At 61.3% G+C, this 54467-nt stretch carries 59 protein-coding genes, 1 tRNA gene and 1 riboswitch (1 of these 61 running past the window's edge); of the genes, 24 read left to right on the forward strand and 36 right to left on the reverse strand.

What is annotated here, in order from left to right; all coding sequences use genetic code 11:
• Positions 1-139: 139 nt before the first annotated feature.
• Together AC2FMY_RS08825 and AC2FMY_RS08830 are read left to right on the forward strand one after the other, a co-directional pair.
• Positions 140-1069, forward strand: a complete 930-nt coding sequence (locus AC2FMY_RS08825; RefSeq protein ID WP_496807251.1) for a restriction endonuclease — start codon at positions 140-142, stop codon at positions 1067-1069.
• Between the two features lie 305 nt (positions 1070-1374).
• A complete protein-coding gene (locus AC2FMY_RS08830) occupies positions 1375-1926 on the forward strand; it encodes a HEPN family nuclease (RefSeq protein ID WP_496807252.1) in 552 nt (183 codons plus the stop codon).
• Positions 1927-1979: 53 nt separating this feature from the next.
• On the opposite strand, the gene AC2FMY_RS08835 is transcribed toward AC2FMY_RS08830, so the two are convergent.
• Together AC2FMY_RS08835 and AC2FMY_RS08840 are read right to left on the reverse strand one after the other, a co-directional pair.
• Positions 1980-3344 carry a tyrosine-type recombinase/integrase gene (locus tag AC2FMY_RS08835; protein ID WP_496807253.1) on the reverse strand — a complete coding sequence of 455 codons (1365 nt, stop codon included), beginning with the start codon at positions 3342-3344 and terminating at the stop codon, positions 1980-1982.
• A 97-nt stretch (positions 3345-3441) separates the two neighbouring features.
• A tRNA-Arg gene (locus AC2FMY_RS08840) sits at positions 3442-3518 on the reverse strand.
• A 113-nt stretch (positions 3519-3631) separates the two neighbouring features.
• Here AC2FMY_RS08840 and AC2FMY_RS08845 point away from each other — a divergent pair.
• Both AC2FMY_RS08845 and AC2FMY_RS08850 read left to right on the forward strand, forming a co-directional pair.
• Complete coding sequence (locus tag AC2FMY_RS08845; RefSeq protein ID WP_480748530.1) at positions 3632-4657, forward strand: LacI family DNA-binding transcriptional regulator; 1026 nt, start codon at positions 3632-3634, stop codon at positions 4655-4657.
• Positions 4658-4661: 4 nt separating this feature from the next.
• The gene (locus AC2FMY_RS08850; protein WP_496807254.1) at positions 4662-5876 is read left to right on the forward strand and encodes a winged helix-turn-helix domain-containing protein; all 1215 of its coding nucleotides are present in this window, start codon (positions 4662-4664) and stop codon (positions 5874-5876) included.
• Between the two features lie 11 nt (positions 5877-5887).
• On the opposite strand, the gene AC2FMY_RS08855 is transcribed toward AC2FMY_RS08850, so the two are convergent.
• The 16 genes from AC2FMY_RS08855 to hpaR all read right to left on the reverse strand — a co-directional run bounded on the left by AC2FMY_RS08855 (position 5888) and on the right by hpaR (position 23861).
• Positions 5888-6805, reverse strand: a complete 918-nt coding sequence (locus AC2FMY_RS08855) for a helix-turn-helix transcriptional regulator (protein ID WP_496807255.1) — start codon at positions 6803-6805, stop codon at positions 5888-5890.
• 109 nt (positions 6806-6914) lie between these two features.
• The gene (gene boxA, locus AC2FMY_RS08860) at positions 6915-8096 is read right to left on the reverse strand and encodes a benzoyl-CoA 2,3-epoxidase subunit BoxA (RefSeq protein ID WP_496807256.1); all 1182 of its coding nucleotides are present in this window, start codon (positions 8094-8096) and stop codon (positions 6915-6917) included.
• On the reverse strand, positions 8093-8269 hold the full coding sequence (locus AC2FMY_RS08865; RefSeq protein WP_480748526.1) for a hypothetical protein: 177 nt from the start codon (positions 8267-8269) through the stop codon (positions 8093-8095). Before AC2FMY_RS08865 ends, boxA begins: the two co-directional genes overlap by 4 nt.
• Before the next feature lie 118 nt (positions 8270-8387).
• Positions 8388-9839, reverse strand: a complete 1452-nt coding sequence (gene boxB, locus AC2FMY_RS08870; RefSeq protein ID WP_480748525.1) for a benzoyl-CoA 2,3-epoxidase subunit BoxB — start codon at positions 9837-9839, stop codon at positions 8388-8390.
• Between the two features lie 29 nt (positions 9840-9868).
• Entirely contained in the window at positions 9869-11530 is a 1662-nt protein-coding gene (boxC, locus tag AC2FMY_RS08875) for a 2,3-epoxybenzoyl-CoA dihydrolase (RefSeq protein WP_496807257.1), read from the reverse strand.
• Between the two features lie 151 nt (positions 11531-11681).
• Positions 11682-12128 carry a DUF309 domain-containing protein gene (locus AC2FMY_RS08880; protein ID WP_496807258.1) on the reverse strand — a complete coding sequence of 149 codons (447 nt, stop codon included), beginning with the start codon at positions 12126-12128 and terminating at the stop codon, positions 11682-11684.
• A 2-nt stretch (positions 12129-12130) separates the two neighbouring features.
• The gene (locus tag AC2FMY_RS08885) at positions 12131-12949 is read right to left on the reverse strand and encodes an alpha/beta fold hydrolase (RefSeq protein ID WP_496748463.1); all 819 of its coding nucleotides are present in this window, start codon (positions 12947-12949) and stop codon (positions 12131-12133) included.
• Complete coding sequence (locus AC2FMY_RS08890; RefSeq protein WP_480748521.1) at positions 12949-14478, reverse strand: benzoate-CoA ligase family protein; 1530 nt, start codon at positions 14476-14478, stop codon at positions 12949-12951. The genes AC2FMY_RS08885 and AC2FMY_RS08890 overlap by 1 nt, the downstream gene beginning before the upstream one ends.
• 149 nt (positions 14479-14627) lie before the next feature.
• Positions 14628-16415, reverse strand: a complete 1788-nt coding sequence (locus tag AC2FMY_RS08895; RefSeq protein ID WP_496807259.1) for a feruloyl-CoA synthase — start codon at positions 16413-16415, stop codon at positions 14628-14630.
• Between the two features lie 68 nt (positions 16416-16483).
• On the reverse strand, positions 16484-17983 hold the full coding sequence (locus AC2FMY_RS08900; protein ID WP_480748519.1) for a TRAP transporter large permease: 1500 nt from the start codon (positions 17981-17983) through the stop codon (positions 16484-16486).
• Positions 17980-18564 (reverse strand): TRAP transporter small permease, encoded by a 585-nt coding sequence (locus AC2FMY_RS08905; protein ID WP_496748643.1) that lies wholly within the window; start codon positions 18562-18564, stop codon positions 17980-17982. The genes AC2FMY_RS08900 and AC2FMY_RS08905 overlap by 4 nt, the downstream gene beginning before the upstream one ends.
• A gap of 72 nt (positions 18565-18636) precedes the next feature.
• Positions 18637-19695, reverse strand: a complete 1059-nt coding sequence (locus AC2FMY_RS08910; RefSeq protein ID WP_480748517.1) for a TRAP transporter substrate-binding protein — start codon at positions 19693-19695, stop codon at positions 18637-18639.
• 80 nt (positions 19696-19775) lie between these two features.
• Positions 19776-20966, reverse strand: a complete 1191-nt coding sequence (locus tag AC2FMY_RS08915; protein WP_496807260.1) for a 3-hydroxybenzoate 6-monooxygenase — start codon at positions 20964-20966, stop codon at positions 19776-19778.
• 3 nt (positions 20967-20969) lie between these two features.
• Entirely contained in the window at positions 20970-21668 is a 699-nt protein-coding gene (locus tag AC2FMY_RS08920) for a fumarylacetoacetate hydrolase family protein (protein ID WP_480748515.1), read from the reverse strand.
• On the reverse strand, positions 21665-22699 hold the full coding sequence (locus AC2FMY_RS08925; RefSeq protein WP_480748514.1) for a cupin domain-containing protein: 1035 nt from the start codon (positions 22697-22699) through the stop codon (positions 21665-21667). The genes AC2FMY_RS08920 and AC2FMY_RS08925 overlap by 4 nt, the downstream gene beginning before the upstream one ends.
• A 727-nt stretch (positions 22700-23426) precedes the next feature.
• A complete protein-coding gene (gene hpaR / locus AC2FMY_RS08930) occupies positions 23427-23861 on the reverse strand; it encodes a homoprotocatechuate degradation operon regulator HpaR (RefSeq protein WP_480748513.1) in 435 nt (144 codons plus the stop codon).
• 166 nt (positions 23862-24027) lie between these two features.
• Between hpaR and AC2FMY_RS08935 the strand changes: the two genes are divergently transcribed.
• A complete protein-coding gene (locus AC2FMY_RS08935) occupies positions 24028-25467 on the forward strand; it encodes a pyridoxal phosphate-dependent decarboxylase family protein (protein ID WP_496807261.1) in 1440 nt (479 codons plus the stop codon).
• Positions 25468-25501: 34 nt separating this feature from the next.
• Positions 25502-26272 (forward strand): HpcH/HpaI aldolase family protein, encoded by a 771-nt coding sequence (locus AC2FMY_RS08940; RefSeq protein WP_496744355.1) that lies wholly within the window; start codon positions 25502-25504, stop codon positions 26270-26272.
• A 6-nt stretch (positions 26273-26278) separates the two neighbouring features.
• Here the strand turns inward: AC2FMY_RS08940 and AC2FMY_RS08945 are convergent, their stop codons facing one another.
• The gene (locus AC2FMY_RS08945; RefSeq protein WP_496807262.1) at positions 26279-27421 is read right to left on the reverse strand and encodes a DUF3095 domain-containing protein; all 1143 of its coding nucleotides are present in this window, start codon (positions 27419-27421) and stop codon (positions 26279-26281) included.
• Between the two features lie 135 nt (positions 27422-27556).
• Here AC2FMY_RS08945 and AC2FMY_RS08950 point away from each other — a divergent pair, with 135 nt between their 5' ends.
• The 3 genes from AC2FMY_RS08950 (at position 27557) to AC2FMY_RS08960 (ending at position 30927) form a co-directional block, all read left to right on the forward strand.
• Entirely contained in the window at positions 27557-28729 is a 1173-nt protein-coding gene (locus tag AC2FMY_RS08950) for an MFS transporter (protein ID WP_496807263.1), read from the forward strand.
• A 28-nt stretch (positions 28730-28757) separates the two neighbouring features.
• Positions 28758-29792, forward strand: a complete 1035-nt coding sequence (locus AC2FMY_RS08955; protein ID WP_496807264.1) for a glycosyltransferase family 4 protein — start codon at positions 28758-28760, stop codon at positions 29790-29792.
• 112 nt (positions 29793-29904) lie between these two features.
• Positions 29905-30927, forward strand: a complete 1023-nt coding sequence (locus AC2FMY_RS08960; RefSeq protein WP_496807265.1) for an aspartate-semialdehyde dehydrogenase — start codon at positions 29905-29907, stop codon at positions 30925-30927.
• 59 nt (positions 30928-30986) lie between these two features.
• Here the strand turns inward: AC2FMY_RS08960 and AC2FMY_RS08965 are convergent, their stop codons facing one another.
• The gene (locus AC2FMY_RS08965; protein WP_496807266.1) at positions 30987-31379 is read right to left on the reverse strand and encodes a hypothetical protein; all 393 of its coding nucleotides are present in this window, start codon (positions 31377-31379) and stop codon (positions 30987-30989) included.
• A 178-nt stretch (positions 31380-31557) separates the two neighbouring features.
• Positions 31558-31735: riboswitch (cobalamin riboswitch) on the forward strand.
• A gap of 44 nt (positions 31736-31779) precedes the next feature.
• On the opposite strand from AC2FMY_RS08965, the gene bluB reads away from it, so the two are divergent.
• Complete coding sequence (bluB, locus tag AC2FMY_RS08970) at positions 31780-32547, forward strand: 5,6-dimethylbenzimidazole synthase (protein ID WP_496807267.1); 768 nt, start codon at positions 31780-31782, stop codon at positions 32545-32547.
• A gap of 44 nt (positions 32548-32591) precedes the next feature.
• On the opposite strand, the gene AC2FMY_RS08975 is transcribed toward bluB, so the two are convergent.
• Positions 32592-33242 carry a carbonic anhydrase gene (locus AC2FMY_RS08975; protein ID WP_480748505.1) on the reverse strand — a complete coding sequence of 217 codons (651 nt, stop codon included), beginning with the start codon at positions 33240-33242 and terminating at the stop codon, positions 32592-32594.
• A gap of 150 nt (positions 33243-33392) precedes the next feature.
• On the opposite strand from AC2FMY_RS08975, the gene AC2FMY_RS08980 reads away from it, so the two are divergent.
• From AC2FMY_RS08980 to AC2FMY_RS08990, 3 genes are all read left to right on the forward strand, one after another.
• Entirely contained in the window at positions 33393-33782 is a 390-nt protein-coding gene (locus AC2FMY_RS08980) for a hypothetical protein (protein ID WP_480748779.1), read from the forward strand.
• A 62-nt stretch (positions 33783-33844) separates the two neighbouring features.
• Entirely contained in the window at positions 33845-35227 is a 1383-nt protein-coding gene (locus AC2FMY_RS08985) for a leucyl aminopeptidase family protein (protein WP_496807268.1), read from the forward strand.
• Complete coding sequence (locus AC2FMY_RS08990; protein WP_496807269.1) at positions 35224-35961, forward strand: C40 family peptidase; 738 nt, start codon at positions 35224-35226, stop codon at positions 35959-35961. The genes AC2FMY_RS08985 and AC2FMY_RS08990 overlap by 4 nt, the downstream gene beginning before the upstream one ends.
• Here AC2FMY_RS08990 and AC2FMY_RS08995 read toward each other — a convergent pair.
• Positions 35958-36308: a DUF2794 domain-containing protein gene (locus AC2FMY_RS08995; RefSeq protein WP_480748502.1), complete on the reverse strand. Its 351-nt coding sequence runs from the start codon at positions 36306-36308 to the stop codon at positions 35958-35960. The two genes, AC2FMY_RS08990 and AC2FMY_RS08995, sit on opposite strands and share 4 nt — an antisense overlap.
• A gap of 116 nt (positions 36309-36424) precedes the next feature.
• Here AC2FMY_RS08995 and AC2FMY_RS09000 point away from each other — a divergent pair, with 116 nt between their 5' ends.
• Positions 36425-36703 carry a hypothetical protein gene (locus AC2FMY_RS09000; RefSeq protein ID WP_496807270.1) on the forward strand — a complete coding sequence of 93 codons (279 nt, stop codon included), beginning with the start codon at positions 36425-36427 and terminating at the stop codon, positions 36701-36703.
• A gap of 51 nt (positions 36704-36754) precedes the next feature.
• On the opposite strand, the gene AC2FMY_RS09005 is transcribed toward AC2FMY_RS09000, so the two are convergent.
• From AC2FMY_RS09005 to AC2FMY_RS09025, 5 genes are all read right to left on the reverse strand, one after another.
• A complete protein-coding gene (locus tag AC2FMY_RS09005; RefSeq protein ID WP_496807271.1) occupies positions 36755-37465 on the reverse strand; it encodes an SDR family NAD(P)-dependent oxidoreductase in 711 nt (236 codons plus the stop codon).
• A gap of 63 nt (positions 37466-37528) precedes the next feature.
• Positions 37529-38431, reverse strand: coding sequence for an OmpA family protein (locus AC2FMY_RS09010; RefSeq protein WP_480748499.1), 903 nt, complete (start codon positions 38429-38431; stop codon positions 37529-37531).
• Positions 38428-39000: a peroxidase-related enzyme gene (locus tag AC2FMY_RS09015; RefSeq protein WP_496744340.1), complete on the reverse strand. Its 573-nt coding sequence runs from the start codon at positions 38998-39000 to the stop codon at positions 38428-38430. Before AC2FMY_RS09015 ends, AC2FMY_RS09010 begins: the two co-directional genes overlap by 4 nt.
• A 16-nt stretch (positions 39001-39016) precedes the next feature.
• On the reverse strand, positions 39017-39727 hold the full coding sequence (locus AC2FMY_RS09020; RefSeq protein WP_496744338.1) for a GNAT family N-acetyltransferase: 711 nt from the start codon (positions 39725-39727) through the stop codon (positions 39017-39019).
• A complete protein-coding gene (locus AC2FMY_RS09025; RefSeq protein ID WP_480748496.1) occupies positions 39724-40446 on the reverse strand; it encodes a competence/damage-inducible protein A in 723 nt (240 codons plus the stop codon). The genes AC2FMY_RS09020 and AC2FMY_RS09025 overlap by 4 nt, the downstream gene beginning before the upstream one ends.
• 50 nt (positions 40447-40496) lie before the next feature.
• On the opposite strand from AC2FMY_RS09025, the gene sfsA reads away from it, so the two are divergent.
• The 3 genes from sfsA (at position 40497) to map (ending at position 43876) form a co-directional block, all read left to right on the forward strand.
• The gene (sfsA, locus tag AC2FMY_RS09030) at positions 40497-41210 is read left to right on the forward strand and encodes a DNA/RNA nuclease SfsA (protein ID WP_496744335.1); all 714 of its coding nucleotides are present in this window, start codon (positions 40497-40499) and stop codon (positions 41208-41210) included.
• A 146-nt stretch (positions 41211-41356) separates the two neighbouring features.
• Positions 41357-42703 (forward strand): uroporphyrinogen decarboxylase family protein, encoded by a 1347-nt coding sequence (locus tag AC2FMY_RS09035; RefSeq protein ID WP_496744333.1) that lies wholly within the window; start codon positions 41357-41359, stop codon positions 42701-42703.
• Between the two features lie 348 nt (positions 42704-43051).
• Positions 43052-43876: a type I methionyl aminopeptidase gene (gene map / locus AC2FMY_RS09040; protein ID WP_496744331.1), complete on the forward strand. Its 825-nt coding sequence runs from the start codon at positions 43052-43054 to the stop codon at positions 43874-43876.
• Here the strand turns inward: map and AC2FMY_RS09045 are convergent.
• From AC2FMY_RS09045 to AC2FMY_RS09060, 4 genes are all read right to left on the reverse strand, one after another.
• Positions 43852-44031: a hypothetical protein gene (locus tag AC2FMY_RS09045; protein WP_480748492.1), complete on the reverse strand. Its 180-nt coding sequence runs from the start codon at positions 44029-44031 to the stop codon at positions 43852-43854. The two genes, map and AC2FMY_RS09045, sit on opposite strands and share 25 nt — an antisense overlap.
• Before the next feature lie 23 nt (positions 44032-44054).
• On the reverse strand, positions 44055-44699 hold the full coding sequence (locus AC2FMY_RS09050; protein ID WP_496744329.1) for an HAD family hydrolase: 645 nt from the start codon (positions 44697-44699) through the stop codon (positions 44055-44057).
• 87 nt (positions 44700-44786) lie between these two features.
• Positions 44787-45347: a 16S rRNA (guanine(966)-N(2))-methyltransferase RsmD gene (rsmD, locus tag AC2FMY_RS09055; protein ID WP_496744327.1), complete on the reverse strand. Its 561-nt coding sequence runs from the start codon at positions 45345-45347 to the stop codon at positions 44787-44789.
• Positions 45344-46555, reverse strand: coding sequence for an NAD(P)/FAD-dependent oxidoreductase (locus tag AC2FMY_RS09060; RefSeq protein WP_496744325.1), 1212 nt, complete (start codon positions 46553-46555; stop codon positions 45344-45346). Before AC2FMY_RS09060 ends, rsmD begins: the two co-directional genes overlap by 4 nt.
• Positions 46556-46654: 99 nt before the next feature.
• Between AC2FMY_RS09060 and AC2FMY_RS09065 the strand changes: the two genes are divergently transcribed.
• The 4 genes from AC2FMY_RS09065 (at position 46655) to AC2FMY_RS09080 (ending at position 48270) form a co-directional block, all read left to right on the forward strand.
• Positions 46655-47140, forward strand: coding sequence for a peroxiredoxin (locus AC2FMY_RS09065; RefSeq protein ID WP_496744324.1), 486 nt, complete (start codon positions 46655-46657; stop codon positions 47138-47140).
• Between the two features lie 123 nt (positions 47141-47263).
• Complete coding sequence (locus tag AC2FMY_RS09070; protein ID WP_496744322.1) at positions 47264-47509, forward strand: glycine zipper 2TM domain-containing protein; 246 nt, start codon at positions 47264-47266, stop codon at positions 47507-47509.
• Positions 47510-47522: 13 nt separating this feature from the next.
• Complete coding sequence (locus AC2FMY_RS09075) at positions 47523-47870, forward strand: EF-hand domain-containing protein (RefSeq protein ID WP_496744320.1); 348 nt, start codon at positions 47523-47525, stop codon at positions 47868-47870.
• Positions 47871-47970: 100 nt separating this feature from the next.
• A complete protein-coding gene (locus AC2FMY_RS09080; RefSeq protein ID WP_496807272.1) occupies positions 47971-48270 on the forward strand; it encodes a hypothetical protein in 300 nt (99 codons plus the stop codon).
• Between the two features lie 3 nt (positions 48271-48273).
• On the opposite strand, the gene AC2FMY_RS09085 is transcribed toward AC2FMY_RS09080, so the two are convergent.
• The 4 genes from AC2FMY_RS09085 to AC2FMY_RS09100 are packed head-to-tail and all read right to left on the reverse strand — an operon-like array spanning position 48274 to position 51020.
• Positions 48274-48567 (reverse strand): 4a-hydroxytetrahydrobiopterin dehydratase, encoded by a 294-nt coding sequence (locus AC2FMY_RS09085; RefSeq protein ID WP_480748484.1) that lies wholly within the window; start codon positions 48565-48567, stop codon positions 48274-48276.
• Positions 48564-49751 carry a GNAT family N-acetyltransferase gene (locus tag AC2FMY_RS09090; protein ID WP_480748483.1) on the reverse strand — a complete coding sequence of 396 codons (1188 nt, stop codon included), beginning with the start codon at positions 49749-49751 and terminating at the stop codon, positions 48564-48566. The genes AC2FMY_RS09085 and AC2FMY_RS09090 overlap by 4 nt, the downstream gene beginning before the upstream one ends.
• Before the next feature lie 43 nt (positions 49752-49794).
• Complete coding sequence (locus AC2FMY_RS09095) at positions 49795-50565, reverse strand: glycerophosphodiester phosphodiesterase family protein (RefSeq protein WP_496744315.1); 771 nt, start codon at positions 50563-50565, stop codon at positions 49795-49797.
• Positions 50562-51020 (reverse strand): RidA family protein, encoded by a 459-nt coding sequence (locus tag AC2FMY_RS09100; RefSeq protein ID WP_480748481.1) that lies wholly within the window; start codon positions 51018-51020, stop codon positions 50562-50564. Before AC2FMY_RS09100 ends, AC2FMY_RS09095 begins: the two co-directional genes overlap by 4 nt.
• Before the next feature lie 309 nt (positions 51021-51329).
• On the opposite strand from AC2FMY_RS09100, the gene AC2FMY_RS09105 reads away from it, so the two are divergent.
• Both AC2FMY_RS09105 and AC2FMY_RS09110 read left to right on the forward strand, forming a co-directional pair.
• Positions 51330-52148 (forward strand): MlaA family lipoprotein, encoded by an 819-nt coding sequence (locus tag AC2FMY_RS09105; RefSeq protein ID WP_496807321.1) that lies wholly within the window; start codon positions 51330-51332, stop codon positions 52146-52148.
• Complete coding sequence (locus AC2FMY_RS09110) at positions 52138-52746, forward strand: MlaC/ttg2D family ABC transporter substrate-binding protein (protein ID WP_480748479.1); 609 nt, start codon at positions 52138-52140, stop codon at positions 52744-52746. The genes AC2FMY_RS09105 and AC2FMY_RS09110 overlap by 11 nt, the downstream gene beginning before the upstream one ends.
• Before the next feature lie 301 nt (positions 52747-53047).
• Here the strand turns inward: AC2FMY_RS09110 and AC2FMY_RS09115 are convergent, their stop codons facing one another.
• Positions 53048-53953 carry a LysR family transcriptional regulator gene (locus AC2FMY_RS09115; protein ID WP_480748478.1) on the reverse strand — a complete coding sequence of 302 codons (906 nt, stop codon included), beginning with the start codon at positions 53951-53953 and terminating at the stop codon, positions 53048-53050.
• 234 nt (positions 53954-54187) lie between these two features.
• Here AC2FMY_RS09115 and AC2FMY_RS09120 point away from each other — a divergent pair, with 234 nt between their 5' ends.
• A protein-coding gene (locus tag AC2FMY_RS09120) for a DUF4399 domain-containing protein (RefSeq protein WP_496807273.1) crosses the window boundary here: on the forward strand, positions 54188-54467 show its 5' portion. It continues 161 nt past the right edge of the window; only the first 280 of its 441 coding nucleotides appear in the window; its start codon is at positions 54188-54190; the stop codon falls past the right edge of the window.

Genomic DNA, 54467 nt, shown 5'->3' on the forward strand with positions numbered 1-54467 from the left:
CTATAACCCGCGCCGTCGGCATTCAGCACTGGGAGGGAAAAGCCCCTTGGCCTTCGAGCGCCAAGTGGCCTAAATGAGCACTTGGAGCGGCACGAAAGCGCGACAAGACCATATGGGCGGGAAAAAGGATTTGGACCCAATGAGCATCCCCGACTACCAGACATTCATGCTCCCGGTGCTGCGGAAAGCTGCCGGAGGAGAGGTGAAGATCAGTTCCGTCATCGGAGAGTTAACTGACCAGTTCGGCTTGTCCGAGGATGAGAAGGCCGAACTTCTCCCCAGCGGCAAACAGACTGTTGTCGCCAACCGCATCCACTGGGCCAAGACATACCTCAAGCAAGCGGGTCTCGTTGACGCGACCCGGCGGGGTCACTTCGTGATCTCCGAGAGGGGACGAGCGGTGCTCGCCAAGAACCCCTCGGCCATCGACAACAGCCTCCTTGAGACCTTCTCCGAGTTTCAGGACTTCAAGAATAGGCAGAAGACGCCCAACGCCGATGGAGGAGGGGGAGAGCGCGAGGGGGAGTTGCCTTCATGGGGCGACAAGCAAACCCCCGACGAGGTTTTGAGGGCCGCGCATAGGCGGATTGAGGATGCCCTTCGAGGGGAGATGCTAGAGAAAATCAGAGAGGCCTCTCCGGCCTTCTTCGAGGGACTGGTCGTCAACCTTCTGGTGGCTATGGGATACGGGGGGTCTGTCACGGACGCGGGAAGGGCGCTGGGCCGCTCGGGCGACGGTGGGATTGACGGTGTAATTGACCAGGACGCCCTCGGTCTGGACCGCGTCTACATCCAAGCCAAGCGATACGCCGACGGTAACAACGTCGGACCCGGAGCCATCCGCGATTTCTTCGGGAGCCTCGACAGGTTCAAGGCGAACAAGGGTCTGTTCGTCTCAACATCGAGCTTCACCAAGGAGGCGGTTGAGACGGCGCAGGCTCTGAGCAAGCGCATCGTGCTCATCGACAGCGAGGCCCTCACCAAGTTTATGGTCAGATACAACGTCGGGTGCCGGGTCGAAGAGACCCTCTATGTCAGGAAACTAGATGAGGACTTTTTCACGGACTGAAGCCTCCGCCGATGTGTGAACCTTCAAGCACGCTGGGTAGCTCAGAACAGCGGCACCTTGGGCGCTCATGGAGCCAGAGCAATCGCCGCCTTCATCGCCTCTGTCGCTGCCTGCAAACGCGCCTCGCCGCCGCCATAGACACGGTCACCTACACCTCCAAGGGAATACCTCTATGAACAGCCATCAATTGACCTTCGAACTTGCGATGTAGATATGCAGCAGCATAAAGATCGTCTGAACACTTACCACTACCTCAAAGTTCATAGATTTTGGGAAGTTAAGTTAGCAAACGATTGGAGAAGGATATGGTTGCAATACGCAACACGCTAGCGGATTTCATGGACAGAACAATGCGCAACTTGCAACGCGCCGAGGAGATTGCGCGCGATGATCCACATGGTTTTTTTGAAGTAACACAGCTCATTAATTCAGCTATCGGCATGCTCATTTTTCCAGCCGAAGAAGCACTTGAGAAAGTAGCAGGGTTAGAAACATCAGAGTTGTTTAAGGGTATCCGAGGTCCTCAAATACTTCATGGAGATATCGAGGCTATGCATACTCTAGGCGGATGCCTTCGCAAACTCAGAAATGGATTAGCACACTACAACGTCCACTTTGAAAGTCGAAACAACCAAGTAGTAGGTTTGTATGTTTGGAATTACTTGCCAACAGACCAATCCAAGCCTGATTTTGTTGCATACTTGTCTATGGATGACTTGCGCACAATTCTTCGCCGAGCTTGTAAACAGTTCATTGAGACATTCAAGGATACCGGAGAAAACGAAGGAAGAAAGCTCGAACGTATTGAGCGACAGTTGAACAAGAATATCCGTTTCCAAAACCGTGAAAGCTTCTAAAAATTTACCACTGACTTTCGTCTGAAAACTTACTAGAAATTCATTCCACCTGACTAGAAGCCGTCGAGATACGCTTCTTGAGAGAGCAATGCAGCAACCTTCTCTTGCGCTGCTGCAAGCTCTTCGGTGTTCAACCCGTGATCATAGGGGTCAGATGTTCTCTTGACCCCAGCCCACCCCCCAAGATCGTGGGCATCGTCAATCGAGAGGCCAGCGCGACGCGACAGCGTCTTCCAAGTATGGCGCAAGGAGTGGAATGCGAGGCGCTCGTCACTCTCCCTCCCTAGAACCTTGCGGCGCAATCCGGTAAAAGCCTTGGAGGCAGCTTTCGCGGTTCCGGTCGCGGCATTGATCGGGAAAGCGTGGAACAGCCTTTCCTGTCCTTCTGCCACGGCATCGGCGCGCAGTCGTTGGATAATCGGACGCGCGACCTTGGGCACGGGCACGACCCGCGTCGCATTCTCGGTTTTGCCGCCCGAGATCAGGAAAAGCGAGCCGTCTTCTTTGGTCTCATCCACCGTAACCTTCACGATCTCAGTCACTCGCGCGCCTGTCACTAGGCCGACGCGAAACAGGTCCCCCAACCTGTCACCCTGAGCGACGGCTCTGAGAATACTCTGGGCCTCCGATGGCTTGAACTGGTCCCTTTTTGGTCCATCCGGCTTTTTCTGTCTCGGCAGGTCATCCGCAGGGGCATTGAATGGATTTCCGTCCAGCTTCACCTTCTTCCTCGCTAGCGCCCAGCGCCAAAGGCCGCGCAACATCGTCATCAACTTCTGCGTTGTTGAAGGGGTCAAGTTCCTGCCCGTTTTCTTCGAAGTTTGAATTGGCAGAAACTCATGCTGGAACGTCGAGACCAAGTCTGGAGTTACGTCGTCAAGGAACAGGGTCTCCGGCGTCTTGTCCATGAAGGCGCAGAGGTAGTTGACTGCCGTCATTACTTCGTTAGCTGATGTCTTGGTGAGCGGTTTGTTTCCATAGGGGTTGTCCGGCGCTCTCGCCTCAAGGTATTGCGCGGTGGCCTTGGAGAGCGGTAGCGTCTTCGCGGTGGCCACCTTGAGGAAGGCCTCTCGTTCAGCTTCAGGTGCCCGCTCGGCCTCGTCATGGATTAGGTCGCGAACAAAAGTTTCGTCTTCTCGTTCCTCCCGAATAGCCTGCGCCCAGAGTTCGGCCCTTTCCAAGCTATACCTTTCACGCGCACGATATTCGATCTCCAGCTTGCGCACTTCGGCAAGGAAGATATCCCGCATTTTCTTCGCGCTGGGGAGGTGCTTCTCGCCCGCCATCGGTCTGATAATCCACGTGCCGAACAGGTTGCCGTTAGACCATGGGTTAGGTCTCCCGCGAAGGTTCTTCGGGGTTTTCATGCGGAATCGGTAGGCGGTTCCCGGTCCCTTGGGTTGCTCGATGTATTGCACTGCCGAACTCCAGTGGTGTCCCTCAGTGGTGTCCGTTACACCACAAACTGGTTCCCACTACCCATCAAGTTACTTGTTTTGCAACACTTTTTTGAAATGGTGACCCCGGCAGGATTCGAACCTGCAACCTGCCCCTTAGGAGGGGGCTGCTCTATCCAGTTGAGCCACGGGGCCACGCCGCCCCTCTGTAACCGCCTTTGTTCAGCTTGTCATGGCCTTTGAGGACAGTTGTACAAATCTATTCGTTCGCGCTACCATCGGGCAAAACAAACAGCGCAGGTATCCAGGTGACTACAGAAACAAAACGCCCGCTCACCCTCCGTGATGTCTCGGAAGCCTCCGGCGTGTCCGAAATGACCGTCAGCCGGGTGTTGCGGAATCGGGGGGATGTATCGGATGCCACGCGCACGCGTGTCCTGGCCGCAGCGAAAGAACTTGGGTATGTCCCGAACAAGATTGCCGGCGCGCTGGCCTCGAACCGGGTGAATCTGGTGGCGGTGATCATCCCGTCGCTGTCCAACATGGTCTTTCCCGAGGTTCTGACCGGCATCAACCAGGTGCTGGAAGATACCGAGTTGCAACCGGTGGTGGGCGTCACCGATTATCTGCCCGAAAAGGAAGAGAAGGTGCTGTACGAGATGCTCTCGTGGCGGCCCTCGGGTGTGATCATCGCCGGGCTGGAGCATACGGAAGCCGCCCGCGCGATGCTTGATTCCGCCGGGATTCCGGTGGTCGAAATCATGGATGTTGACGGTAAGCCGGTGGATGCGATGGTCGGCATTTCGCACCGCCGCGCCGGGCGCGAGATGGCGCAGGCGATCCTGAAAGCGGGCTATGAACATATCGGCTTCATGGGCACCAAGATGCCGCTGGATCACCGGGCCAGAAAGCGTTTCGAAGGGTTTACCGAGGTCTTGGGCAAGAACGGGGTCGAGATAGAGGATCGCGAGTTCTATTCCGGCGGTTCGGCACTGGCCAAGGGGCGTGAGATGACGCAAACCATGCTGGAGCGATCACCAGAGCTTGATTTTCTTTATTATTCCAACGACATGATCGGCGCGGGTGGGTTGCTGTACCTGCTGGATCAGGGCATCGACGTGCCCGGTCAGATCGGGCTGGCGGGCTTCAACAATGTCGAGCTGTTGCAGGGCCTGCCGCGCAGGCTGGCGACTATGGATGCCTGTCGGCTGGAAATCGGGCGCAAGGCGGCCGAGATCATCGCGGCGCGGTTGGAAAACCCGGACACCGACATTGAAACGCGCGTCACGCTGACCCCCAAGATCAGCTATGGGGACACGTTGAAGCGGCGCTGAGTTCGTGGCGCTGCAACGGCTGGATAATCGCGCTGCCCGGGCACTGTTTCTGGACCGGCATGCATTGCTGGAACAGCCAAGCGGCCCGACCAAGGGAGCGTCGTTGCTGGAATTGATCCAACGCTTGGGCTTTGTCCAACTGGACAGCATCAACACGGTGGCGCGGGCACATGACATGATCCTGTTCGCGCGCCGGTCGGCGTACCGAACGGACAACCTCAAGCGGCTCTATGAGCGTGACCGGGCTTTGTTCGAACACTGGACGCATGATGCCGCTGTCATCCCGATGACCTTTTATCCACACTGGCACTTGCGGTTCGAGCGCGATGCCGAGCTGCTGCGGGCGCGTTGGAAGAACTGGCGCCGCGACGGGTTTGAACAGAGGTTCCAGTCGGTTCTGAATCACATCCGCGAGCATGGCCCGGTCGGATCTTCCGACGTGGGCACGGATGAAAAGAAGGGCTCGGGCGGATGGTGGGACTGGCACCCGTCCAAGACTGCACTGGAATACCTGTGGCGCTCTGGCGCTTTGACGGTTGTGGGACGTGAAGGGTTTCAAAAGCGTTATGACCTGACGGAACGGGTGATCGAGACGCATCTTTGCCCCGGTCGTACCCCGTGCGATGCCGAGGGCACGGTGAACTGGCTGTGCAATGCGGCGCTTGACCGGTTGGGGTTCGCCACATCGGGCGAAATCTCGGCGTTTTGGGACACGGTCACCTCAAGCGAGGCCAAGGCGTGGTGTGAGGCAGCGCTTGCACGCGGCGAGATTGAACCTGTCGAGATCGAAGGCGCGGACGGGCGTCCGCGCAAGGTTTTTGCCCGACCCGATGTCGTGGAGCAGGCGGCGCGGCTGGCGGTCGCTCCGGGGCGGATGCGGGTGCTCAGCCCGTTCGACCCGGCCCTGCGCGACCGCAAACGGGCAGAGCGGTTGTTCGGCTTTCACTATCGGATCGAAGTGTTCGTGCCGGAACCCAAGCGGGTTTATGGCTATTATGTCTTTCCGCTGCTCGAAGGTGATCGCCTGGTCGGGCGGATCGACATGAAAGCGCATCGGGACTGTGGCGAATTGCGCGTTCGCGCCCTGTGGCCCGAGCGACGCGCCCGGTGGTCAGCGGCCCGTACCCGGAGGTTGGAGGCGGAACTGGACCGCGTTCGCAAACTGGCCGGTGTCGAGCGAGTGGTCTTTGCGGATGGGTGGCTACGGGAGCCACTGTAAACACCGACGGCTCAGGTCAGAAATCCGCGCTCTTTCACCAGCTCCCTTAGCTCTGTCAGCGACACATCGAGCGATTGTCCCGACGTGTCCAGACGTGCGAGCGCCTTGCCATAAAGGGCCTCGCGGCTGGTGAGGATCGACTTGAGTTGCTCCATCGCTTCGGGATTGCCCGCCATCGGCCGTTCGTCGCCCTGGGCGCGGACGCGTTCCATGTGTTCGACGGGTGAGGCGCGGAGCCAGATGGTGTGGAAATGGTTGAGCAGGGTGTTGTACGTTTCCGGTTCGGCAACGATGCCACCGGCGACGGCCAGAATCATGGCGTCGTGGGTGGCGATGACGCGGTCCACGGCCTGCGCTTCGAGCTTGCGGTAACCCTCTTGCCCGTAAAGCGCCATGACTTCGCCAACTGGCATGCCCGCCTGCTCTTCGATCCGTTCATTCAACTCGACAAATGGCAGGTTCAGCGCCTCGCCGAGCATGGCGCCGAGGGTCGATTTTCCGGCGCCGCGGAGGCCGACGAGGCATATTCTGTTGGCTCTGAGCAGTTCGGCGGGAACCGGGGTCAGGGTATTGAGGACCTGCTGCTGCACGTCAGCGTTGGCGGCGCGAAACAGGTCGGCCACGCGCAGGGCGTCCGAATTCCACGGGTCGTCCTCGCCCACCAGCCATTCGATCCGGTGATCGAGTGCACTGGCGACGCGTTGCAGAAGGCCGATCGATATATTGCCTTCGCCGGCTTCCAATTGCGCAAGATATCGTGGTGACACACCCGAAATTTCGGACAGGACACGGCGCGGTATTCCACGGGTTTCGCGTGCCTTGCGGACCCGTTCGCCGACGCGGGCAATCAGCGCATCAACCGACGTTTCGACCAGATCAACGCCGCTTTGCGATGTGGTTTCGCCCCTGAAGTTGGTGATCTCGGTCATGCCGCCTGCGTGGTCTTTTGTGTGAAATAATGCACAAATTACGATGCCACGGCGTCATGGGCAATCAAAAAGGCCGAAATGTACCGGTTTCCAGACCCCTGTTGTACGATTAGTACGTCTCGACGTGGTATCGTCCTTCGTCACGCATCCGGTCACGCAGATCGGCCCATTCCAGTCCCAGACCGCGCGCGATATCCTTGAGCGCCTCTTCGACCCCCTGCTCCATCGCCTTGAGGCCGCAGATGTAGATGTGACCGTTCGGGTTCTTCAGCAATTCGCCAACTTTATCGGCCTCGTCCCGCAGCTTGTCCTGCACATAATGTTTCGGCTCTCCCTCTTGCCGGGAAAAGGCAAAGTGTTTGGACATGAAGCTTTCCGGCACCTTCTTGAGTGGACCGAAATAGGGCAGCTCCTGCGGGCGGCGGGCGCCGAAGACCAGCATCAGAGAGTCCTTGAGCGACGGATATTCGCGCTGGCGGCGCATGGTGAAGGCGCGGAACGGGGCCGAGCCGGTGCCGGTGCAGATCATCAACAGATGCGCGTTCGGGTCAGACGGCAGCAGAAAGGTCGAGCCGAACGGGCCGGTCACGTTGACCGTATCGCCGGGCTTGAGATCGCAGACATAGTTCGAGCACAGGCCCTGTTCCTCGCGCTTGACGGTGAGCGACAGGTTGTTGAAGTTCGGCCGCTCGCCATCGCGGGGGCTGGACACGGAATAGAGGCGCGGCAGATGAGCGTTACCGTTGTCATCCGTGCCCGGCGGGATGATCCCGATGCTTTGCCCTTCGAGCACCGGAAAGGGCAGCGAGCCGAAATCGAGGATGATGTGGCGGACGTCGTTGTCGCTGTCTTCGGCCGTCAGGCGGAAGTTGCCGGTGACCCTGGCCTGCGCGGGCTTGCCAAGGCCGTACATGTTGATCGTGGGTTTTGAGGCCGACTGCGGCGCCTTGGCCTTGCCCCCTGCGCCTTTGTGCGCCTCGGCCAGCAGGGCGGCGATCGAGTCGTCCAGCGCTTCAAGCCCTTCGTCGCCCGTCATCTCTTCCTGCTCGGGCAGGTCCATCCAGCCGTATTGGTCCTGCAGCGAATAGGGCTGGGCCACCACGCGCCAGTTGTCGATGGAACCGGTGGGGCAAACGGGAATGCAATCCATGCAGAATTTGCATTTGTCGGCATCCACCACCACGTTCATGTCGTCATGTTCGATGGCCTGTTCGGGGCAGGTCATCTCGCATGTGTAGCAACGGATACAGATTTCAGGGTCGATCAGGTGCTGCTTGAGCGGCTGGTTCATGAACTCTCGCGTCTCTTGGTCAGGATGACGTCGGGCAGAACCAGCGTGTCGATCAGGGCTGCGCACAGCCCGACACAATCGGAACAGCCGACACAGGGGCCTTGCAGCGCGGATACCTGACCAGCGAGAGCCTTGAGATTGGGTGTCTCAGCCTTGGTGCGGTCGATCTGCATTGCGGGTCTCCCCTTCTGAACAAGCCAGGTCCCAAAAAACGGAAAAATGGTGAGTCCGTCAATCCGGTTTTCGTCACATTTTGTTACCGTTAGCGGCACCTGGCCCGGGTTTCTTGTGTTACGCCATGTGCAGTTTCACATATTCGAAGTCGCCGGGGCGATTGTCGATGCCCACCTTGGGCGGCGCGATCCAGCGGGCGTATTGGCCCGGCTCGTAACAGGGTTTCATCAGCGACTGGATGAAATCGCCGTCGGCATGAGTAGGCAGCCAGTCGGGCAGGCCCTTGTCATATTCTGCGCCGCTGACGACCTTGCCGGAGGGATCGAACAGCTTGTCGGCAAAGACGCCGATCTTGCGGTTGAACGCCTCGTGCGGGAGCTTGAGTTCGAAGTCGATGCCGGACTTTTCGATGATCTTGTTCCAGCGCCCGACGCCGCCTGCGGCATCCTTGGTGTAGTCGTCGCGCAGGCGCATGTTGATCGCGGTCAGCGCGGGCACTTGTTTCTGGACCGCCTTGCCGTCCTCAAGATCCCAGACGGTATAGGTGTCGGCCTGAAGCTGGTGGTCGTCGGTCAGGCGGTTTTCCATGTAACGCCCCTTGATGCCCGCGTTGAAGGCATTGGCGGCATTGGTCGACACCTCTTGCCCGAACAGGTCGAGCGACAGGGTGTAATGCAGGTTCAGCTTTTTCTGAATAGTCGGCAGGTCGATCACGCCCAGCGCGCGGATCTTGCCCACGTCATAGGGATCGTCGATGCCGTTTTCCTTCATCACCTCGCAGGTTTTCTGGATGATCCGGCCAACGCCGGTTTCACCCACGAACATGTGGTGTGCCTCTTCGGTCAGCATGAAGCGGCAGGTGCGGCTGAGCGGGTCGAAACCGGATTGCGCCAGCGATTCAAGCTGCATCTTGCCGTCCCGGTCGGTGAAATAGGTGAACATGAAGAAGCTGAGCCAATCGGGCGTTTCCTCGTTGAACGCGCCCAGCATGCGGGGGGCTTCTTCGGAACCCGACTGGCGGCGCAGCAGGTCGTCGGCCTCTTCCCGGCCATCGCGGCCGAAATACTTGTGCAGCAGATAGACCATCGCCCAGAGGTGGCGGCCCTCTTCGACGTTGACCTGAAACAGGTTGCGCATGTCGTAAAGCGAGGGCGCGGTCAGCGCCAGCAGGCGCTGTTGTTCGACCGAGGCCGGTTCGGTGTCGCCCTGGATCACGATCAGGCGCTTGAGCAGGTTGCGGTATTCGCCCGGCACCTCTTGCCAGGCGGGTTGGCCCGCGTGCTCGCCGCAGGGGATCATCCGTTCCTCGACCTGCGGCGCCAGGAGCACGCCCCAGCGGTATTCGGGCATCTTGACGTAGTCGAACTTGGCCCAGCCCTTGGGATCGACGCTGACGGCGGTGCGCAGGTAGACCAGCGATTCCTGAAAGTCCCGCGGGATCAGCTTGTTCCACCAGTCGATATAGCCGGGGTGCCACTTTTCCAGCGCCTTGAGCACCTTCTTGTCCTGGCTCAGGCCCACGTTGTTGGGGATCTGGGTGTCGTAACTTACGTTGATCAGGTCAAGCATGTCTTTCCTCCGCCAAGGGCCCGGGCCCCTTATACACGTTCCATGTTGTATTCGCCGCGCAGGCCGGTGCCGTAACGCTGCAATGCGCCTTCGGGACCGACCGCGTTGGGGCGCTGGAAGATCCAGTTCTGCCATGCGGTAAGGCGGCCGAAGATGCGGGTTTCCATCGTTTCGGGACCGGCAAAGCGCAGGTTCGCCTCCATCCCGGTCATCGCGTCGGGCGAGAAGCTGGCGCGTTCTTCCATGAAGATGCGAACCTCGTCCTCCCAGTCGATATCGTCGTAGGCATAGGTGACAAGGCCCTGTTCCTCGGCCTCCTGCGCCTCGAACGGTTCGCCGATGTGGTCCTTCAGCTTGTCCACGGCGTCGGGATCGCCCCAGAAGCGGGTGGCGAGGCGCGACAGGTTGTTGCCCATCGGATAGGTGCCGAAGTTGCTGGCGCTGAGCGTGATGGCGGCCAGCGGGCGGTTGTCGCCCTCAAACTCGTCCAGCATCATGTAGGAACGGTCGACGGCCCAGAGCAATTCGGCCAGCACCCCGGCGAAACAGGAACCGTGTTCGACGATGGCGACAAGGCTGCGCGAGGTCATGTCGACGCGTTTCAGCACGCGTTTCCAGTATTTCAGGATCTCGTTGGCCAGCCAGTGACCGGCGTTGTCCAGAAGCAGCTGTTCATGGGCCAGTACGCGGGCCGGGTCGCCCTGGGTCTGGAACACGACGAGACCGAGTTCGCGCTCGTTCAGGCGCAGGTGCAGGATGGCGTCGTCCAGCTCGCGGGCGAGGCGCAGCATCCAGGTGTCCGCGCCCTGGGCCTGGACCGCGCCCATGTCGGCGGGCGCGTCCTCTTGCGGGCCGTTGATGGTGATGGTTGCGCGGCCCGCGGCGCGATCGATTGTGACCTCGACGGTGGAATAGGTGACCGAACCGTCGTCGCCGAAAGTGCGGTTGAGCGGCGTGAGTGCGATGCCCTTGTCCGCCGGCGCTTTGGTCGAGACGGCGGCAAACTCGCGGGCGCGGTCCTGCACCACCTCGTCGAATTTCGAGTTGGGGGCGATCTCGTCGACCAGTTTCCAGTCGACGGCGCGCTGGCCGCGCACGCCCTCTTCGACCGAGCAGAAGACATCGGCCAGATCCCGGCGCACCTTGCGCTTGTCGGTCACGCGGGTCAGGCCGCCTGTTCCGGGCAGAACCGCCAGCAGCGGCACCTCGGGCAATGCCACGGACGAGGTGCTGTCATTGGTCAGCATGATGTAGTTGCAGGCCAGCGCCAGCTCATATCCGCCCCCGGCGCAGGAGCCTTTGACGGCGGCGATGTATTTCTGGCCCGAGTCCTCTTCCGCCGCCTCGAAAGTGTTGCGGGTTTCGTTGGTGAATTTACAGAAGTTGACCTTGTGCGCGTGGCTGGCACCGCCCAGCATCCGGATGTTGGCCCCGGCGCAGAACACGCGGTCCTTGCCGGACTGCATCACCACGACCTTGACTTCGGGATGCTCGAACCGCATCCGCTGCACCACATCGGCCAGTTCGATGTCGACGCCAAGGTCATAGGAATTCAGCTTGAGCTCGTAACCCGGAAACAGCCCGCCCTGCTCATCCACATCCATGAAGAGGTTGGCGATCTCGCCATCATACTCGACCCGCCAGTGGCGGTATTTCGAGGGGTCGGTCTGAAAGTCGATGCGTTGGGTCATTTCAGGCTCCTCAAAGGGACATTTCGGTGCAGTTTATTGCGCAGCTCGGGGTTCAGCAAGTAGCAATAGGCAAAATAATGCATATTTTCACGCCATATTTTTCAAAGTATTAGAATCATTAGGCAAAAATGCGTCTTTTTCAGTCATAAAGTTATGCATTATTTTGCACATCCCGAAAATCCGGCCGAATCCGGTCCAATCTCTGGTCCAGTTCACTGGAATCAACGCCGAGAATGACGCCACGGTCCCTGCAACTTTTCAGGTGCTCGCGCGCCAGCTTGACAAGGCGGGCAGCGGCTTGCGGGCGCTGCATCCGGTGTTTCAGGCAGGCGTTTGCAAACTGGATGCAGGCCTGAACGAAATGCCGTTCGACCGAGTTGGGCGGCAGGCTCAGCCAAACCGGCTCCCACACTTCATGGGCTTCCCAGAAACATCCCTGCTCCAGCAGCTCCCACCCGGCGCGCCATGCTTCCGACGCAGCGATGTCATTGACGGTCATATCCGGGGTGACGGTGTCGCGGATTACCGCGAAGGCGTCCGAGGCAGGCCGCGCGGTCAGACCCGGGATGTAAGGCGCCATGTCGCGGGCGACGGTCATGATCAGGCCGTGATGATTTCTGCGGCTTCGATACGCAGAAGGCGGGTGCAGTATTCTGCCACCGCCTCCATCGTCTGTTCGGACGCTTCGCTGTGCGGCGCATGACGGCAATCGAGGATCACCGTGTCGACGGGGCAATATGTTCGGGCCTCGATCTCGTCGATCTGCGCCAGAGTGCCGTATTGGTCGTCCCGGCCCTGAATGGCCAGGATGGGCACGCGGATATAGTCGATGACCTCTGCCACGTTCCAGCCTGTAAAATCGGGATCGAGCCAGACATCGCACCAGCCGCGAAACGCCCCTTCGGGATCGCGATGGTATCTGGCCATCCGGTCGCGCAGGTCGGTTGTTTGAAACGCCTCGCGCGCGCGGGCAATCTCGGCCAGACCCATCGGTTCGGTAAAGAAATGCGGCGCTTCGAGGATCAGGCCGCGCACGCGGAAATCCTCGACGCTGCCGGCATAGATCGCGGCGATGGTGCCGCCGTCGGAATGACCAAACAGGATACAGTGCTGAATGCCCGCCTGATCGAGGATGTGCGGCAGGACATTCACCGCCTCGTCCGTCATGAAATGGATCGGGCGCGGCAGGCTGATCGGATCGGACTGACCGTATCCCTGCCGGGAATAGACCAGCACACCAAGGCCGGTACGATCTGCCAGAGCCTGCGGGAAATCCCGCCACAGCGCGACGCATCCCAACCCTTCGTGCAGCAGGAGGATGGTTGGTGTCTGATCCGGTGGCGGGCCGTAACAGGCATATTCAAGCGCAACACCATTGACGGTCAGCGGCTGCGAAGGCGTTTGCGCCCAGTCGAACATCACCCGTCCTCCCGCAGTTTGAAGCGCTGAATTTTGCCGGTGGCGGTCTTGGGCAGGTCATCAACGAAATCGATCCAGCGGGGGTATTTCCACTTGCCGACCTTGTCCTTGACGAAGGTGCGCAACTCGTCGGCCAGCCCGTTCGAACCATCCTGTTTCAGCACGATATAAGCCTTGGGTTTTTCCAGCCCGTCAGAATCGCGGGCCGCAACAACCGCGGCTTCCAGCACGGCGGGGTGCGAGATCAGGGCCTGTTCGACCTCGAAGGGCGAAACCCAGATGCCCGAAACCTTGAACATGTCATCGGTGCGCCCGCAATACACATATCGCCCTTCGGAGGTCAGTTCGTATTTGTCGCCGGTGCGGGTCCATTCGCCTTCGAACGTGGCGCGGCTTTTGTCGCGCTTGTTCCAGTAGCCATCGGCGGCGGACGCGCCGCGCACCAGCAGTTCGCCCAGACCGCCGACGCCGACATCGGCGCCGTCCTCGTCGACCAGCCGCACTTCGTAACCCGGAACGGGGCGGCCCGAGGTGCCGTATTCGACATCGCCGGGCGCGTTCGACAGGAAGATGTGCAGCATTTCGGTGGAACCGACGCCATCAAGGATATCGACGCCCCAGAGCCGTTTCCAGCCGCGCCCGATCTCTTCGGGAAGCGCCTCGCCCGCCGAGATGCAGCGGCGCAGTTGCACATCCGGGGCGCCCTGTTTTTCCAAAAGCGCCACGGTCGCGGCGTAAAGGGTCGGGACACCGCAAAAGATGGTGGGCTTTTCGGTGGCGATGATCCCGACCACCCCTTCGGGGGTCGGGCGACCGTTGAACAGGATGGTTTCGGCGCCCACCGACATCGGAAAGGTCATTCCGTTGCCAAGGCCATAGGCAAAGAACAGTTTGGCGGCGGAAAAAATAACGTCATCCGGTTCGATCTGCAGCACCTGCGCACCATAGGTGTCGGCGGTGGCCCTGAGGCTGCCGTGCACATGGCGCACCCCCTTGGGCTGGCCGGTGGAGCCGGAGGAGTAGAGCCAGAATGCGGTGTCGTCGTCCGAGGCCTCGACAGTTTCGGCGGGCGACGCGCCCTGCATGAAGGTATCGAAGCTTTGCGTGCCGTCCGGGGCGGTGCCGATCACCACGATATGGGTCAGGTGGGGCGAAGCCTGGGCGGCGGGCTGCACCACGGGCCACAGCTCCTGCGACACGAACAGGCAGGTGGCGCGGCTGTCGTTGAGGATCACGTCATAAACCGGGGCAGCCAGCAGGGTATTGAGCGGAACAGGAACAACGCCGGCTTTGAGGCAGCCCCAGAAGATCGGCGGAAATTCGATCTGATCCAGCACCAGCATGGCGGCGCGGGCCTCGCGCGGGATGCCGGCGCGGGACAGGGCGCCAGCCACGCGGGCCGAGGCATCGGCCAACTCTCCATAGGTCATGGTGCGCTTTTGCCCGGCGGCCTCGCGAAAGGCAGGGCGGGATCCGTTGCCCTCGCTGACATGCCGGTCCACAAAGTACTGCGCGGCGTTTCCGCTCATGGTCGCTCCTCCCAGTGATGTCCCCGGGGAATGCACGCGGGCGGCCCTGACGACCTGTCCACGCGCACCCTCTCCCCTCGGGTGGCAATAATGCACTTTAAACTCATTTATGCAAGATAGTGCCTATCTGAATTTTCCCTTCATGCATTTTATTGCACATAAATTGTCGCCGGATCGGCCGTTTCGTACAGCCTCTCGACCAGCACGGCGCGGCGGGCAAGCAGTTTGGCGAAGTTCAGGTTGCCCTTGGCCGTGACCTCGCCATCCGCCATCGAGGGCGGTTCGGACAGGATCAGGGCGCGGGTGATGCGGGCGGAGGAGCCTTTGTCGCCGTTGGCCTTGCCGAGCCGTGCCGAGATGTCCGCGGCCTTGTCTCCGGGCAGGAATGCGCCCTCGTGCGCCTTCAGGCCCTTGGACAGCACTGGTGTCGGAAGGATCATCAGGCCGACCTCTTCGCGGTCCGGTCCGGTCACGATGACATCGGCGGCCAGCGGCGCGAGCGCGGCAAGCAGTTCGAGGCGCAGCGCGGCGGCGCGCACCCAGATGCCCGAGGCGAGTTTGAAATCCTCGGAGATACGGGCAGCGAAGCGCAGGCCACGATTCATGTCGGCCGCATCCACCAGCGTCATGGCGTCGCCACTGCAAAAGAAGCCGTCTGTGTCGAACGCCTCGGCGGTCTTGACGGGGTCGTTGTGATAGCCGGGGAAGATGTTGGGGCCTTTGACGCGGACCTCGTACCGCCCGTCCTGTTCGGGGACGAGCTTGACCGTGACGCCCGGCAGCGGCACCCCGACGATGCCCGGCAGATTGGCCGGGACATGCTGGAAGATGCAGGCGGGCGCCGTTTCGGTCATGCCCCAGCAGGTGGTGATCAGGGGCGGTTCCTTTCGCACCTCGAGCGCCATGTCAGTCAGATCCTGCCAGACATCGGGTGCCAGCGACGCGCCCGCATAGAACAGCATGTCGAGATCGGCGAAGAAGTTGCGTTTCAGCGCCTCATCCTGCCGCATCTCGTTGCGGAGCTGGGCAAAGCCCACTGGCACGTTATAGGCGATGGTACCGTTCATCAGGCGGTTGTTCTCGAAAGTCTTGCCGATCAGCGCCGGAGCGGGCTTGCCGCCGTCGATATAAAGCGCACCGCCGAAAGCCAGCATCTGGTTGAAGTTGTTCGAGCCGCCAAAGACATGGTTCCAGGGCAGCCAGTCCACCAGGCGCGGTGGGCGTTCTGAGAGGAACGGCAGGGCCTGCGTGTATTGCGCCTGATTGGCGCACATCATGCCCTGGGTCGTCAGAACGCCCTTGGGATTCGACGTGGACCCGGACGTCATCAGGATCTTGGCCACCGTATCCGGGCCGACCCGCGCGGCGGCGGCGTCGATATCGGCACTGGCGGCTGCAAGGTCGGAGAGCAGGGACATCCCCTGCCCTGCGTTGCGTGAAACTGCAATCTGGCGTCCGCCCATGCCCTCCATGCCAAGGGCTGCGGCGAAGGTTTCGCCATCCTCGGCATAGATCATCGACGGGCGGATCAGGTCGAGGATGTGGTGCAGTTGTTTGAGCGCGCCGGGAATCAGGGAATATTGCTCGGCCACCGGCACCGTGGGAATCCCGACATATTGCGCGGCAAGGCTGAGCAGACCGTGGTCGATGCTGTTGCCCGAGAGGATGAGGATGGGCGTATCCGGCCCAAGGCCGCGCGACAGCAGACCGGCGGCAAGGGCGCGCACCCGGTCCAGCGCCTCGGCATAGCGCAGTTCGCGCCAGCCCGGTCCGCTGCGTTCGGCCAGAAACACCGCCTCGGGACAGGCGGCGGCCCAGCGGTGCAGCCAGTCGGTCGTCTTGCGGGCGGGTTCGGGCAGCTCATGGGCCGAGCGCAGGAGGATCGCGCCATCGCCCCTGTCCTCGCGGATAACGTCATGTGCAACATACTGTGCCATCGCCCTCTCCTACACCGCCGCGTTCCGGCTGGGCCGGTGCGCGACAGGTCAGACCGGGTTGAACGTTCTCAGCCCGGCAATAGAAACAACGTGATCACCGGGAAGGCGACAAGGATGATTACCCGGATGATGTCGGAGGCCACGAAGAACAGAACCGCCTTGTAGGTGTCGATCATGCGCGTTGTCTGATCCATGGCGTTGATGATGAACAGGTTCATGCCCACCGGCGGTGTGATCAGGCCGACCTCGACCACGATCAGCACGAGGATGCCGAACCAGATGGCGACCTGTTCCGCCTCAAGCCGGTTGGCCATGCCACGGGTGACGCGAATGCCCAGCTCTTTCATCTGTTCGCGTGTCAGTTCGGTGCCGGTGGCGATGGCATCCTGAATCGAGGCAAGCATCTCGATACCCATGCCGTCGGGCACGCCGACATTCAGCACTTCCATCGCGGCCTGGGCCTGCATCGCCGCCAGCGAGACGAAATTGAAATCCATCGCCGAGATCACCGGGAAAAAGATCGGGATCGTCAGCAGGATCATCGACAGGCTGTCCATGAGGCAACCGAAAACGAGGTAGAAACACAGGATAAGCGCCAGGACGACCCAGGGCGAAAAACCCTGACTGACCACGTAATTCGACAGTTCCTGCGGTACCTGCGTGAGGGCGAGGAAACCGTTGTAGAAGCCCGCACCCAACACGATGAAAAAGATCATCGCGGTCGAGCGGGCCGTCACCAGAAAACTGTCCGCCAGAGTCGCAAGCGTCAGGCCGCCGTTGAAAAAGGCGATGACGCCGGTGCCGAATGCGCCAACTGCCGCGCCCTCGGTCGGGGTGAACCAGCCCAGATAGATGCCACCCACCACAAGCCCAAAGACCAGCAGGACCGGCCAGACCTGGATCAGCGCCGCAAAGCGTTCGGCATAGGGAACCGGCGGGCGGGTGCCCGCGCTTTCGGGATAGAGGCGGACGTAGACCGAGATGGCGATGACATAGCCCACAGCCGCAAGAATACCGGGAATGAAGGCGGCAAGGAAAAGCTTGGCGATGTTCTGTTCGGTCAGGATGGCATAGATCACCAGCACCACGGAGGGCGGGATCAGGATGCCCAGCGTACCGCCGGCGGCCAAAGTCGCGGTGGAAAACCCGCCGGCGTAACCGTATTGCTTGAGTTCGGGCAGAGCGACGCGGCCCATGGTGGCGGCCGTTGCCAGCGACGAGCCGCAGATCGCACCGAACCCGGCGCAGGCCCCGATCGCGGCCATGGCAACGCCGCCCTTTTTGTGACCCAGCCAGCCTTCGGCTGCCTTGAACAACGCGTTGGACATGCCGCCCAGCGTTGCAAAATGCCCCATCAGCAGGAACATGGGCACGATGGTCAGCGAATAGCTGGAAAAGGTCGTGTAGGTCTCGTTCTTGAGCCGGGCAAAGGCCACCTGTGTACCGTCGGTCACGAGAACCAGGCCGACAAACCCCACAAGAAACATCGCCAGCCCGATGGGCACGCGCAGAAAGATCAGCACCATCAGGGCGGGGAAGGAGGCAATTCCGATTTCCAGAGCAGTCAATGCAGTGCCTCCACCCCATCCCGGATCAGGATGCGGCCGGTAAAGAATTCATAGGTACGAACGCCGGCCATGTAGACGCCGACCGCCGCCGCCGCCAGCGCCGCGGCGAAACTGAGCGCATAGGCCCACCAGATCGGGAACTGCAGCAGGAAGGTTGTTTCGTGATACTCTTTCTTGCTGATCATACCGTCGAACAGTTTCCACGCGATCAGGATCAGAACGGCGGCAAAAATGATCTCGGTCACCATGCGCAGGAAGCGGTTGAAGCCGTTGGAGAAGACGTTGGTGAGAATATCGACCGAAGCATGTCCCGAGGTGATCTGGCACAGGGGCAGAAAGCAGAAAATGGCAAAGGCGACGCCTGCCTCGACCAGTTCGAAATCGCCGTTGACCGGGCCGACGCCCATGCCGATGGCCCAGTCGGACAATCCGGGCGCGAGGCTTTGCATCATGTCGCCGTGGAAAAACCCGTTCAGCAAGCGGCCCAGAATGGACACGCAGGTCAGCAGGATCAGGAGGCTCAGGACGATCCCGCCGATGATGGCCAGCGTTCTGGCCAACCCCTTCATCAGTCTATGCATTGGACCTCGATCTTTTGCGGGGGCCATTGGATCGCGGCGCCGGGGCGCCGCGACCGGTTGCGATGGGCCGGATCAGTTGGAATAGTCCGGCGTGTATTTGTCGATCAGCATCTGCGCTTCGTCGAGCAGGGCCTGACCGTCCTTGCCTTTGGAGGCCATGTCGGCGATCCATTCGTCATAGATCGGCTGCGCCAGGGCGCGCCATTCCTCGACACCGGCCTGGTCGATGGTGATGATGTTGTTGCCCAGGTCCTCAGCGACAAGTCGAGCGGGGCCATCGGCATCAGCCTGCGTGCCACCCGCGAAGACCGAGAATTCGAGACCCGAATTGTCGTCGATCACCTTTTTCAGATCATCCGGCAGGCTGTCATATTTGGCCTTGTTCATCGCCAGAACGAAGGTCAGCGTATACAATGCGCGGCCCTCGAATTCGGTGTGGTTCTCGACCAGTTCCGGCACCTTCAGGGCGGTGGTGACTTCCCATGGGATGGTGGTGCCGTCGATCACGCCTTTGCTGAGCCCCTCGGGCACGGCGGGCACCGGCATGCCGACCGGGGTCGCGCCGAGCTTGGTCAAAAGCGAGTTGACCGAGCGCGAGCCGCCGCGGATCTTCATGCCTTGCAGGTCTTCGGGGCTTTCCACCGGTTCGGAGGTGTGGATCATGCCCGGACCATGCACCCAGGTGGCGAGGATGTGGACATCCTTGAACTCGTCATCCTTCATGTGTTTTTCGAACATTTCCCAATAGGCGCGCGACACGGCGCGTGCATTGGTCATCATGAAGGGCAGTTCGAATACTTCGGTCGAGGGGAAACGGCCCGGCGTATAGCCGACCACGGTCCACACCACATCCGCCACACCGTCGATCGCCTGATCCATCAGTTCCGGCGGCTTGCCGCCCAGCTGCATCGAGGGATAGCGTTCCACCTTGATGCGGCCACCCGAATCCTCTTCGACACTGTCGGCCCAGACATCCAGAACCAGTTTCGGCACGTTGGCCTGCGCCGGCAGGAACTGGTGCAGTTTCAGCGTCACTTCCTGGGCCAGCGCGGTAGAGGCGCTGAAGCCCGTGGCCAGCGCCGCAACGGCCGCGCCGCCGATGACGCCCAAAAGCGTTCTCCGATAGGTCATGTTATCCTCCCTTTGACCCCTCTTTTTAGCAATATAATGCCCATATCTTTGCATAATGCAATATATTGCTCACTCTCTGTTCAGGCGAACACCACGCCCTCGAGGCCGGTACTGCCGTACAGCCATTCGACCGCATCGTACCACTGGTCGGGGGATCTGGCGCTCATGATCGTGTTTCGCAGCGCCGCGTGTGCCCCGGCGGGGTGATAAATGTGTTCTCCGATTTCCCGAGACTGCAACTGAACGCGGGCTGTACGCAAGCGTCGTCTGTCCTGATAGGTGTTTAATATCCCCTCCACTTCGCCCCCCGCCTCGAAAAGCGCGGACAGGCAAACGGCATCCTCCATCGCCATACAGGCGCCCTGGGCGAAGTATTGCAGCATCGGATGCGCGGCGTCGCCGAGCAGGGCAACGCGCCCGTCGGCCCATTCCATGACCGGGTCGCGGTCGCACAGCACCCACAGTTTCCAGTCCCGTCCCTTGTCGATCACCTGTTGCGCCCTGGGGCTGACATGTTCGAATCCCCGGCGCACCTCGTCATGGGCGACCGGTTTGCCCGCGACCGGTTCCGGCGCGTCGTTGTGATAGGTCACCACGAGGTTGAAGCTTTTCCAGCCCGACAGCGGATAGTGCACGATATGGCACTTGGGACCGGCCCACAGCGTCGCGGCGTTCCAGCGCAGATCCTCGGGCATGTCCTCGACCGGGATCACCGACCGATAGGTGGTGTGCCCGGACACGCGCGGCGGCCCGTCGTCGCGCATCTGCGCGCGCACTTTTGACCAAAGACCATCGGCGCCGATCAGCGCCTTGCCTGCGGCGCGGGTTCCGTCATGAAGGATCGCGGTAACCGAAGTACCGTCCTGTTCGTATCCCTGAACCGCGCTGTTGGTGCGCAATTCGACCAGCGGGTGATCCTGACAGGCCCTGAGGAACACGCCGTGCAATTCACCACGATGCACGACCGCATAAGGGTTGCCCATGCGCGTGCGAAAGGCGTCATCCAGCGGGATGCGAGTGATCTCGTCGCCGGTCAGGGCATCCATCAGCCGCAGGTTGTCGATATAGACCGCCATCGCCCGCGCCGCGTCACCGACGCCCAGATAGTCAAAGGCATGGAAGGCGTTCGGACCCAGCTGGATTCCCGCCCCGATTTCGCCGAACTGACCGGCTTTTTCCAGCACCAGAACCCGCTGCCCCCGCTGGGCGAGGCCAATGGCGGCCGCCAGCCCCCCGATCCCGCCGCCCGCGATGACGATCCGGTCTGACATGGGTCATTCGGCCTCGGTCAGGTTCAATTCGATCGGGTCGAGCCCGTCAATGCTGCCGGTGATCAGGTCGCCGGCGATCACCGGCCCCACGCCCGCCGGCGTGCCGGTCATGATCAGGTCGCCGGGGCGCAGATGATAAAAGCCAGACAGATGGCTGACGATTTCGTCGATCTTCCAGATCAGCTCGGACAGCGTGGCATCCTGACGGGATTCGCCATTCACCTGAAGATGGATGCGTTTGCCGTCATCCGGCGACCAGTCGCCCGCCTTGGTCAGCGGCGCAAAAACGGCGGCGTTTTCCACATCCTTGCCCAGATCCCAGGGGCGCTGTTTGTTGCGTTCGCGGATTTGCAGGTCGCGCCGGGTCATGTCGAGGGCGCAGCCATAGGCATAGACGGCCGCCCAGGCCTCGTCCCGGCTGGCGCGGAACACCGGCCTGCCAATGGCAAATGCAAGTTCCATTTCATAGTGATAGTTCTCGGTCCCCGGCGGATAGGGCACCGACGCGCCTGTCAGGATGGCGTTGGGGGCGGATTTGGTGAAGTAGAACGGCGCTTCGCGATCCACTTCGTTGCCCATCTCGGCCGCGTGCGCGGCATAGTTGCGGCCCACGCAGAAAATCCGCCCGATAGGGTAGGTCGCGGATTCGCCCCTGACCGGGATGCCCGGAACAGGGGGAAGGGTGAACAGGCTGTCGCTCATCTCGGGCGCTCCTCGTAATAGCCAAGCTTGTCCTGCAGGGGACGGTCGTGAATGCGGATCAGGAAGGCCTCGGTCCCGGCCTTGTGGGCAATGTCGGCAAAGACCGGGGCGGTAAACGTGTCTTTCGGCCCCCAGAGGATGGTCTTGCCGTTGATGGTGGTTTCGCCCTCGCCGCCGATGACATGAAAGGCGCAGGAGGCGGAGCGGAAAGGCGGCGCGTGGCGTTCGCCCTTTTTCAGCATCATCGCGGTGAAACCCAGAGTTGGCAGCACGTCGTTGCCGGTTTCAGGGTTGATGTAGTCGAGTTCGGTGACGCCTTCGCCATAGATTGCCATCTGGCGCAAGGCCGCTTCGGTTTCGGACCAGGGATAGCGCATCATCGGGTAACGGCGGGCGGTCTGGCGCGGGCGTCGGGATGGTGCAAGACCCGCAGCGCGGTATTCGACCTGACTGGCATCGGGACGGTTGCGCTGTGCCTGCAATTCGCCCTCGATGGCGTATGAGCCTTCGAGATAGACGAAAAGCGGCAAGTCCAAAGCGTCGAGCCAGACGACGGGGCCGTCGCCGTCGTGACCGTGGTCGTGCCATTCCCCGCCCGGGGTCAGCACGAGATCACCCGCGTCCATCGGCAGCCGTTCGCCATCGACCACGGTATAACCACCAGTGCCTTCGACCACGATCCTGACGGCAGAGGGGGTGTGGCGGTGCGCTGGCGCCTGTTCTCCGGGCAACAGCAGCTGCAGGCCCAGATAGATGGTCGAGGTCGCCTGCATCGCACCGACGCCGCGGCCGGGATCGGACAGGACCAGCACCCGGCGCTCGGCCTTTTCGACCGGCGTCAGCTCTCCGGCGCGCAGCAGAAGGGGGCGAACCGTGTCGTAGTTCCAATAGCCCGGGCGGGTGACCGGCTGCGGTTCGCCATGCGGCAGGACGTTGCGCATCATCGGCCACAAGGGGGCGACGCCCGCGCGTTCCATGTCGTCTCGGTAATCCTGCGGCAGGTCTTCCAGCGTTCCCAGTTTCTGTGACAAGACACCCTCCCCCCATGCGCAGTGCACCGGGTTGTATCTTATGGGGCATTTGGTTTGAGGCAAGGTTGAGCCGTCAGGAAGGGCCGAGTCGCCGGTTGAATGGAATCACCGGGCTGCACGCGCCAGTTTCTGCCGACAACCGATGGTTGCAGTGGCGCGAATTCGCGCAGATTCGGTTTCGTCCGATTTCCTGTCCGCCGATTGGACGGATTCGGAGTATTGGTGGGACACGTCCCGCTTTGGAGGAAACACCCGGAACAAACGCAAACGTGATCAATGATTTTTCGCGCTGCAGCCTTGGCGGCAAGGATGCGCGCGCTAATTTCAACCTAAAGGTGGAGCCTTGCGGCTTTGTTTCCTGCCATGATGCGCGGTAGGGCAGGAACTGCGCCAGGTCCACCAAGAATTGGGGTAGCAAAACCCAGTCAGACCTTTTTCGGGACATGAAGGAACACGGCCACTCACGCAAGTGACGGCGCAGGAATGCTACAGGGCACACCCACCAGAGAACCCGCACCCAAGCTTCTCTGTGAAATGGGCGGTCTCATTTCAGGCCACGCATGCCTTGTTGCTAAAGGCCGGATGTCCGGTTTCGACCAGGACCTCCCGGCCTGTGGTCAGGTCAAGTAACCTGTCTCATCCTGGCCACCCCGCCGGGGATAGCCCCCCTTATTCCCGGCGGGACAATTCGGGGCTGCTGGAGATCGTTCGCGGACGTGTTCCCCGGTCACTCGTCTATGTCATGCAGTTCGTTGAGCAGATCCAGCAGGGTTTCGTAACGCTCGGGTCCCATCTGCGCACGAATGCGCTCGGCGGCGCGGATGCTGGTGCTGAGGTTCCGGCTGATGATCTGGCGACCGCCGTCGCGAATGCTGATGACCTGTTTTCGGCGGTCATGGGCGTCGGGGCGGCGTTCGATCAGTTCCTTTTCCTCGAGCTTTTGCAGAATGCGTGTGAGGCTGGGCAGCAGCAGGCAGGCCCGGTCGGCGATGCGTGTGGGGTCTTGCGGGCCCTCTTCCTGAAGCACCCGCAGCACGCGCCATTGCTGTTCCGTGATACCGACATCGGCCAGCATCGCCCGGATCGGCCCCATCACCCGTTCACGCGCGCGCAGCAGCGCGATGGGAAGGGATCTTGAGGTCAGTGGCAGGTCTTGGCTCATGAAAGAATCTTTGCTCAATTCCTGTTGGTTAGCAACCAGTGAGTGATTGCCGGGGCTGGTCAAATCACCACACTTGATTGACTTGTTAAGTATTTTTTGTGACTGTGGCAACCAGATTGGCACTAAGGTGCGGGCGAAAACCGGACCAGGCAGAGCGGAGTGGGCGATGAAGTGGCACGAATTCGGCGCATGGGGCCGCAAGGTGGCGGACTGGGCGCAGACCTATCATCTGAGTGTCGCGGATCGCCCGGTGCGCGCCCGGACGGAGCCGGGCGCGGTGTTGGACGCCCTGCCCGCGTCACCGCCGGAAAGCCCAGAACGGATCGAAGCGATCTTTGAAGACTTCGAAGAGATCGTGATGCCGGGCATCACCCATTGGCAGCACCCCCGGTTCTTTGCCTATTTCAACGCAAATGCCTCGGCCCCGTCGGTTCTGGCCGAGTTCCTGACCAGCGCCATCGCGCCGCAGTGCATGTTGTGGCAGACCTCACCCGCCGCAACCGAGATGGAAACGCGGATGATGGACTGGCTGCGGCAGGCGCTGGATCTGCCCGAGGGATTTGCCGGTGTCATTCAGGATTCCGCCTCCTCCGCGACGCTGGCGGCGGTGCTGACCATGCGTGAAAAGGCGCTTGCCTGGCAGGGCAACCGGCACGGGCTGTTCGGGCAGACGCCGCTGCGCGTCTATTGTTCGTCCGAGGTTCATACTTCGATCGACCGGGCGATCTGGGTTGCGGGGATCGGACAGGACAACCTGGTCCGCATTCCGATCAAGGGCGACTGGCGCGGGATGGACCCCGAGGCATTGGAGGCGTCGATACGGGCTGATCTTGCAGCCGGGCTGCACCCGGCAGGCGTGATCCTGTGCGTGGGCGGCACCGGCACCGGGGCGACGGACCCGGTGGACCGATGCCTGGAGATCGCAACGAAATACGGGCTTTATTCGCATGTCGATGCCGCCTGGGCGGGTTCGGCAATGATTTGTCCCGACTATCGCCACTATTGGATCGGCGTCGAAAAGGCCGACAGCATTGTGTTCAACCCGCACAAATGGCTGGGAGTGCAATTCGATTGTTGCGCGCATTTCCTGAAAAACCCCGACGATCTGGTGCAGACGCTGGCGATCAGCCCGGAATACCTCAAGACGCATGGACGGGACGGGATCATCAACTATTCCGAATGGTCGGTGCCATTGGGTCGCCGGTTCCGGGCACTGAAGCTGTGGTTCGTGATCCGCGCCTATGGGCTGGAGGGGCTGCGCCAGCGGCTGCGAAACCATATCGAATGGTCGCGCAAGCTGCATGACCAGCTGGCGGCGGAACCGGATTTCGAAATCGTGACACCGCCGATGTGGTCATTGTGGACCTTCCGCTTTGCGCCGGATGGTGCGGACGATCTGGACGATCTGAACCTGCGGCTGGTAAATGCGATCAACGATGATGGCCGCATCTATCTGACACAGACCCGAGTCGATGGCGATCTGGTGATCCGGTTTCAGGCGGGACAGTTCGAAACCACCGAGGACGACGTGAGGATGGCCTTTGAGGTGATCACCGAAATCGCGCGATCGCTGTCCCCTGATGGACTTGCGCCCGGAAAGGCGTAGCTTGTCCGCAAACCCCAGATACTGAGAGGCCCGCATGCCCGCACCAAAAAACAGTTTCAAACAGGCCCTATTGCGCGGCGATCGCCTGATCGGTTGCTGGATGAGCTTTGCCGAGGCCTCCACCGCCGAGATCATGGGCACAACCGGGTTCGACTGGCTGGTGATCGACGGCGAACACAGCCCCAACGATATCCGATCGATCCGCGATCAGCTGGTGGCGCTGGCGGCCAGCCCGTCGCATCCGGTGGTGCGGGTGCCCATCGGCGAGACCTGGATCATCAAGCAGGTGCTGGACGCGGGTGCGCAAACCGTTCTGGTGCCCATGGTGGAAAGCGCCGAGCAGGCCCGGGAACTGGTGCGCGCTTGTCACTATCCGCCAACAGGTACGCGCGGTGTGGGCGCCACGGCGACGCGGGCCACCATGTTCGGAACGATTGGCGAGTATATCCAGACCGCCGATGACGAGGTCTGTCTTTTGGTGCAGGTCGAGAACCGCGCGGGTATCGCCGCGCTGGATGACATCCTTGCGGTCGAGGGTATCGACGGCGTGTTCATCGGCCCGGCTGATCTGTCGACGGACATGGGCTTTCAGGGCAACAGCGCCGCGCCCGAAGTGCGCGCGGTCATCGAGGCCGCGATCACCCGGATCAAGGATGCGGGCAAAGCACCGGGCATCCTTGGCACCAGCGAAGAGGCGGCACAGGCCTATCTGGATATGGGCGCACAATTTCTGGCGGTGGGCATCGACGTGCTGGTTCTGGCCCAGAGCGCGCGCGCCTTGTCGGCCAAGTGGAAGGCGAAATAGGCCGGATCAGCCGCGCATCGCGGCGGCGGCCCTGGCATAGCCGCCCGAAGCCCCGTCGATGAAATGCATGTGGTCATCGCGCATGGCCGACGGCACGATGCAGGTCATCATCGCCTCGTCCTGGGCGTGCAGACCATAGCGGATCTTTCCCTGCGCCCGGGCCTCTTCCAGAAGCATCCCGATCGTGTCAAGCGATGCCTGATCGCAGTCGAGCGTCATTTTAAGCCCGTCGTCGAATTTGCGGAAATCGGTGTTCTGCGTGACCATGCGCCGATAATGGCCCGGATCGAACGAACCGAGATGCCGGCCAGACTTGAACAGAAGCCAGATCAACAGGTTTTGTCCCAGCACCAGTAATTTTCTGAACGCCAGATTGCTGCCGGCACGAGAAACATGGGCATCAATGCTCAGCCCCGGCGGGGGCCAGCGGAGCGGCGGACCGGAGGCGGCAACCGGGTGGCCGCCACGCTCCAGCCCGGCCACGGCCTGAACCACCCGCCGCGCCAGGTCGGCAAAGTCACGATCCGACGCGCGGGCGATTGGCTGAATGACGATGGACACGATCTGTCCATGTTTTGCCCGGCTGTTGGCCCAACGGCAGGACAAACCGGTCAGGTCCGGTTGTGCGCCCGGAGCAGCGGGCGGGATTTCATAGGCGCCGGATTTCATCCGCGACTCGGCCCAGCTGACCCCTCCGCCTGAAAACATGGCGTAATCGACGCCGTCCGATGCTGCGTGTCGCGCAACGCGAACATCGCTGCCCATGGCGCGGATGTCGCTCAGCGGCACCAGGGCGGCGCGAAGCGAGATCGAGAATTCCTCCTTGGCCCAACACCGAAGGTTTGCCAGCACCTGATGCGCGCGGGCAGCCAGTGAGCCCGGAACCGCAAAGGCCGCGCCGTCACCCCCGAAGACAAAGGGAAACGGCTGTTCGGACACTTCGTTCATCATGGCCGAGATCACGGCGGCACCAACCATGTTGACGGTCTTGTATCGCCCGCGTTCGATCTCGCCGGTGGAATCGACGATATCGGCCACACCAACCACCCAATCCGGCGGCAGCGGGGTGAACCGCGCGGGCTCGGCCAGCTCGGCGAAATCGCGCACGGGCGCAAGCGTGGCATAAAACCCGCCCTGCTCGCCGATCATTGCCCTTGTCCCCTGCATAGACGTCAAAGTAGCACGAATGCGGTGATGACCAGCAATCACGCAACCAGACACACGCTTGTGCAATGTGGCGGGACGTGTCAACCATCCTTAACAAGACAGGTATCGGAGCGGATCATGCGGGCTGGATTGGTTGTATTGTGTCTGGCCTATGTGCTGAGCCAGTTCTTTCGCGCCTTTCTGGCGGTGCTGACCGCCGATCTTGGTCGCGACATTGGCGCGGCACCAGACGATCTGGCCGCCGCTTCGGGGTTTTGGTTCCTGACTTTCGCCGCGATGCAAATTCCGGTCGGCTGGTCGCTGGACCGGATCGGGCCGCGACGGACAGCAGCGGTGTTGCTGCTGCTGGGCGGTGGCGGCGGCGCGGCCATGTTTGCGGCGGCAACCGCGCCGGTTCATGTGAGCCTTGCCATGGTGCTGATCGGCGTCGGGTGCTCGCCGGTTCTGATGGCGTCCTATTACATTTTCGCGCGCGAGTTTGCCCCGGCCAGATTCGCCACGCTGGCGGCGGTGATGCTTGGCGTGGGTTCGGTTGGCAATCTTGTCGCCTCGTACCCGACCGCGCTGGCGGTGGAGCTGATGGGCTGGCGTGCGACGCTGGCCGGGCTGGCCGCAATCTCGTCGGCTGTGGCGGTTGGAATCTGGATGACGGTGCATGATCCTGAACGGATTGATTCCGAGCAAAAGGGATCGGTTCTGGATCTTCTGAAAGAACCGCGGCTGTGGGCCATTCTGCCGCTGATGCTGGTGGCCTATGCACCCTCGGCGGCGCTGCGGGGGCTTTGGGCAGGGCCGTATTTGCGGGACGTTTTCGATCTGACCACCTCGCAGATCGGGCAGGCGACGCTGATCATGGGGGCGGCGATGATTGCCGGAACCTTCAGCTATGGCCCGCTGGACCGGATCCTGGGCACCCGGAAATGGGTGATCTTCGGAGGCAACGTATTGGGCGCCGTCGCGTTGGGCCTCCTGTGCCTGTGGATCGATCACGCGGTCTGGTCCTCGGTCGTGCTGATGGCGGTAATCGGGTTCATGGGGGCATCCTTCCCGGTGATCATGGCGCATGGACGCGCCTTCATTCCGGCACATCTGGTCGGGCGAGGTGTGACGCTGTTGAACCTGTTCGGCATCGGTGGCGTCGGGATCATGCAGTTTCTGACCGGACGGATACACGCGGCAACCGTGGAGGCGGGCGCGACTGCGCCTTACGTGCTGATTTTTGGCTTTTTTGCGGTCGCGCTTGGCCTTGGTTGCGCGGTATACCTGTTCAGCCGCGACAGCGTCGACTGACCTGAAACCACCGGAACAGGAGCATCAATTGCAAGACGTGCGTGTCATCGCCCCAAATCTGAAACGCAGGCTTTCCGGCGTGACGGCGACCATTGCGCGGTTGGTCCCTCTGCAGGCCCAAAAGATCGGCATTGTCGCCACCGGCCCCGGATTGCCCGATGACATCCCGCATATACCGCTGGCAAAGGTACCGTTCCTGCCGCGCCGACCTCTCAGGGTCTGGCATGCACGGCGGAACACGGAAATGCTGTTGGGTCTGATCTTGCGGGGGGTGTTCCGGATGCGCCTGAAGCTGCTGTTCACCAGCGCCTCGCAGCGGCGGCACACGGGTTATACCAAGTGGCTGATCTCGAAGATGGACGCGGTGGTGGCGACCTCGCGCAAGACCGCCGGGTATCTGGACCGGGACGCGCGCGTGATCATGCACGGGATCAACCTGCAGGATTTCACCCCGCCCAAGGATCGCGCCGCCGTGCGGGCGCGATTGGGGCTGCCCGACGGGATATTGCTGGGCTGTTATGGCCGCATCCGGCACCAGAAAGGCACGGATGCCTTTGTCGATGCGATGATCGATCTGTGTGGGCGGTTCGACGATGTATCGGGCATTGTCATGGGCCGGGCGACCGAGCAGCACACCAGCTTTCTGAACGATCTGAAACAGAAGGTCGCAGACGCCGGGCTGGCCCACCGCATCCTGTTCAAGCCCGAGGTCACCGTGGACCGGATCGCGGAATGGTATCAGATTCTGGACCTGTTCATCGCCCCCCAGCGATGGGAAGGGTTCGGCCTGACCCCGCTGGAGGCGATGGCCTGCGGTGTGCCGGTGGTGGCCACCGATGTGGGCGCGTTTTCCGAAATCGTGACCGACCCGTCGCTGGGTCGCGTCGTGGCCCCGAACAACATCCAGGCGCTGGCCGGCGCGGCGGCGGAGATGCTGGCGGACCGCGATTCTCTGGCCCGGTCCGGAGTGACGGCCCGCACCCATGTAGAGACGCATTTTGATATCGAGGGCGAAGCAAATGCGCTGGTCGAGGTCTATGAGGGCCTTCTGGCCGGGGGCTGAGACACAGCGCCACGCCTCAAATTGACGTCAGGGACGCAAATACGCCGCCTGCCCCCTTTCTTCTGCGACAAAGGGTGCTATGAACGCGCGTCCTTAACTCAGGAGACAAGACATGGGCTATCGCGTCGTCGTCGTCGGCGCCACGGGCAACGTGGGCCGCGAAATGCTGAACATCCTGGCCGAGCGCCAGTTCCCCGTGGACGAAATTGCCGCTTTGGCAAGCCGTCGTTCGCTGGGCACCGAAGTCAGCTTTGGCGACAAGACGATCAAGACCCAGGACTTGGCCACCTTTGACTTTACCGGCTGGGACATGGCGCTGTTTGCCGTGGGTTCGGCCGCGACCAAGGATTACGCGCCCAAGGCGGCGGCGGCGGGCTGTGTCGTGATCGACAACTCTTCGCTCTATCGCTATGACCCGGACATTCCGCTGATCGTGCCGGAAGTGAACCCGCAGGCGATCCACGACTATTCCAAGAAGAATATCATCGCGAACCCCAACTGCTCGACCGCGCAGATGGTGGTTGCGCTGAAACCGCTGCATGACCGTGCCAGGATCAAGCGCGTCGTGGTGTCGACCTATCAGTCGGTGTCGGGAGCGGGCAAGGAAGGCATGGACGAGCTGTGGGATCAGACCAAGGCCGTCTACAACCCGATCAACGAGGTCGAGCCGAAGAAGTTCCAGAAGCAGATCGCCTTCAACGTCATTCCGCATATCGACGTCTTCATGGAGGATGGCTCGACCAAGGAAGAGTGGAAGATGGTGGCCGAGACCAAGAAGATCGTGGACCCCAAGATCAAGGTCACCGCGACCTGCGTGCGGGTGCCGGTCTTCGTCGGCCATTCCGAGGCGGTGAACATCGAGTTCGAAGAGTTCCTGGACGAGGATGAGGCCCGCGACATCCTGCGCGAGGCGCCGGGCATCATGGTGATCGACAAGCGCGAGGCCGGTGGCTATGTCACGCCGGTGGAATGCGTCGGCGATTTTGCCACCTTCATCAGCCGCATCCGGCAGGACTCGACCATCGAGAACGGCCTGAACCTGTGGTGCGTCAGCGACAACCTGCGCAAGGGCGCTGCCCTGAACGCGGTGCAGATCGCCGAACTGCTGGGGCGGGAAGTGCTGAAAAAGGGTTGAAACCGGTTAGATGTGGAATTGCAGAAGGCGATACAATGTGTCGCCCTCTTCGCCATTGTTTACAGCCCGAAAAACCCATCGCTTCGAATCGATATGCCAGCCCACGTATAACCAAAGAAATTTGCAAAGATGATCCAGGCGAACTTCGGGTATTTTTTGTATACGAAAATCGCAATTAACAAGCCGCCGAATACGACGACGTGATACAGGAACGCGAACAGCAGCGCGGGCAGGAAATTCGACGCTGTTTCCGGGGTAAAGCTGGGATCGTTTATTGTTTCCGTCGCCAACCGCATGGCAAATCCTGTGACGACACAAATAACACCCGAGACGACCCTATAGGTTGAGGTTATCCCCGGCTTGGTCCGACCTATGTTTTGCCTTATTCTTTCGAAATTCGCGTCCGAAACACGCGTGCCTTCAACGCCATGACCATAGCTATGACGAGCCATAACAAATCCCTCCTAAACAATCACAGGAAGAAATGCTAACGCGCGCCACAAAGGCGCACAAGTTCTTGCCTCGACTGAAGCGGATCGAACCGTCCAAACTGGAGGAGCCTGTCAAGCGACGCACGCAAGGTCGGGGAAAACGCATCTCTTTTTCGTTGACTGCCCTGCATAGGCGTCTAGTGTCCGCCCACCTTTCGGTGCCCGCCCGTCGGGAGAATCGGGAACGCGGTGCAAACCCGCGACGTGCCCAACGCTGTAAGGGGGACTGTGCGGACATGAACCACTGGCCCTGGCCGGGAAGGGGTTCGCGCGGGAAGATCCCGAGTCAGAAGACCGGCCGGAAGGGATGGCGCAGCCTGCGTGGACGGCGGGCGGCGCGGGACCATCCAAGGGGACTCCGATGGCCATTACCACCAAACCGGCGCTGATGGCGCCCGACGCTTTTGACAAGGCGAGCCGCGAAGCGGTTTATCGAACTATCCTCAACCGCCGCGACACCCGCGGGGATTTCCTGCCGGACCCGATACCCGAAGACCGGTTGAGCCGTGTCCTTTTGGCGGCGCATCACGCGCCATCGGTGGGATACATGCAGCCGTGGGATTTCCTGATCCTGCAGGACCGTGATATGCGGCGGCAGGTGCATGAGCTGTTTGCCAAGGCCCATGCTGAGGCCGCGCTGATGTTCCCGGTCGAGCAGCGCGACACTTATCGCAAGCTCAAGCTGGAAGGTATCCTCGAGGCGCCGATCAACATCTGCATCACTTGCGACCGCAGCCGCTCTGGGCCGGTGGTGATCGGTCGCACTCATATTCCGGTAATGGACATGTTCTCGTCGGTCTGTGCGGTACAGAACTTCTGGCTGGCGGCACGAGCCGAGGGGCTGGGGGTGGGCTGGGTGTCGATCCTTGACAATGGCGCGCTGAAAGAGGTGCTGAACCTGCCCGCCGAGGTTGTACCCGTCGCATATCTTTGTGTCGGGCTGGTCCGTGGTTTTCACGACAGGCCGGAACTTGAAAAGGCTGGTTGGCTGCCGCGCCGCGCGATCACCGACCACGTGCACTTTGGTCAATGGGGGCAAACCGGCGGTGATGCAGAACTGACCGGGCGCTTGCGCGCGGACCAGGCATCAATCGCAGACGGAACGTTCCTGTCGCGGCGGCTAGACTGATTTCCAGAAGCGGTTCGGGCGCCGAAGATCGGCGCCCGGGTCACTCAGACCGGTTCGAACTTTCCTTTCGCAGGATCATAGCTCTGCAATCCGCCTGCGCCGATGTCGGTCCAAAGGCCGTGAATGCTGAGGCTTTTGGCCTCGACGGCGGAGGCGACGAACGGGAAGGTCATCAGGTTTTCCAGCGAGGCCACCACGGCCTGTTTCTCGAACTGGCGAGCCTGTTCGATGTTGTCCTTGAGATCGGCAACCAGATCGTATTTCGGTTTCAGGATATCCATCCAGCGCCCGACGAAGCTTTCCTTGGCCTCAAGCTGTGGCGCCTGCCCCTTGCACATGTCGATACAGCCCTGAACGCCACCACATTGCGAATGGCCCAGCACGATCAGATGCGCGACCTTCAGCGCGGTGACCGCATATTCGATGGCCGCGCTGGTGCCGTGGTGATCGCCATCGGGCGCATAGGGCGGTACCAGGTTGGCAATGTTGCGGTGGATGAAGAATTCGCCCTGATCGGCGCCGAAGATAGATGTGACGTGCACCCGGCTGTCGCAGCAGGAGATCACCATGGCGCGCGGATGCTGCCCTTCGTTGGCCAATGTGCGGTACCAGGCCTCGTTCTCGGCATAGGTCGTGGCTTTCCAGCCATGGTAGCGCTTGACCAGATAATTCGGCAGAGGTTTAGCGAAGTCCATTCCAGTAAATCCCCAAGGTTTTCTGTGCTGCAGCGTGATCTAATCCGAATTGAAACAAAATTCGAGACATTATCCACTTTTGCCGAAACCTTTTGCCAACCACTGTGGCGCGAGGATGCGACCGTGCCGTGGGGGTGCGACTTTATTGGGGTGAACGTGGTGGAGAAAGTGATCACACTCGTTCAGAGGGAAACCGTGCGACTGGATCCGGACCCTCTGGGAAATCTTTACGATCAGCTGGGCGATTCGGGCGCCGAGGATGTGGTATGCCGCGCCATCGAAGAGCTGGCCCTGCGGCTGTCGCGATGCGAACTCATGTGGCGACAGCGGGATTGGCTGGGTCTGCGCAAGGCCGCACGCTCGCTGGTGGCGATTGCCGAACAGGTCGGCATGACGGCGCTGACCCGCGTGGCGGGAGATGTGTCAGAAGCCGTGGATGCCGGAGACCACGTCGCCGCCAGCGCCACGCTGTTCCGCCTGATCCGGGTCGGCGAGCAGTCGTTGGTTGCGGTTTGGGACCAACGGCATCTTTCGATCTGAAATGGCTTGCAGGTGCCCCGGCGCAAGGTAGTCTGGCCGCACCTCAACCAAGCGAGCCGTTCATGCCCCTGTCTTTTGCCCCTCCCTCCGACCACGCCCTGCACCTGCATGTAATCGAACAGGCCGCGCTTGATGCCTGGCTGGATGCGCAGGACAGCGAGGTTCGGGGTTGGGTAGCGTCCAACGGGTTCACCGGCGCACTGGGACAGGCGCTGTTGGTGCCGGGCCGCGAAGGCGCGGTGCGATTTGCGCTGGCCGGGTACGGCGACGCGACCAAGCGCGCGCGCAAGCGGTTTCCGCTGGCCGCCGCCGCCGAAAAGCTGCCCAAAGGCAGTTATCGGATCGTCTCGGGGCTGGCCGATCAGGATACCGCCAACGAGGCGCTTGGATGGCTGCTGACCGGATACGCCTTTGACCGTTATGCCGCGCAATCGCCGGCCAAGGCCACGCTTGTCGCCCCCGAAGGCGTTGACGCCACCCGGATCGAGGCCATTGCCAATGCCGAAACCCTGATCCGCGATCTGATCAACACCCCGGCATCCGACATGGGGCCGGACCACCTGCAATCAGCGGCCGAGGGGCTGGCGGCCGAGTTCGGGGCGCGGTGCGAGACCATCATCGGCGACGACCTGTTGGCCCGGAATTTTCCGATGATCCATACCGTAGGGCGCGCCGCCGGGCAGGCCCCGAGGCTGATCGAGATGACCTCGGGCGACAGCGGACCCAGCCTGACGCTGGTCGGCAAAGGGGTCTGTTTCGACACCGGCGGGCTGGACCTGAAACCTGCTTCGGCCATGGGGTTGATGAAAAAGGACATGGGCGGGGCGGCCAATGTGCTGGGGCTGGCGCGAATGATCATGGCGCTGGCCCTGCCGATCCGGCTGCGGGTGCTGATCCCGGCGGTGGAAAATTCGGTGGCCGGAAACGCATTTCGCCCCGGCGATATCCTGACCTCGCGCAAGGGGTTGACGGTCGAGATCAACAACACCGACGCCGAAGGGCGGCTGGTGCTGGCCGACGCGCTTGCGCTGGCGGACGAGGGCCAGCCGGATCTGGTGATCTCGATGGCGACGCTGACGGGTGCGGCGCGCGTGGCAGTCGGGGCAGACCTGGCCCCGTTTTATACCGACGACGACGAGGCGGCGCAGGTGCTGGCGCAGGCCGCGTCAAAGGTGGCCGACCCGGTGTGGCGGATGCCGTTTCATGACCCTTATGAAGAACTGATCGAACCGGGCATCGCTGATCTGGACAACGCACCGTCGGGCGGGTTTGCCGGATCGATCACGGCAGCGCTGTTCCTGCGGCGGTTCGTGACCGCCAGCCGGTACATGCATTTCGACATTTTCGCCTGGCAGAAATCCAAGGCTCCGGGGCGCAGCAAGGGAGGGTTCGGGCAAGGCCCCCGCGCCCTGCTGGAGGCGCTGCCAGACCTGCTGAAGTCATGAGCGTGCAAGGCATCTATGTTCCGGTCGCCGATTTGCTTCGCCGCCCCGACGGCCCGCGCGACCGCCAGTTGCTGTATGGCGATGTGGTGACGGTCAAAGAGGTCACCGGCGACTGGAGCCGGATATTGTCGGAAAAGGACGGCTATCCCGGCTGGGTCCGGTCGGAGGTGCTGGGTGATGCGCAACAACCCACGCACTGGGTCGCGGCACCGGCCACGCATGCCTATTCGCGGCCCGATATGAAAAGCGCTGAACGTGTTTGCCTGAGTTTCGGAAGCAGGCTGGCGGCCCGCTCGGAAACCAATGGTTTTATCGAAACCGACGCGGGGTTTGTGCCTGCGGTTCATCTGGTCGGGATCGGCACGAAATTCGACGATCCGGTTTCGGTCGCAGCGCTGTTTCTGGGTACGCCCTACCTTTGGGGCGGCAACAGCCGGGCGGGCATCGACTGTTCGGGGCTGGTGCAGGCGGCCTTGCTGGCGTGCGGCATCCCCTGCCCCGGCGACAGCGGCGATCAGGAACGCGCCCTGGGTACGGCCCTGCCCGCCGGAACCGCACACCGGCGCGGCGATCTGTTGTTCTGGAAAGGCCATGTCGCCTGGATGGCCGATCCTGAGACCTTGCTGCACGCGAATGCGCATCACATGGCGGTGCAGTACGAACCACTGGATACGGCAATTGCCCGAATCGAAGCGCAGGGCGACGGCCCGGTCACGGCCCACAAAAGGCTTTAGTCGGTATCGATCGCCCGGATCAGCTTGCGTTCCAGCACCCGCAGAACCGTGCGCAGATCATGGCCGCGTTTCAGGATGCGCCCGTCCATCCCCACCACCGAATACAATCCCTGCCGCTGGCGCATACGGGGATGTTTCTCTACGCGATAGATCGGATGTTCGGCAGTGCGCCGAAAGATCGAGAAGACGGCCATGTCACGCAGGTTCGAGATGCCGTAGTCACGCCACTCTCCCGCAGCCACCATCCGGCCATAGACAGAGAGGATCAAAGACATTTCGCGCCGGTCGAACGCGACCTGCATCTGGGCCGGACCCGCAGCAAACGGGCTTGGAGGCTGCATGTTCATAAACTCAGCCTTGCCAAATTTTTTCGCCAAATCAAGTCTGCAAAGCGGCAATCCCGGTCTGTTGAGGCGGCGAGAGCACGTTGCCGACATGGGCGATCAACTGCTTTTGGGCTAGAATGCAGGTTGGAATGCCGTCCGCCCCGAGCGATCTTGCGCGCCGGTTGCAAAGGCTGTTTTCTGAAGTCCACGCCAGCACACGAGGTCTCGGCCAAATGGCAAATAATGAGGAAAACGAATCCCGGCTGCTGGTGATCGTCACGCCGAGTTTCAACATGGCTGCAACGATGAGTTTCGTGGACCCGTTTCGCGCGGCTAACTACTTGGAAGAAAAAACCTATTTCAGACAACTGTGTTGCACGGATCGTTTCATCAGCGCGGCCAGTTTCTTGGTTTAACGACGGGATGGCGCCGAGCGACATGCGCAAGGTGGCGCTGCGGCCTGCAGACTAGAAGTTCTCGACCCAGGGCCGGATATCCAGCTCGTTCGACCATGCGGAGCGGTCCTGATCAATCAGGCGCATGTATTCGCGGGCAATGGCGTCGGGGTTCAGCATGCTGTCAGGGGCGTCCGCCGGTTCGGCCCGCGCGGCGCTGCGGATCGCACCGTCGATGTTGACCCAGACCACATGGATGCCCTTTGGATGCAACTCGCGCGCCATGGATTGCGCAAGGCCCCGCTGGGCAAACTTGCCCATCGCAAACGGGGCCGAGTGGGGAAACCCCTTGACCCCGGCCGAGGCGCCGGTGAACAGGATCGTGCCCCGCCGGCCATCCGACAAGCCTTGCATCAGCATGCGTTTCGCCGCGAAGTGACCCAGAAGGAAGGCACCAAAGGCCGTCACCTCGATCGCCTTGCGCACGGCCTTGGGTTCGAGGTCGGCAATCGGCCCGCGCTGGCGGGCAGAGGGGTTGTAACAGGCGACGCGCAATTCCCCCGGAATGGACTCGACCAGTTCGGCGACACCGTCGGCATTCGTGCCGTCCAGTTCGTGTGTTCCGGCATGGATTTCGGATGCCAAGTCCTTGAGATCGGACGTATCCCGCGCGGCCAGATGCACCGCGTAACCGGCATGGGCCAGTTCCCGGGCAAAAGACGCGGACAGGCCGGTACCGGCGCCGATGATGAGTGCAGAGGATTTGGACGAAGGTTTTGCCATGGCGGATTCTCCTGCTCTCACCATGACAGGTCGCCCGTGCCTGCGCAAAGCAAATGCAGCGGGTCAGCCGCCCAGCATGACCGCTTCGACCCGGCGGTTGCGGTCGCGGCCTTCGGGCGTCTGGTTCGAGGTCAGCGGCGCGAGATAGCCGGCGCCTTCGGCCTCGAGCCGTTCGGCATCTACGCCATGATCCGCCACCAGCCGGTCGCGCACCGCCTGGGCGCGGCGCTTGCTGAGGGCGGTGTTGCCCTCAAGGGTGCCGACATCGTCGGTATGACCGACCAGTGCGATGCGCAGCTTGGGGTTTTCTGCCAGCAGAGCTGCCAGTGTTTTCAGTGACGCATAAGGCCCCGGCCCCAGCGCATCGGCGCCGGTCTGGAAATCCAGATCTTCCAGGATCGCGTGACCATTCAGGCGCAGATCGGCCAGCAACCCTTCGGAGCTGTCCTCGGTTTCGTAAACGACAAACGGAGCTTCGGCCTGAATATCGGCCGGCCCCACGCTGATCACCTGCAGATAGGCGTCAGGGGGATTGCGGCTGATCAGCAGGCTGAGCGCCTCGTCCCCGCGCACCGCCGAGACAAAGCGATAGTCGCGCAAGGCCACGTACATGTCCGGGTTCGGAACCACCTCGGTGCCAAAGCGGAAATCGAAGCCGCCGCATTGGGACGATTGGCAATCGAGCACGATCTCATAATCCTGCGCCCTGATTTGATCCCGCATCGGCGTGAGGATCTGCAGCGTGGTCCGTGACCCCGAGCGAACACGCCAGGTACGGCGATCAACCCTGCCCTCGAACGTGCGGGATGGCACGGTGTTGCCGTCAAACACCCCGACAGGCAGATCATAGCTGTCCAGAGCACTGATCCGTTCGGTCAGTTGCTGCGCGCCGCTGGGCAACGTAAGTTCCTGAGCGGAGACCGGAGCAGCCATCAGGGCAAGACAAAGGGCGAAAGGGCGGATCATCTGAATTGCGAATGATACTCGTCATTGGGCACCATCGCAGTTGCGCTGGCGACGCGGTTGGACATGTTGAAGAAACCCGCCACGTTGGCGATGTCCCAGATATCGCGGTCGGAGAAACCGACATCGCGCAGGCGCTGGCGGTCGGGTTCCTCGATCTCGGCGCTGGCGGTGGTCATCTTGGCGGCGAAATCCAGCATGGCGCGCTGGCGCGCATCCAGAGGCGCGACGCGATAGTTCATAACCAGCATCTCGCCCAGCTTCGGGTCGCCGGACAACTGGCGCACCGCCGCGCCATGGGCCACGAGGCAGTAGAAGCATTTGTTGATCGAGGACACGACGACCGCGATCATCTCACGTTCAAGCTTGGAAAGCCCGCTGTCGCCCAGCATCAGGTCGTTATACATCGCCGTGAACGCGTTGAGCTTGGCGATGTCGAACGCGTTGGCCCTGAGTACGTTGGGCACCATGCCCAGCTTTTCCACGCAGATATCGAAGTATTTCTGCGTCTCGGGCGGCAACGGGTCCACCATCGGCAGGTCAAGCGCGGTGGGTTGGTTCGGATCGGTCACGATTGTCTTTCTCCCCTCAGACAAGCTGGCGATAGTGATACTCTGCGACAAGGTTCATGCCGAGAGAGCGGTAGAGGGCGTTGGCCCCTTCGTTCGCCTTGGTGCAGATCACGCTAAGGGTCTGTGCGCCGTTGTCCATCGCCCAAAAGGCCGCGCCACGCATGGCCCATTGGCCCAGGCCCTGCCGGCGCTGGTGCGGCAGGATTTCCAGGGCATGCACCATTGCAGTTCCATCATGAATGGCGACAAAGCCGGTGCCGCCGGGCTTGTCGCGGTGGCGCATCAGCAGGCCGGTCTTTGGCCCTTTGGCGCGGTCCATCACGGCCAGCCGCGCGGGGCCGATGCCACCCTGCGCCCAGATTTCACGCATGATCGCCAGCGGTTCCCACAGGGTGAAGACGGTGACGCGGGGGATGGGGATATCGGTGAGGTGTTCGACCGGACAGGCATAGATATTGACCGGATCGAACTTTTCATAGCCGCGCGCCGCCAGTTGCGCATCCAGCGCCTCGTCACCGGGACGCAGACAGAACAGGCGTTTTTGACCCAAAGTCTGCATCGCCGCCTCGGCTGCGTCGATATCGGCCTCGGTGACTTCGCCGATCCTGCTGGCCGCGGACACGCGCGAACCGGCCCCCTGCGCCTCGCGAAGCATGAATGGCCCCGACCGCGTGAATCGGACAGCGGGCCAGGTGCCGTCGACGACCTCCGCCCAGTTGATGCTCAAAGCTCAAGCTCCTGCGCCAGACGGGTCATCGCCGCGTCGACGCGTGCACCGTCGGTGCCCCGGATCACGATATTGGCGCCAAAGGCCCCGTTCACCTGGAACGGATAGCAGCCGATGGTCAGGTCGCCAAAGGCGTTGGCCAGTTGCGACAGCGTTTCGGCAATGTCGCCTTCGCCCCGGTCCACCCGCAGGGTCTGCGACAAGAGCGGCGCGCCACCGGTCAGCGTCGGCAGGACGCTGGCCACCATGGCCTGAAACACCAGCGGCACGCCCGCCATCACATGCACGTTGCCCAGCGTGAACCCCGGCGCGGTCGAAACCGGGTTGGCGATCAGCTCTGCAGTGTCCGGGATGCGCGCCATGCGCATGCGTGCTGCGTTGAGTTCCAGCCCGGTCTTTTCGTAATGCGCCTCAAGCAGGGCGCGGGCGTCGTCGCGCACATCGATGCCGACACCAAAGGCGCGGGCGATGCAATCGGCGGTGATATCGTCGTGGGTCGGGCCGATGCCACCGCTGGTGAAGACGTGGTCGAAGCTTTGCGACAACTGTTTGACGGCGGTTTCAATGGCTGCAGGGTCATCGCTGACCACACGCACCTCTTTCAGGTCGATGCCATGTTTTGTGAGTTCACCCGCCAGATAATGCATGTTGGCGTCGCGGGTGCGGCCCGACAAGATCTCGTCTCCGATCACGAGCATTGCAGCGGTTGGGTTGGGCATGGCACCCTCTCCTCTTGAATGACCTTCAGCGCAGGTATAGGCCCGGACCCATGCGCTTTGAAACCCCTCTTGTGCCCGCCCGCCTGATCCGCCGCTACAAACGCTTTCTGGCAGATTGCACGCTGGAGGACGGGCGCGAGGTGACCGCGCATTGCGCCAATCCGGGTTCGATGATGGGGTTGGCCGAGCCGGGCGTTAAGATCTGGCTGGAGCCGAATGACGATCCGAAAAAGAAGCTGAAGTTCGGCTGGCGGCTGGTCGATCACGAGAACGGGCATTTCACCGGGGTCGATACTTCGGTGCCGAACCGGGCGCTGAGGGCCGCGCTGGAAAGCGGTAGGGTGGCGGAACTGGCAGATTACCGCACAGTGCGGGCCGAGGTGAAATATGGGCAAAACAGCCGCATCGACTTTCTGCTGAGCCAGCCGGGTCTGCCAGACGCCTATGTCGAGGTCAAAAGCGTGACCCTGTCGCGCCATCCGCGACTGGCGGAGTTTCCCGACAGCGTGACCCAGCGCGGCACCAAACATCTGGGAGAGCTCGCGGCGATGGCGGCGCAGGGTCACCGCGCCGTGATGCTGTATTTGGTGCAACGCACCGATTGCGACAGCTTTGCTTTGGCGGCGGATATCGATCCGGCTTATGCAGCGGCATTCGAGGCGGCGCGGGCGACCGGGGTCGAGCGGCTGGTATACGGCACCGAGATTTCTCCAAAAGGCGTCAGGGTGACCGATGCCTTGACCGGTTTGAGCGGACTTGCCTGAACCGAAAGGCGGTGCCGACGATGAGAAATTGGGTATAACAAATTTCGAAAAGCGGGTATATGTAAGCTATCCAATTGCAGCTAGCATGGCGCCGATCCGACAACTCGTGCCCTCCGAAACCGGAGTGTCCAGCCAAGAGCGACGCCATGACCAAGATCGAAGATTATGCATTCCCCAAGGGGCTTGACCTGCTGCGCCGCTGGCAGGCGGAAGACCCGGACGCCAAGGCCGAAATGAAAAGGGTTTTTGATGCCGCGATTGCCGGGGACTTCGACGAGAACTTTGCCATCAAGGCCGATCCCGGCCGTGTCAACTGTGTCGCTTCGGTTCATATGCTGGCGCTGGCGGTTCTGAACGACCTCTATGGCATCGAAACCCGCGAATACTATCACGAAGACCCCTATCGTTACGTGCGCGCCAATCTTGCCGTGACCCGGCTGATGGGGGTGAACAAGTTCTACATCACCTGGGCGCTTTACGCCTGGACCTGCGAGCCGCTGGGCCAGACCATGATGTATCCCGACAAGTTCCCGCCGGGGGCCGATCCGGATGACATGCTGATCAACAAGGAAAACTGGCGTGATCTGAAAACGCCGGATTTCACCACGGGCGCGCCGCTGGCGATCACCAACATCCTGCGGGTGTTCCAGGAACTGACCGGGCTGCCACCGCTGCTGCAGATCTCGGCACCATATAGTCTTGCCGCGGACATCTACGGGCAGGAGCCACTGCTGGCCGATGTGGTGCACGACCCCGATGAGGTGAACGCGCTGCTGGATCATCTGGGCGATGTGGTGCTGGGGCCGTGGATGGACCACCACGTCGCAACGTTTCCGAACGGATGGATCGAGCTGTCCGATGCGTCGGGTTCACCGTTTTTCATCGGGCCGGAGAATTGCAAGAACATGTCGATCCGGTCGATCCGGCACATGCTGCGCGACAAACCTTATGCGAACCGCGTGTTCGACAACAACTATCGCGGCGACCATGTGGCGATGGCGAAAAAGAAAGACCGCAGTTCGCGCCGCCGGGGTGGACGGGGCGGCGGCGACTCCGCAGCTCCCGAACTGGCCCCATCGGAGAATCCGGCGTTGCTGGACCTGACCGAAGCCAAGGTCAGCGTGAACCCGGTTTTCATCATGCGGCTGGCGGCGGATTTGGTCGACATCTCGTTCTATGAACAACAGGCGATCCAGCGGAACATGCCGCTGACCTCGGGTGTCGGCTCGCCACAGATCGACGCCAACAGCATCGAGGATCTGGACGCGGCCAAGCGGAACGCTCGCGAAATGGCGCGTTCGCATGTGGCGGCGATCCGGAATGTCTGCGCCAACGTGGATCTGCCAGAGGACAACCACGTCGGGCAGGCCTGGCCCAGCCATATCTATTTCGAAGACGTGAACCTGCATTCCCAGTTCGATCTGGTCGAGATCATTCTTGATGAGGTTTATGACTCGGAACCGATCAGGCGGCGCGAAGTCGCACCTGTCTGAGCGGTTCCCGACAGAGTTTTCCAAGGTTGAGCGGCGGGGCCGGTGAGGTTCCTCCCCTGAATGTTCCGCGAATTGTGTCAGGTCAAACGGACGCTAGGCTCAGTGGATGCGATAGCTTTGACCTGACGCTGGTTCGGGCGCTCTGGCGCGGGGGCGAACCGGGTCCCTCGTATCCGGACGGAGAGTGTGCAATCCGCCTGGTTGTCTCCTGATTGTCGCGAGACGCGGATTACACCGGGCGCAGATGGCCCCATTTTGCGGAAAACATTGCGACCCCGCGCCCTCTGGCACTTTCTGCGTAAGCAGCGTAAAGAGGGTTTCGCGTGCAACAATTGGAGCCCCGCACCGATGAAGGAACACCGTGGCCGCCTGACCAAGGATGGTATCCGTATCTATGAGACGTCCGACTTTGCTGGCATGCATGCGGCAGGAGCGGTTGCGGCCGGGATACTGGATGACATTGCCGCGCATGTCTTTCCCGGTCAGACCACGGGTGAAATCGACCGGGTCATTACCGAGATGGTCGAGAACGTCGGCGCGAAATCGGCCACCATCGGCTATAAGGGCTATCAGCACGCAAGCTGCATTTCGGTCAATCACGTGGTCTGCCACGGCATCCCCGGCGACAAGAAGCTCAAGGACGGCGATATTCTGAACATCGACGTGACCGTCATCGTGGATGGCTGGTTTGGCGACACCTCGCGCATGTATGTGGCCGGCAAACTGCCCCGCAAGGCGGAACGTTTGATCCAGGTGACCCATGATGCGCTGTTCAAAGGTATCGAGATGGTCCGACCGGGCAACACCTTTGGCGATATCGGCCACGCCATCCAGTCCTTTGTCGAGGCACACCGGATGAGCGTGGTTCGGGATTTCTGCGGTCACGGTCTGGGACAGGTGTTTCACGCGCCGCCGAACGTGCTGCATTATGGCCGCCCGGGCACCGGCGCCAAACTTGAAGAGGGCATGTTCTTCACCATCGAACCGATGGTCAATCTGGGCCGCCCCGAGACCAAGACACTGGCCGATGACTGGACAGCCGTCACCCGCGACAAGTCACTGTCGGCACAATTCGAACATTCGGTGGGTGTGACCGCCAACGGGGTCGAGATTTTCACCCTGTCACCGGGCGGCAAGTTCCACCCGACCTATTCGTCCAATTCGACGGCTTGATCGCGCAACAGTTTCAGCAGCATCGTTTCACGCCCCCACGGGGTGACGGCATCGTGGATGAACACGGATGAGCGCAGCGGTTTGCGCTCGGGTCCTTGGGTGGTCTCTGCATCCTGATTGAGTGCCCAGAACGGGGCGGTCAAGGCATGGTCCATGAGGGCAATCTAGCACAATCGGTTCAAAAACCCAAAAGTGCAGGCACGTCGGCCATGTCATGGAAAACTTCGGCCCCCAATGCCGCAAGCGCTTTACCGTCGTCATGAGGCGCGAAGCCAAGGCAGCGCATGCCGGCGCGCGCGGCTGCGGTTACGCCGCTGCCGCTGTCCTCAATCACCACGCACTCATCTGCCTGCATCTGGAAACGGCTGGCTGCGGCCAGAAACAACCCAGGCTCCGGCTTCGAGACACCTAGTGTATGAGCCGAAAACATCGCGTCGGGATGAAATCGATCCCACAACCCGTTCTGGCCAAGGGTGATGCGCATCTTGTCCTCGCTGCCGTTGGAGGCAACGCAGCAAGAAATGTTGGCGGTATCCAAATATGCCAGCAGATCCGGGATGCCTGTGACCAGCGGCACTCCTTGGCGCAGGAAGGCATATTCCTGGGCATAGACTTGTTCGATCCAGTCCTCAGGCAGAATTGCGCCTAGGCTGAGGGCCTTTTCCTTCACACCGGCCATTGATAAGCCGACAAACATATCCATCGACTGTTCAGCCGTCATGGGTAATCCATGCCGTGTCAGATTGTCCGCCATAATCTGGTTCGAGGCAGGTTCGCTATCCACCAAAACACCATCGCAATCGAAAATCACAAGTTTATACATTGCTTGTTCCCTTTTATCCCGTCTCGGGCGTAACAGCTGGGAGATCAGGTGCAATCGAACCGCGGGCGAAAAACCGCCCTGACTGTTTCAGGTTGAAATATCCTTCCACATCAACGTGATATGGGTATCTCCGTATTTCCGCGCGTCATGCAGTGTGAAGCCCTCGGGGGCCGTCATGGGCGCATTTTCTTCCCAGACGACCAGTGCGCCATCGGCGATCCACCCCCCGACGACCGCGGCGGCAAGCGCCTTTTGGCCCAGCGCCTTGCCATAGGGCGGGTCGAGAAAGATCAGGTCATAAGGATCGCCCGGATTTTCCTGTAACCGGGTCGCATCGCGGCGGATCAGGTCGGTGCGGTCAGCGCTGCGGGTCAGGTCAATGTTCTTCCGGATCAGACCCTGTGCCACACGTCCATCATCTACGAAAGTCACATGCGCCGCGCCGCGCGACAGCGCCTCAAGCCCCAGTGCGCCGGTGCCTGCAAACAGGTCCAACACGCGCAGGCCGTCGAAATCAATCTGATGGGACAGCACGTTGAACAGGCTTTCGCGCACCCGGTCGGTGGTGGGGCGCAGATGCGCGCCCGCGTCGCCCTTGCCGACCGAGGCCAGTGCGCGGCCCCGGAATTCTCCGGCGATGATCCTCACGCTTTCAGAAGCGCTTTGAGGTCGGTTTCAGGGTCGGATACGGCAGCCGGATCGGCATTCTTGCCCATGTCGATCAGCCGCTTGCCGACCATATAGGCGCGCGGATCGTTCATCGCGTCCACGGCCACCAGTTGCCCGCCCTTGTAGTACCAGAACGAAGTGGTCAGCCCCTCGCCCTTGCGGGTCACCACCTGATCATAGCCGGTATTCAGCCCGGCAATCTGCAGTTTGACGTCGTATTGGTCCGACCAGAACCATGGCTGCGCGACATAGCCCTTGCCCGCGCCCAGCATGTTCTGGGCCACGACCTCGGCCTGATCGATGGCGTTGGGCACGCTTTCCAACCGGATGCGCTGCCCCTTGTAGGGAAACGAGGCGCAATCGCCCGCCGCCCAGATCGACGGATCGGAGGTGCGGCCCTGCGCGTCGGTCCTGATGCCGTTCTCGATCTCCAGCCCTGCCATTTCGGCCAGTTGCGTCGAGGGCGTGATGCCGACGCCAACAACCACGAAATCCACCACCAGCTCGGTCCCGTCACTGAGCACCGCGCCGGTCACGTTGCCGCCTTCGCCGGTGATCCGCTCAAGCCCGACGCCTTCGCGGATATCAACGCCGTGACCACCATGCAGGGCGCGGAAATAATCGCTGGTTTCCGGGGCCGCCACACGCTGCAGGATGCGGTCGGCCATTTCGACCAGTGTCACGCTGACCCCGCGCTTGGCGCAGACGGCCGCCGCCTCAAGCCCGATATAACCGCCGCCGACGATCAGCGCCCGTTTGCCCTGGATCACGGACGGGGCCATGGCATCGACATCGCCCAGATCGCGCACGACATGCACCCCCTGCAGATCGCCGCCGATGGCGGCGGGCAGGCGGCGCGGGTCAGAGCCGGTCGTCAGCGCCAACTGGTCGTACGAGATCACCTCGTCCCCAAGCGTCACGGTCTTGGCATTCGGGTCGATTCCGGTGACACGCTCGCCAAGGCGCAGGGTGATGTTTTGTTCGGCATAAAAACTTTCGGGCCGCAGGAACAACCGTTCCAGCTCCATCTCGCCCAGAAGATAGGCCTTGCTGAGCGGCGGGCGTTGATAGGGCAGGACCGGTTCGGCGCCGATCAGGGTGATTTCGCCGTCAAAACCCTGTTTGCGCAGCATTGCCACAAGGGACGATCCGGCCTGCCCCGCTCCGATCACTACAAAATGGCTCATGATCCTCCCGCCTTGTCGAATTTCCGTGGTCACATCTGGTTGCCCAGCTATATGCCTTTAGGGAACAATCCGTAAATCCATCAGATAGGAAACCGCAAGATGATTTCAGTTGGGGATACGCTTCCGGGCGCAAAACTCATCCATATGACCGACAAGGGGCCGCAGGAAGTCCAGCTTGCCGACAAGTTGTCGGGGCGCAAGGTGGTGATCGTTGCGGTGCCTGCCGCGTTTTCGGGGCTGTGCGATCAGGTTCATCTGCCCAGCTTCATCCGGACCAAGGCGCAATTCGACGACAGGGGTGTGGATGAAATCATCTGCCTGGCGGTCAACGATCCGTTCGTGATGAAGGCGTGGGGAGAGTCCACCGGCGCGAGTGAAGCCGGGATCACCATGCTGGCCGATGCCGATGGCGGTTTTACCAAGGCGATCGGGATGGATTTCGACGCTCCGGTGGTGGGTCTGTATGGCCGGTCGACCCGCTATGCCATGCTGGTCGAAGATGGAACTGTTCGGGTGCTCAACACCGAATCCGAACACGGTGTCTGCGACCGTACGGCGGGCGAAGGGTTGCTCGAGGCGATCTGAGCGTTGCGGCCCCGGCCAATCGCCGGGGCCATTACTTGCCTGTTATCTGCAAACCCCTCAAATTGCTTGAGACCGTCCCGAAATGCTCCGATACTCGGGTTAGCGACATCGGGAGCTGAACTCATGAAAACAAGGTTATTTATCACGGCCATTTTGACCGGCGGAATTCTTGCCGCCTGCGCGCCCGCGCCCACGCCTCAGGCTCAGGCCGCCCGGCAGCACGAGATCGCCTGCCTGAGCGGAACGCTGGGCGGCGCGCTGATCGGTGGCGCCATCGGCAATCAGTTCGGAGGTGGCTCGGGCAAGACCATCCTGACCGCAGCGGGCGCTGCAGCCGGCGGCGCATCCGGGCAAAGATACTCGTGCTGAGGAGAGATTTGAGATGAAACAGGGATTTGCAGCCTTGGTGGCCTTGACGCTGGCGTCAACCGCGATGGCGGATCAGGTGGCCGAACTCAACGAGGCCGAACTGAACGCGATAGACGCAAACAACGACGGGTTTCTGTCAAAGGATGAGTTCAACGCTTTTGCGGACTATGCCTTTCAGGCGATGGACGAAAACCGCGATGGCACGCTGACGGCAGCGGAAACGCGGCCGCATTTCGCGATCGGGCATTTTTCGGCCATGGACAAGAACGGCGACAACCTGGTGTCCTCGGGCGAGTTTTCGGATCAGATGTCACAGGATTTCCTGTCTGCGGATCAGGATCAGAACGGCAGCCTTGACTGACGGCGACGAGCGGCGGCACGAGAGGTCTCGCCGCCATGTGATTTCGATGTGATCGGGTTCGCCCTATCTGATGGTTTAGAGAAACCAATCAGGGTGCATCATGACATATCGTATTTCAAAAATCGCCGCCGCCGCGCTTGTGGCAATGACGCCGTTGATGGCCAATGTCGCCCATGCGGATGCCAAAGTTATTCTGCCGGTCAAGGGCCAGAAGATCTGTCAAGGCCACCAATGCCTGCGCGTCGATGCCAGCACCGGGCGCATGCAGCTGGCCGGACGAAACTCTGTCGCGATTCCGGATGGGATCAACGTGAGCAGTGGCAGCGTCACACCTGCCGAGTTCCGCAAGATGCTGCAGGTCGCAGGGCTGGCATCCGCCTATGGCTCGGGACGCCGCTGATACTTACAGCAAGGCGTCCATTTTTCGGGCAAGCTTGGCGTCGAGGGAGCTAAGTCCCTCGACATCATGTGTCGACAGAACCACCTCGACCGTTTTGTAGACATTCCGCCATTCGGGGTGGTGATTCCATTTCTCGGCCCAGATCGCGGCACGCGTCATCCAGCCGAATGCCTCGACAAAATTGTCGAAGATGAACGTCTTGGTGATCGCGTCGCGATCTTCGGTCATGGTCCAGCCGTTCTTGAACAGCGGATCCAACAGCGGGCCTCGGGCTTCTTTGGACAAAAGTTCGGTCATTGCTGTTCCTCCGGGTTCGACTTCCTGAACGGGCCATAGTCGGTCAGGATCTCGATCTCTTCGCCGACCGCCTCGCTTTCCGCCTCAAGATACCGGTCCACGGCTTTTGCGAAACCGGGATCTGCAATCCAGTGCAGACTGTGCGTCCGGGTCGGCAGATATCCGCGCGCAAGCTTGTGTTCGCCCTGCGCGCCGGCCTCGACCCGTTTCAGCCGATTGGCGATGGCGAAATCGATGGCCCTATAATAGCACAGTTCGAAATGCAGAAAGGGATGATGTTCGGTACAGCCCCAGTAGCGGCCGAACAGGGTGTCGCGGCCAACGAAATTCAGCGCTGCCGCCACGGGGTACCCGTTGCGCTCGGCCAGAACCAAGGCGACATCATCTGTCATCGTGTCTTGTACGTGATCGAAAAAGGTGCGCGTCAGATAGGGCGAACCCCACTTGCGTGACCCGGTATCCTGATAGAAGGTCCAGAAGGCATCCCAGTGCTCCGGGCGCAAATCCGGGCCGGTCAGAGTTCGGATCGTGCCGCCGAATTCGCAGGCCTGTGCGCGCTCCTTGCGGATATTTTTGCGTTTGCGTGACGATAGCGCGGCAAGAAACTCGTCAAAGTCCCCGTAATCGTCATTCAGCCAGTGAAACTGTTGCGACATCCGATGCATGAGCCCCATTTCGGTGCCGGCCTCGGCCTCGGTTTTGGTGCAAAAGGTGACATGCAGGGACGAGACCCGATTTTCGGCGGCCAGTTGAACCGCGCCCTGCACCAGCGCCGACATTCCGATCGTGTCGTATCCCGGACGGACAAGGAACCTGCGACCCGTGGCCGGGGTAAACGGCACCGCGATCTGAAGCTTGGGGTAATAGTGACCCCCCGCCCGCTCGTAAGCATGCGCCCAGCTGTGGTCGAAGATGTATTCTCCCTGGCTGTGCGACTTGGCATACATCGGCGCGGCACCGATCATCATGCCGTCGAGATGGGCGGTCAGGTATTGCGGCTGCCAGCCGGTGCCACGCCCGACAGAGCCGCTTTGTTCCAGCGCCAGCAGGAAACGATGCGTAGTGAACGGATCGACCGGGCGGCCGCCATCGGTGGTTTCAGGACAGGCGCAGCTATCCCATTCATGTGCCGCAATCTGGGTCAGTGACCCGAGAACCCGAACTTCGATCTGTGCCTGATCCATAGAACCTCCGCCCCTTTGTTATCTGTGGTCGTGCGGCAGGGGATCAAGCAGGATGTTCGGCCAGGTACCCTTCGAAGGTGATATTGTCGACAACCTTGCGCGCCTCGGCCTCTTGCTCTGCCGAGCGCACCGTCCAGCACAGGATCGGCACGCCCTGAGCCTTTAACTCGGCCACGCGCGCGCGGCTCAGGTCTTCGACCTCGTGGCTGATGAATGATGCGCGTACTCGATCGAAATCCGGGATATCTCGCAAATGGTTGCAGATCTGTTCCGACAGCGGCCAGTCGGCCGGATCATAGGCGCTGGTGACGATGCCGCGCGGAATCCTGGGGGCAAGACGCGCCAGTTCCGCCACGCTGTTGGGATTGAACGACATCAGCGCCACCGGGCCGTCATAAGTGGCCAGCGCCCGAACCGCCGCCTGTTCCAGCGGGCCGATGCCGGTGCCCATGGCCCCGTCCTGATCCTTGAACTCGATCAGCAGCGGCACCCGCCCCGCAACGATTTCCAGCACTTCGGCCAGTGAAGGGATGCCTTCGCCCTCGGAGTGCAGCAATCGCACGTCTGACGCCTGGGACGCCGTGAGTTGCCGGATCGGGCCGGGCTGACCGGTCAACCGGCGCAGGTCATAGTCGTGAAATACCATCGCCTGACCGTCAGATGTCATCTGCAGGTCGATTTCGATTCCGTATCCGGCCTTGATCGCTGCCCGGATGGCGGCGCGGCTGTTTTCAGGGCGAGCGTTGGTCGAATCATGAAGCGCCCGATGTGCGATCGGGCGCTTGAGAAAATCAGGCGGCAAGGATGGCGTCATCGAATTTCGAAGATTCCTTCGATTTCGACGGCAACACCCAGCGGCAGGGCGGCGGCGCCCACAGCAGAGCGGGAATGACGCCCTGCTTCGCCCAGCGCTTCGCCCAGGAAATCCGAGGCGCCGTTGATCACCTGCGGTTGCGCGGTGAAATCGCCGGTCGAATTCACGAATCCGGTCAGCTTGACCACTCGCACCAGACGCTCGATATCGCCGTCGCAGGCGGCCTTGACCTGCGCCAGCAGGTTGATGGCACAGACCTTGGCTGCTGCTGCCCCGGCCTCGATTTCCATGTCGGCACCCAGCTTTCCGGTGATCAGCCCGTTTTCGTCCTTGGAAATCTGCCCCGATACGTAAAGCAGATTGTCCACCCGCACGAACGGCACATAGTTGGCCGCCGGAGCGGGCGCGTCGGGCAGAGAAACGCCCAGGCTTTCGAGTTTTGCTGCGATGCTCATGAATCGCTTCCTCCAGTTTCCGAGTCCGGCGGACGCTAACCGGGAACATCCAGCACGAAAAGCCCGAAACTCGCCTTCTTGCGGTCCAATTGCGCCAATACCATGCATTGCGCAGCGGGCGATACGCCGAAAACCACCCAATTCCCAAGCAAACGTGACCGACACTTTACGTTCCGCTGTACCGGCGCTAGATGCTTTGATGTTTCAATTCCGTGCCGCGTCCACTATGTGTCACCCAAATTGCGTCGCTCAGGTTGACGACCGTTTGAAAAACCAGTTTTGCCAGGCCTCGCCGTCGTGGAGTACAGAATAACCGTGTTGACCCGCCTGATTTCCAAATTCCCGTTTATTCTCGTGGCGGCAGTCGGTCTGACGGCCTGTGCCAAGGCGCCGGACGAGGCTGCGACACGCAATGGCATTCATGATCCGTACGAAAATACCAACAGGTCGATTCATGAATTCAACCGGGGTGTCGACAGGTTCTTTTTCCGCCCGGCATCCAAGGGCTATGTCACGATCATACCCGAGCCGATGGTGACCAGCTTCAACTCGTTCGCGGAAAACCTGTCGATGCCGAGCAACGCGGTGGATTTCCTGCTGCAGGGCAAACCCAAGGAATCCGGCATCGCGCTGTTGCGGTTCCTGATCAACTCGACCGTGGGTTTCGCGGGTCTGGCCGACCCTGCCAGCGATTTCAAGATCCCGCGTGTGGACACCGATTTTGGCGAAACCCTGCATGTCTGGGGCTTTGGCGAGGGTGCTTACGTTGAACTGCCGCTTTATGGCCCCTCGACAACACGCGACGCGGTGGGCGTGGTGGTCAACCTGTTCACCAACCCGATTGATTTCGCGCCGACCCGGCCCGCCGACAATCTTGGGCTATATGCCGAGGTGGTCCGCCGCATGGGGGATCGCGGACGGTATTCGGACACGGTCGACTCGATCCTGTATGAAAGCGCGGACAGCTATGCGCAGGCGCGCCTGATTTATCTGCAGAACCGCCGCTTCGAACTGGCAACCGACGACGAAGATGCCTATCTGGGCCTTTACACCGATCCCTATTCCGAAATCGGGCCGGACCCGTCGGACCCGACACTGGACCCTTATGAGGACCCCTATGCCGAATAACTGGATGAACCGCCGCGCTTTCCTCACGTCCGCCGTCGCAGGCCTTGGAATGGCCGCAATGCCGCTGCCCGCATTGGCCCTGACCGAAGCGGGGGCAATGCAGTTGGTCAACAGCGTCGTGACCGAAATCAACAGCGTGATCGACTCGGGCAAGTCCGAGCAGGCAATGCTGCGCGATTTCGAGAAGATCTTTGTGCAATACGGCGACGTGCCGATCATGGCGCGCTATGCGCTGGGGGCAGATGCGCGCAGCGCAAGCCCGGCGCAGCTGAAAAAGTTCACCCAGGCGTTTCAGGGCTATATCTCGCGCAAATACGGTCGCCGCTTCCGCGAATTCATCGGCGGTGAAGTGACCGTCAAGAGCGCCCGCAAGATCAAGGCGGGATACGAGGTGCGCAGCACCGTCAAGCTGCGGGGCGAAGCGCCGTTCGAGGTGACGTTCCTTGTCTCGGACAAATCGGGGCGCGACAAGTTCTTCAACATGTTCATCGAGGGCGTCAACGTTCTGTTGACCGAACGCACCGAAATCGGTGCGATGCTGGATGCGCGCAAGGGCAATCTGGATCAACTGATCCGGGATCTGAATTCCGCCGGATAAGGGCAATCCAATCCGAAAAGCCCGAAACCCCGCGCGTCTGGTCAGGCCGTGATCCGGTTTTCAGACCCTGATCGAAACCGTTGCACACAACCCCCAGCCGACCTCGCCCCGAGACGGCCTATCTCGTCGATGAAACCAGTGTGAACGCGTGGGGCCAACGAGTTTAGTCTGCGAGTTACACAACAAACTCTGACAGTTTCCGGCGCAATCCAAACACCAAATCAGGATCTCGATTGACAGCCGCGCACAAGAAAAACCCGCGCCATTGGCGCGGGCTGCCGAAGTTTCCGGGAGGGAGACATTACCAGTCCATAGGACCTTTTTCGGCGAAGGCGTCGACGAGGAAGTCGATGAAGGCCCGCACTTTCGGCTGCGTGAACCGGCCGGGCGGGTAGACGGCGTAAATCCCCTGCACTTCATCGGGCAGCGAGGGCATGGCATCCTCGACCAGCCCCTGTTTCAGCGCGTCCGAATACAGGTAGCTGGGCAGATAGGCGATCCCCAGCCCCGAAATCGCGGCATTCAATAGCGACTGACCGTCGTTCACACTCAGCCACCCTGCGGTGCGAACCTGCCGTTTTTCTCCCGACGGCGCGGTCAGTTTCCAGACATTGCCTGACGACTGGCTGGAATAATGCAAAAGCTTGTGTTCGTTCAGATCGTCGATCTTGGCGGGGCGGCCATATTGTTCGATATACCTTGGCGACGCGACCATGCGCTTGGTGGTTTCGGTCAGCTTGCGCGCCCGCAGCGTGCTGTCTTCCAGCTCTCCGATCCGAACCGCAACGTCGAACCCTTCCGAGATCAGTTCGACATAGCGGTTGTTCAGCACCATGTTGACGGTGATGTCCGGATAGCTGGCCAGAAAACTCGACAATACCGGCGACAGGTGATTGACACCGAAATCCGTCGCCACGCTGATCCGCAGCAACCCCGAAGGCGCCGACTGCATCGACGTGACCAGCGCATCGGCCTCGCCCGCATCGTTCAGAACCCGGCGGGCGCGGTCATAATAGGCCAGCCCGATTTCCGTCGGCGACACCCGGCGCGTGGTTCGGTTCAACAGCCGCGCGCCCAGCCGCGCTTCCAGGCTTGAGACATGTTTGGAAACAGCCGATTTGGAGATGCCCATTTTCTTGGCGGCATCGGTAAATCCCCCCTGATCCACCACATTGGCAAAAGCTTCCATTTCGGTGAGTCGATCCATACCGCTACCCCAAGTCTTCGTTCTTTCGTTCCGTTCTGACGCCAAATCTGGGCGAGATCAGGGCGACGAAGGGATAATATCGCGAATTTCACACGGATCGTCGTGAATGCGGAAACCCTCGAATTTGACGGATCACATCCGGTTTCACGGAAAATTCAGAACGATTGTGGCTGTTTTGCGGCTGAAACGGTCTATCTGCTGGCTTGTTTTGATTTTGAGCCCAAGAGGTAAACCATGAAGCTCCTTGTTGCGTCCATTTCGGCCGGTCTGATGGCAACTGCGGTACTTGCCGGCGGCGACACGCCGTCAAACCCTGATGCGTCGGTCTATTTCGCGAACCTGTCCGACGGCGATGCTGTAACCTCTCCGGTCACGGTCGTTTTCGGCCTGAACGGCATGGGCGTCGCCCCGGCCGGAACCGAGGCCGACAATACCGGCCACCACCACCTGCTGATCGACCGCCCGCGTTTTGGCGAGGGCGAGGACGGGGCCGAGGAACTGACCTATGGCCTTC

The sequence above is a fragment of the Ruegeria sp. YKSE079 genome (genome assembly GCF_059612845.1).

What these genes read in the sequence shown, in the direction of transcription:
- AC2FMY_RS08825 (WP_496807251.1), top strand. Translation starts at nt 140, where the DNA reads ATGAGCATCCCCGACTACCAGACATTCATGCTCCCGGTGCTGCGGAAA.
- AC2FMY_RS08830 (WP_496807252.1), top strand. Translation starts at nt 1,375, where the DNA reads ATGGTTGCAATACGCAACACGCTAGCGGATTTCATGGACAGAACAATG.
- AC2FMY_RS08855 (WP_496807255.1), bottom strand. Translation starts at nt 6,805, where the DNA reads ATGACCGAGATCACCAACTTCAGGGGCGAAACCACATCGCAAAGCGGC.
- boxA (WP_496807256.1), bottom strand. Translation starts at nt 8,096, where the DNA reads ATGAACCAGCCGCTCAAGCAGCACCTGATCGACCCTGAAATCTGTATC.
- AC2FMY_RS08865 (WP_480748526.1), bottom strand. Translation starts at nt 8,269, where the DNA reads ATGCAGATCGACCGCACCAAGGCTGAGACACCCAATCTCAAGGCTCTC.
- boxB (WP_480748525.1), bottom strand. Translation starts at nt 9,839, where the DNA reads ATGCTTGACCTGATCAACGTAAGTTACGACACCCAGATCCCCAACAAC.
- boxC (WP_496807257.1), bottom strand. Translation starts at nt 11,530, where the DNA reads ATGACCCAACGCATCGACTTTCAGACCGACCCCTCGAAATACCGCCAC.
- AC2FMY_RS08880 (WP_496807258.1), bottom strand. Translation starts at nt 12,128, where the DNA reads ATGACCGTCGCCCGCGACATGGCGCCTTACATCCCGGGTCTGACCGCG.
- AC2FMY_RS08885 (WP_496748463.1), bottom strand. Translation starts at nt 12,949, where the DNA reads ATGTTCGACTGGGCGCAAACGCCTTCGCAGCCGCTGACCGTCAATGGT.
- AC2FMY_RS08890 (WP_480748521.1), bottom strand. Translation starts at nt 14,478, where the DNA reads ATGAGCGGAAACGCCGCGCAGTACTTTGTGGACCGGCATGTCAGCGAG.
- AC2FMY_RS08895 (WP_496807259.1), bottom strand. Translation starts at nt 16,415, where the DNA reads ATGGCACAGTATGTTGCACATGACGTTATCCGCGAGGACAGGGGCGAT.
- AC2FMY_RS08905 (WP_496748643.1), bottom strand. Translation starts at nt 18,564, where the DNA reads ATGCATAGACTGATGAAGGGGTTGGCCAGAACGCTGGCCATCATCGGC.
- AC2FMY_RS08910 (WP_480748517.1), bottom strand. Translation starts at nt 19,695, where the DNA reads ATGACCTATCGGAGAACGCTTTTGGGCGTCATCGGCGGCGCGGCCGTT.
- AC2FMY_RS08915 (WP_496807260.1), bottom strand. Translation starts at nt 20,966, where the DNA reads ATGTCAGACCGGATCGTCATCGCGGGCGGCGGGATCGGGGGGCTGGCG.
- AC2FMY_RS08920 (WP_480748515.1), bottom strand. Translation starts at nt 21,668, where the DNA reads ATGAGCGACAGCCTGTTCACCCTTCCCCCTGTTCCGGGCATCCCGGTC.
- hpaR (WP_480748513.1), bottom strand. Translation starts at nt 23,861, where the DNA reads ATGAGCCAAGACCTGCCACTGACCTCAAGATCCCTTCCCATCGCGCTG.
- AC2FMY_RS08935 (WP_496807261.1), top strand. Translation starts at nt 24,028, where the DNA reads ATGAAGTGGCACGAATTCGGCGCATGGGGCCGCAAGGTGGCGGACTGG.
- AC2FMY_RS08940 (WP_496744355.1), top strand. Translation starts at nt 25,502, where the DNA reads ATGCCCGCACCAAAAAACAGTTTCAAACAGGCCCTATTGCGCGGCGAT.
- AC2FMY_RS08945 (WP_496807262.1), bottom strand. Translation starts at nt 27,421, where the DNA reads ATGATCGGCGAGCAGGGCGGGTTTTATGCCACGCTTGCGCCCGTGCGC.
- AC2FMY_RS08950 (WP_496807263.1), top strand. Translation starts at nt 27,557, where the DNA reads ATGCGGGCTGGATTGGTTGTATTGTGTCTGGCCTATGTGCTGAGCCAG.
- AC2FMY_RS08960 (WP_496807265.1), top strand. Translation starts at nt 29,905, where the DNA reads ATGGGCTATCGCGTCGTCGTCGTCGGCGCCACGGGCAACGTGGGCCGC.
- AC2FMY_RS08965 (WP_496807266.1), bottom strand. Translation starts at nt 31,379, where the DNA reads ATGGCTCGTCATAGCTATGGTCATGGCGTTGAAGGCACGCGTGTTTCG.
- bluB (WP_496807267.1), top strand. Translation starts at nt 31,780, where the DNA reads ATGGCCATTACCACCAAACCGGCGCTGATGGCGCCCGACGCTTTTGAC.
- AC2FMY_RS08975 (WP_480748505.1), bottom strand. Translation starts at nt 33,242, where the DNA reads ATGGACTTCGCTAAACCTCTGCCGAATTATCTGGTCAAGCGCTACCAT.
- AC2FMY_RS08985 (WP_496807268.1), top strand. Translation starts at nt 33,845, where the DNA reads ATGCCCCTGTCTTTTGCCCCTCCCTCCGACCACGCCCTGCACCTGCAT.
- AC2FMY_RS08990 (WP_496807269.1), top strand. Translation starts at nt 35,224, where the DNA reads ATGAGCGTGCAAGGCATCTATGTTCCGGTCGCCGATTTGCTTCGCCGC.
- AC2FMY_RS08995 (WP_480748502.1), bottom strand. Translation starts at nt 36,308, where the DNA reads ATGAACATGCAGCCTCCAAGCCCGTTTGCTGCGGGTCCGGCCCAGATG.
- AC2FMY_RS09000 (WP_496807270.1), top strand. Translation starts at nt 36,425, where the DNA reads ATGCAGGTTGGAATGCCGTCCGCCCCGAGCGATCTTGCGCGCCGGTTG.
- AC2FMY_RS09005 (WP_496807271.1), bottom strand. Translation starts at nt 37,465, where the DNA reads ATGGCAAAACCTTCGTCCAAATCCTCTGCACTCATCATCGGCGCCGGT.
- AC2FMY_RS09010 (WP_480748499.1), bottom strand. Translation starts at nt 38,431, where the DNA reads ATGATCCGCCCTTTCGCCCTTTGTCTTGCCCTGATGGCTGCTCCGGTC.
- AC2FMY_RS09025 (WP_480748496.1), bottom strand. Translation starts at nt 40,446, where the DNA reads ATGCCCAACCCAACCGCTGCAATGCTCGTGATCGGAGACGAGATCTTG.
- sfsA (WP_496744335.1), top strand. Translation starts at nt 40,497, where the DNA reads ATGCGCTTTGAAACCCCTCTTGTGCCCGCCCGCCTGATCCGCCGCTAC.
- AC2FMY_RS09035 (WP_496744333.1), top strand. Translation starts at nt 41,357, where the DNA reads ATGACCAAGATCGAAGATTATGCATTCCCCAAGGGGCTTGACCTGCTG.
- map (WP_496744331.1), top strand. Translation starts at nt 43,052, where the DNA reads ATGAAGGAACACCGTGGCCGCCTGACCAAGGATGGTATCCGTATCTAT.
- AC2FMY_RS09045 (WP_480748492.1), bottom strand. Translation starts at nt 44,031, where the DNA reads ATGGACCATGCCTTGACCGCCCCGTTCTGGGCACTCAATCAGGATGCA.
- AC2FMY_RS09050 (WP_496744329.1), bottom strand. Translation starts at nt 44,699, where the DNA reads ATGTATAAACTTGTGATTTTCGATTGCGATGGTGTTTTGGTGGATAGC.
- AC2FMY_RS09060 (WP_496744325.1), bottom strand. Translation starts at nt 46,555, where the DNA reads ATGAGCCATTTTGTAGTGATCGGAGCGGGGCAGGCCGGATCGTCCCTT.
- AC2FMY_RS09065 (WP_496744324.1), top strand. Translation starts at nt 46,655, where the DNA reads ATGATTTCAGTTGGGGATACGCTTCCGGGCGCAAAACTCATCCATATG.
- AC2FMY_RS09070 (WP_496744322.1), top strand. Translation starts at nt 47,264, where the DNA reads ATGAAAACAAGGTTATTTATCACGGCCATTTTGACCGGCGGAATTCTT.
- AC2FMY_RS09075 (WP_496744320.1), top strand. Translation starts at nt 47,523, where the DNA reads ATGAAACAGGGATTTGCAGCCTTGGTGGCCTTGACGCTGGCGTCAACC.
- AC2FMY_RS09080 (WP_496807272.1), top strand. Translation starts at nt 47,971, where the DNA reads ATGACATATCGTATTTCAAAAATCGCCGCCGCCGCGCTTGTGGCAATG.
- AC2FMY_RS09085 (WP_480748484.1), bottom strand. Translation starts at nt 48,567, where the DNA reads ATGACCGAACTTTTGTCCAAAGAAGCCCGAGGCCCGCTGTTGGATCCG.
- AC2FMY_RS09090 (WP_480748483.1), bottom strand. Translation starts at nt 49,751, where the DNA reads ATGGATCAGGCACAGATCGAAGTTCGGGTTCTCGGGTCACTGACCCAG.
- AC2FMY_RS09095 (WP_496744315.1), bottom strand. Translation starts at nt 50,565, where the DNA reads ATGACGCCATCCTTGCCGCCTGATTTTCTCAAGCGCCCGATCGCACAT.
- AC2FMY_RS09100 (WP_480748481.1), bottom strand. Translation starts at nt 51,020, where the DNA reads ATGAGCATCGCAGCAAAACTCGAAAGCCTGGGCGTTTCTCTGCCCGAC.
- AC2FMY_RS09110 (WP_480748479.1), top strand. Translation starts at nt 52,138, where the DNA reads ATGCCGAATAACTGGATGAACCGCCGCGCTTTCCTCACGTCCGCCGTC.
- AC2FMY_RS09115 (WP_480748478.1), bottom strand. Translation starts at nt 53,953, where the DNA reads ATGGATCGACTCACCGAAATGGAAGCTTTTGCCAATGTGGTGGATCAG.